This is a genomic window from Pedobacter arcticus A12 (genome assembly GCF_000302595.1).
Taxonomy (GTDB): domain Bacteria; phylum Bacteroidota; class Bacteroidia; order Sphingobacteriales; family Sphingobacteriaceae; genus Pseudopedobacter; species Pseudopedobacter arcticus.
This window is the reverse complement of the sequence record NZ_JH947127.1, coordinates 1-57,671: the sequence shown is the minus strand read 5'-3', so window position 1 is coordinate 57,671 and position 57,671 is coordinate 1. Positions and strand designations below refer to the sequence as shown.

Below are 57,671 nucleotides of genomic sequence, written 5' to 3'. Positions count from 1 at the left end.
CTGTAAGCAGTTTTCCGAAATTAAATTTCAATAACGACAGGTTTATAAAAATCAGTGGGTTGTTTTTGCTCTTGCTGGCTTTATACTTTTTGGTATCATTTACCTCGTATATTTTTACTTGGCAAGATGACCAAAGCTATGTAGTAGATGCAAACGGTGGCTGGAGCAATTTTTTTAAAACCAGTGCAGAACTTAAATCAAACGGAGTTTTAGATCCTAATATCCAAAATTGGGCGGGTAAACTGGGTGCTTTGCTATCACATCAATTTATGTTTGAGTGGTTTGGTATTGCGTCCTTTATTTTTGTTTTTATTTTCATCATTTTAGGATATCGTTTACTGTTTAAGGTTAAGTTGGTATCTATTCCTAAAACACTCGCTTACTGTTTTTTCTTACTGGTGTTTACATCAATTACTTTAGCCTTTTTACACGCTTTTATTGCGGAATATCCGCACTATTTAGAAGGTGAATTTGGCTACTATGCCAATATGCTTTTAGAAGCTCAGATAGGTAGAGCAGGAGTGGGAGGTGTTTTGCTTTTTGCCGGTTTAGCCTGTTTGGTAATGGCTTACAATATAGATTTTAAACTGCCAGAAAGAGCAGTGAAGCCCGATACATTAGCTGATGCGGATTTAGCAGCAGCTGATAATTACGCAGCTGACTTGGAAGAAGAGGAAGAAATTGCTGAAAATGATTATCAAGCGGTTGCTCGGGAAGAAATAAAAAGGCCTGCTTTTGTGAATACACCTTTGCCTCCAAAAGTAGAGGTTGTAGAACCAGAACCTGCTAAAAATAGCTTTGAAGTAAATAATACCTTAGAAAACGATGGATTTGAAGAGGTAGTTAAGCCAGTTTTTGACGATGTGAAAAAGCCAGAAGCTAAGGAACTGGAAATTATTGAACCAGAAGAAATAGCGCTAAGCATCGAAAAAACAGAGGACGAAATAAAGTCTGAGAATTTGGTGGAGCAATTTGGTGCTTACGATCCAACTTTGGATTTAGCATCGTACAAAAACCCTACGCTAGAATTATTAGAACAATATGGATCTGGTAAAATAGCTGTTGATACCACCGAGTTAGAGAACAACAAGAATAAAATTGTGGAGACTTTAAGCAATTATAATATCGATATCGATAAAATAAAAGCGACTATCGGTCCCACGGTAACCCTATACGAGATTATTCCTGCTCCGGGAGTTCGGATTTCTAAGATTAAAAACTTAGAGGATGATATTGCGTTAAGTTTGGCCGCCTTAGGAATCAGGATTATTGCTCCAATGCCGGGTAAAGGAACTATTGGTATTGAGGTGCCGAATTCACATCCCGAAATGGTTTCTATGCGTTCCATCATCGCAACGGAAAAATTTCAGAATACCACCATGGATTTACCAATTGCTTTGGGTAAAACTATTTCTAACGAAGTTTTTATCGCCGATTTGGCTAAAATGCCTCACATGTTGGTAGCTGGTGCAACGGGGCAGGGTAAGTCTGTAGGTATCAACACCATTTTGGTTTCCTTGCTTTATAAAAAGCATCCTTCGCAGTTGAAGTTTGTGTTGGTGGATCCAAAAAAAGTAGAACTTTCCTTATTTAAGAAAATTGAGCGCCACTTTTTAGCCAAGTTACCTGGAGAAGACGATGCCATTATTACTGATACCAAGAAAGTAATCAACACACTTAATTCTTTATGTATTGAGATGGATCAGCGTTATGATTTATTGAAAGATGCAGGCGTTAGAAATCTAAAGGAGTACAATGAGAAATTCATCAAGCGAAAGCTGAATCCGAATAACGGGCATAAATTTTTACCTTTTATTGTTTTGGTAATTGATGAGTTTGCCGATTTAATGATGACGGCCGGTAAAGAAGTGGAAACGCCCATTGCTAGGTTGGCACAATTAGCTAGAGCAATTGGAATCCACTTGGTTTTGGCTACGCAACGGCCATCAGTAAATATCATTACAGGTACAATTAAAGCTAACTTCCCAGCAAGATTGGCGTTCAGGGTAACTTCAAAAATAGATTCACGTACCATTTTAGATTCTGGCGGTGCAGATCAGTTGATTGGTAAAGGAGATATGCTTTTATCAACCGGAAGCGACTTAATTCGTTTGCAGTGTGCTTTCGTAGATACGCCAGAAGTTGATCGAGTGACTGATTTTATCGGAGAACAACGTGGCTATGCGTCTGCTTACGAATTGCCGGAGTATGTTGGTGACGAAGCTGATGGTGGAAGCATCAAAGATTTTGACCCGAAAGATAGGGATGCAATGTTTGAAGATGCCGCTCGTTTAATAGTAATGCATCAGCAAGGTTCTACTTCTTTAATCCAAAGAAAATTGAAATTGGGCTATAACAGAGCAGGCAGAATTATTGATCAGCTTGAGGCTTGTGGCGTAGTTGGTCCGTTTGAAGGAAGCAAGGCCAGGGAGGTTTTAATTTTGGATGAATATCATTTGGAACAATTCTTGGCTGGTTTGAACAACAAAGAATAACATAATGAAAAAAAATATTGTTTATTTATTAATAACATTTTTATTTGCTAGTAACTTGGCATTTGCACAGTCGGATGCTACGGCGAAGGCCATTTTAGCAGGGGTCAGCAAAAAATATCGTTCGTACGATGTTATAAAAGCAGATTTTACTTACACTATTAAAAATCCACAAGCCAATATCAGCGATAGTCAAAGTGGTGTTTTGTACTCAAAGTCAAAATCTAATAAGTATAAAGTTGCAATTGCTAATCAGGAACTGATTTCTGATGGTAAGGTGCAATGGACTTATTTAAAGGAAGATAACGAAGTGCAAGTGAGTGAGATTGACGATAGTTCGACAGCCCTAAATCCTGCTAAAATCTTTACCATGTATGAGAAAGGTTTTAAATATGTTTATTTAGGTGAAACCACTATTGGAGGGAAAAAATATCAAAACATAGAACTTGCTCCACTGCAAACCCGCTCTTTTTCTAAAATTAAATTAAGAATTGATAAGGTAAATAAGCAAATCTCAAACATTGTTGTTAATGACAAAAACGGAAGTGTTTATACCTATTTGATCAAATCGTTTATACCAAATGTAAAAGTGAGCGACACTATTTTTTCTTTTGATCCAAAGGCGCATCCTGGAGTAGAGGTTGTTGATTTAAGATAAGTGTTGAGCTTCGTTTTGCTCGAACATATAAAAGCGGTGGTAAACTTAGAAAACTTTTAAACTGAATAAACCGTTAAAAAAATAGAAAGCGTTTTATTACGCCATCAAAAAAACTTAATTAGAAATTTGAGAGTTACATTCTTAGGCACCGGAACATCACAAGGAGTACCAGTTATCGCTTGTAACTGCGAAGTATGCCAGTCTGCAGATTTCCGCGACAAGCGCCTAAGAAGCAGTATCTTAATTGAATCCGACGAGAAAACTGTAATTATAGATACCGGTCCGGATTTTCGTCAACAGATGTTGCGAGGAAACGTTCAACATTTAGATGCTGTAGTTTTTACCCACGAACATAAAGACCATATCGCCGGGTTAGACGATGTGCGAGCCTTTAATTTTAAGCAAAAAGGAGCTATGGATATTTATGCCACAATAGCTGTTGAAGAAGGTTTGAAACGAGAGTTTCATTATATCTTTGCTGATTTTAAGTACCCAGGCATTCCTTTATTAAACATTCACCGTATCGGAAACGAACGGTTTTCTGTTGGAGATATTGAATTCCAACCCATTGAGGTTGTTCATTTTAAAATGCCCGTTTTAGGGTTTAGGATAAAGGACTTCACTTATATTACGGATGCCAAAACCGTCAACGAAGCCGAACAAGAGAAAATTAAGGGCACAAAAATTCTGGTTTTAAATGCGCTACAAAGAGAAGAGCACATCTCGCATTTTACTTTAACAGAAGCAATCGCATTTGCGCAGAAAATAGGAGCGGAGCAGACCTACTTTACGCATATCAGCCATCGTTTAGGGAAGTTTGAAGATGTTTCAAGAGAGCTTCCCGAAAATATCTCATTAGCCTACGATGGTCTGAAACTTGATATTTAAGATTTATCTTTATGGTGCGTTTGTGTAGATCTAGATTATAAGAGATAAGGCAAAATTTTTTCACAATCCCGCTCATCCGTGTTCACACTAAAAATTTCTTGTATGCTTGCTTTGCCATCAATAATCAAAGCACTCAGTTTATTGCATTTATAAGCGCCCGTGTCAATATTTATAGAGTGGGTGTTGATGTCGTAAAGTGCACTTTCTTTAGGTGTATGACCGTAAATCTGTAGCTGTTCTAGTTTTTTGGTTTCATTGCGTTGCCAAACTACACCTTCTGGATTATTGGCATCAAACGGATCTTTGGTATCAGAAATACCAGCATGGGAAACGATAAAATTTGGAGTTTCGAAATAGAGTGGTAAATCAGCAAACCATGCTGCGTCTGGATCTATCGCCCTGCCTGCTTGTAAATACTGGTAAAAAGTTGCTTCTCCAGACTTTTCGTACCAATCTTTATTAAATTCTTCTAAGCAATGTTGCATAAATAACTGCTCGTGATTACCTCTAATAACAACCGTTTTGGGATGTTTTTTTTGAAGATCTAAAATATGTGCTACCACTTGCGGACCGTAAAGTCCGTTATCTATTAGGTCGCCTACAAAAATCAGCTGTTGCGTTTTAGGTTTCCAGCTCTTTAGAAGTGTTTGTAAGGTATGAAAGCATCCATGTACATCGCCAACAATAAAAAAATGCTCCATATATATTAAACTGATTTTGGTTTTTTGGTGGTTAAACAATTATCAGTCCAGATTTGAGCGAAATATTTGCATTTTTAAGAGATGAGGTTGGCTTTGGGCTTTTATCTTATTTGTTCTTCTCTTGTATCCATTTTGCCAGGTATTTGGTGCTGGCTAAGGTGTGGTGCTGTAGCATTGCACCGTAAAAATTTTGTTGGCGATGTAGTTCCAGGTTTTTTAAAAGTTGGTTAATCGTATTCATTAGCAGATTTGCATATTTCACTTTCGGATAAACCTGATTAATGATTTCGAAACCATTTTTTTGAGCATTCAACCAAGTTTGCTTCTCGTTATAGAGTGAAACAGCAGCGTTTGCAAAACTCTCTGCGCCTTCTGCAATAATACCGCTCCAAGCTAAGTTTTGATGCATGCCTTCTGCACCAATAGCAGTTGTGATATTTGGCGCACCGTTTTGCATGGCATCAATCAATTTGCCTTTTAAACCTGCACCAAATAAAAGAGGAGCAAGACATACCTTAGCAGTTTGCATAACAGAAGCAACATCTACTGCTCTACCCTTAATTAAAAAGCCATCTTTTGGATTGTTTAGCTGTAACACTTTAGCCGACGGATAAGCGCCATAAACATGAAGTTCTGCTTTTGGCAAGGCTTTTCTGATGAGTGGCCAAATATGGTTTTTTAAATTTAGTACCGACTGCCAATTGGGTTCATGTAAAAAATTGCCAATGCTGATGAAATTTGTGCGCTCCTCAAAAGAAGGTAAATGCTGTGTCTCTGCGTTGGAAATCCCGTTTAACATAAACGGTAAGTAAAGCAATAATGAAGAATCTGTATTAAATACAGTGCTTAAAACTTCCATTTCAAAAGTAGAGATCATCAAAGATAAATCACACCTTAAAACACTAGCTATTTCACGTTTAGCTATATCTTCTTTTAGTAAGAATCTAATGTTGAAAGTCTGATTTAACTTCCAAGCTTTGTGTCTAGCAGCTCTTAAGCAATGCAGGTCTTCGGTATCTAAAACTTTTAATGCATGCGGACAATTTTCGCTTACTCGCCAACCGTATTGTTCTTCCGTTATAAACCTGTCGAACAGCACAATCGTAGGATTTAATTCGCTAATAAAGTCATCAAAACTGTGGTGATTGAGCTTTATGTTTACCTTTTCTACACCATAATCTGCCAAATTCACCGCGAACTCGCTATCGGCTGTTGCGCTTGCAAAAGTGATTTGGTAATGATGTGCCGAAAATACTTCTATAAGCTGTAGCATGCGAATTCCGGCTGCAGAAGAATTGGGTTCGGGCCAAACCGAACCGATAATTAAGAGTTTAGCTTGTGCTTGTATCATCAAATCCCACTAAAAACGAGGTTGTTTTTTTCTAAACTGCTTAAATCTGTAATGTCTTTAAATATCCCGTAAACGGAAGCTCCACTACCGCTCATTAACGCAAATAGCGCACCTGCTTCTAACAAAGATGCTTTTACGCCCCTAATAGTTGGATGGTTTTTTAAAATATGGTTTTCAAAATCGTTGGTGATTTTCCCTTGCCATTGTTCAATAGGTAGCTTGATAAGCTCTTTTAAGCTTTGCGATGGCGTTTTTGGTTGTACGCCTCGGTAAGCCTCGCCAGTTGATACGTATACGGGTGGCATTATCAAAGCAATAAAGTATTTATCTAAATCTAAATTGATGTTTTCAAATTCGTCTCCTTTGCCAAAAGCAAAAACCGGTTTGTTAGCTATAAAAAAAGCGCAATCTGCACCAAGCTTTCTGCAATAATTTTGTATTACTTCTTTACTTAAACCTAAATCAAATTTTTGATTAATGAGTTTTATAAAAAACGCGGCATCGGCAGAACCGCCACCTAAACCAGCACCAATAGGAATGTTTTTATGTAAATGGATATTGATATTAGGCAGGTCAAAATCTCCACGCATTAAATCATAAGCCTGTAAACACAGATTCTCATTCGCATGGCCCGGTATTTCGATGCCAGAAGTTTCAAAACTCATTGCTGGACCTTCAATCACCTCTAAAGCATCTTTTATTTTTATCGGATAAAATACGGTTTCTAAATTATGGTAGCCGTCTGTCCGTCTGCTGGTTATGTTTAAGCCAATATTGATTTTTGCCGAGGGAAAAGTGATCATCTATTATAATATCAGTGTCTTTTTTATATATTAATAGGATAGCAAATATAGATTAATTTAATTTGTAGGTTAAAACCCAAATCAATGAAGCAGTATTTAGATTTAATGAGACATGTGTTGACAGATGGCACCCAAAAACATGATAGAACCGGAACCGGAACGTTAAGTGTATTTGGACATCAGATGCGATTTAATTTAGCTGAGGGTTTCCCGATGATAACTACCAAAAAGCTACATTTAAAATCTATTATACACGAGCTGATCTGGTTTTTGAGTGGCGATACAAATATTAAATATTTAAAAGAAAACGGCGTAAAAATTTGGGACGAATGGGCAGATGAAGATGGAAATTTGGGCCCGGTTTATGGGTCGCAGTGGCGTTCTTGGCCAACCCCAGATGGAAAACATATCGATCAGATTACAAATATCATCAATCAGATAAAAAATAACCCCGATAGCCGTAGAATTATTGTTTCTGCTTGGAATGTTGCCGAAATTGAAAATATGGCTTTACCACCTTGTCATAGTTTTTTCCAGTTTTACGTTGCACCGCCAGATTCTACTAAAGGAGAAGAGAAAGGTAAATTGAGTTGCCAACTTTACCAACGTAGTGCAGATATATTTTTGGGTGTACCTTTCAATATTGCTTCGTATGCTTTGCTAACTATGATGGTAGCTCAGGTCTGTGATTTAGAGGTGGGCGATTTTGTACATACTTTGGGCGATGCTCATCTGTACAATAATCACATTACACAATCGGAACTGCAACTGACCAGGGAACCAAGAGCCTTGCCTACCATGAAAATAAACCCCGCAGTAAAAGATATTTTTGGGTTTAAATTTGAGGATTTTGAGTTGGTAGGTTATGATCCACATCCGCATATTAAGGGAGCGGTTGCGGTTTAAACACTTTTATCCAAAAGGTTTAGTAAGTTTATGTGTTTGTTAATCTTTTCTTTTGTTGTTAAATAAGATTTTAGAGTAAAAAAAAAGAAACATTTTGAAAAAAAACAATAGCTTTATCAGATGTTGAAAATTAGTAGAAAAGCGTTAGGTTTAATAACATCGCTAGCCATTCTTGGTTTTTGTGTAGGATGTGCTCAAAAAAAGCAGTCGGTGAAAAAAGAAAATAGTAGTGTTGTGGCGAACCCAGTAATTGCCCATCGTGGTGCATGGAAAGCGAAGAATCTTCCTGAAAATTCGATAGCATCTTTAAAAGAAGCAATTAATTTAGGATGTAGAGGGTCTGAATTTGATGTACATTTAACTGCAGACGATGTTTTAGTAGTAAATCATGATCAAACCTTTTACGGTTTGGATGTGGAAAGGTCCACTTACAAGCAATTGTTAAGTAAAGCGCACCCTAACGGAGAATCTATTCCAACTGCTGAAGAATATTTTATAGAGGGCTTAAAGCAAAATCATACTAAATTAATATATGAATTAAAAGCTTCGGAAATAAGTAAGATCCGGACTTTAAAGGCAGCAGAATTAGCTGTTCAGTTGGTAAAGAAATATGATAAAAATAGCATGGTGGAATTTATTTCTTTTGATTACGATGCTTTAAAAAAGATAAAAGAACTAATGCCAAATGCTCGCGTGTCTTACGTAGGGCCAAGAGGCGATGCAAAGGCTCCACAACAGATTAAATCTGATAACCTAACAGGCATTGATTACCGTATGTCCGTATATAAAGAAAATGATACTTGGATTGGAAATTCACATAAATTGGGACTTTCGGTAAATGTTTGGACCGTAAACAAGAAAGAAGATATGGATTACTTTATTAAAGAAGGTGTAGACTATATCACTACAGATTATCCGGAAATGCTGTTTGAAGTGTTAACTGATGAAAGCCCAAAATCGGCTAAATAAAAGCTTATAGCGTAATTAAACTCTGGATAATTGGTTGGGTTGCATTCCTCAGCTAGCCATGTCAACTAGGTATGTTTTATTGGGTAGTGAAGTTGTTTTTTTATTGATAAAAAATTGAATTAGGCAATAAAAAATTGCGATTTCATTTTTTTCTAAATACCTTAACAATCTTAAACCTAAAATTTACTAGATGAAAAAAAGCTTATTTAAACTTTTTGCGCTCCTCACATTATTAACATCTTCTACTACAATTTTCGCCGCTGAAGGCCTTGACGATAAAATAAACAAAGCATTTGCGCCTGTTGCAGATACTTGGGAAGCCTTTGTTTTTACTTCAATTCCACTTACAAAAGATTTAAGTGTACCAATTGTTCTTGTGGTTTTAATTGGTGGCGCCGTTTTTTTTACCTTTTATTTTTCTTTTGTTAACATCCGTAGATTTCCAATGGCTATTAAAGTAGTACAGGGAAAATATGATTTTGTTGAAGGGAATGAGAGTATTAAAGCCCATCCAGATAGTGATCAGCCCCTTCCAATGTCCGAAGAAGAACAACGACATGGTGAAGTAAGTCATTTCCAAGCTTTAACTGCGGCCGTTTCCGGTACAGTTGGTTTAGGTAATATAGCTGGTGTTGCTGTTGCAATTGCGGTTGGTGGGCCGGGAGCAACTTTTTGGCTAATTATAGCAGGTCTACTTGGGATGTCCTCAAAGTTTGTTGAATGTACTTTAGGTGTAAAATATCGAGATGTTGACCCAGATGGGACAGTACACGGTGGCCCGATGTATTATTTAGCAAAAGGGCTGAAAGAACTTAAAATGAGTGCTTTTGGTAAAATGTTGGCTGTTTTGTTTGCTGTATTATGCGTAGGTGCTTCTTTTGGTGGCGGTAATGCATTTCAATCAAACCAAGCCGTTGCACAGATTACCTCTACTTTCAATTTGGAAGGTGGTTTTATCAAAAGTTTGCTAGGGTTAATTATTGCAGGTGTAGTTGCTGTTGTAATCATTGGTGGTATTAAAAGAATTGCCGTTTGGACCGAACGCTTGGTGCCTTTTATGGCAGGTCTTTACATGTTGGCTTGTTTGATCATCATATTTGCACATTTTAGCTATATCGGCGAAGCATTTAGGTTAATCATTTCTGAAGCTTTTTCTCCGTCAGCTGGTTTAGGGGGCTTTTTAGGGGTATTGATTACAGGGTTCCGTAGAGCAGCCTTTTCTAACGAAGCTGGTGTTGGTTCAGCATCTATTGCGCATGCGGCTGTGAGAACACGCTACCCAGCGAGTGAAGGAGTAGTGTCGTTATTAGAACCTTTTATTGATACTGTGGTTATTTGCACCATGACAGCGCTGGTAATTATCCTATTTAACAAAGATGGTGCTTTTGCTTACGGCTTAACAGATGCAACCGGAAATGTGGTTTTAAAATCTACAGGTCAATCTGTGGGTGGCGTAGATTTAACTACTTTAGCTTTTGATGCTGTAATTCCACATTTTTCTTACGTATTAACCGTTGCCATTGTACTATTTGCATTCAGCACCATGATTTCTTGGTCTTACTATGGTTTGCAAGCTTGGAAATACCTTTTTGGTAAGTCTAAAACATCTGATATTACTTATAAAATTCTTTTCTTAATATTTGTGGTAATTGGTGCGGCCGCAACATTGGACTCGGTAATTAAGTTCTCCGATGCGATGATTTTAGCCATGGTTTTCCCTAACATGATTGGGTTGATATTATTGTCTCCAAAAGTTAAAGCAGAAATGGTCCGATATATGGCTGCGATAAAGAGAGTGTTCGTATAATTTTTTTATACTAGTATAGCTTAAAGGTTAAATGCGGATTATCGTTGATAATTTGTGTTTAACCTTTTTTTGTAAAAATAGTGTGCATTATTTTCTTTAATCAAAATAAACTTAAACTTTTGAGGTTTATAGTCAATTAATAACATCAACTAATTTTATGAATTTCTGCAAATCAAAATTTTTATTATCGTTCCTTTTTATTTTCTCCATTACTGCCGGAGTTTTTGCGCAAGAAAATCGAAACTGGCAAAACCTAGATTATGCCAAAGATTCGGTAATGGGTGTTAGCGTAGAGAAAGCTTATGCCGAGTTACTAAAAGGCAAAAAATCAGAACCTGTAATTGTAGCGGTGTTAGATGGTGGTGTGGAGATAAGCCATAAAGATTTAAAGCGAGTAATCTATAAGAGTAAAAAAGAGAAACTTAACGGTAAGGATGATGACCATAACGGTTACATAGATGATGTTAATGGCTGGAACTTTTTAGGAAATGCTACACAAGACGTAGATTTTGAGACCTTAGAACTGGTACGACAGATTAGAAAGTTAAAGCGCAAATTTGCTGAAAGTAATTTAGATAGCGCCGAAAAAGTAAGTAATCCCGAATACAAAAAGTTGCTTTTAATGCAGGATGATTATATTAAACAGTACGAAACTGCCAATCGTACATTCATTGGTGTAGCGGGGTTTAAAAAAACGCTAGATCAGATGGAAAGTAAAATGAATAAAGATTCGCTTAACATTAGTGGATTTACAAAATATAAAACAACAGACCCAGCAGAAGCATTTACTAGAAAAGCAGTTTTAGAAACGCTAGAGGACGAAAGCATAGACTACTCCACGTTTAAAGCCAATGAAATTGACAAAGCCTATAATTATTATTACGAAAAACTAAACTATCACCTAAACCTAAATTATTCGCCCAGAACAGCGTTAGGGATCAATGATAACACTGCTTTTTACGGAAATAACCATGTTACCGGTCCGGATGCATTACATGGAACTCATGTTGCAGGAATAATTGCCGCTGATCGTAAAAACAGAATAGGGATCAATGGCGTAGCTAATAATGTAAAGATATTAGGTGTACGTATGGTGCCTAACGGTGATGAACGTGATAAGGACGTAGCAAATGCAATTAGATATGCTGTAGATCAAGGCGCAAAGGTTATTAATATGAGTTTTGGCAAATCATATTCAGATGACAAGAAAATAGTGGATGATGCCGTAAAATATGCAGTTTCTAAAGATGTTTTGTTGGTACATGCAGCCGGTAACGACAATAAAAATCTTGATATCGATAATAATTTTCCAAACAGAAATTACGAAGGTAATAGCGGTATTGCTTCGTCATGGTTAGAAGTTGGCGCATCTGGTCCAAAAAATAATGAAAGCTTAAAAGCCAGTTTCTCCAATTATGGGAAAACAACAGTTGATGTTTTTGCACCAGGTGTCGAAATTTATTCAACGGTACCAGGTTCAAAATACGAAAGTTTAAATGGTACCAGTATGGCATCGCCAGTGGTTAGTGGTATTGCCGCTTTAATCCGCAGCTATTACCCAAGTTTAACTGCAACGCAGGTGAAAAAGATTATTATGGATTCTAGTGTTAAAATAAATCATTCGGTTGATTTGATGGTTGATAATAAAGCAGCGCAAATTAATTTTTCTGATTTAAGTATTAGTGGCGGTGTAGTAAATGCTTATAATGCAATAAAAATGGCAGCTAGTTTGGTTAACGGAACTGTGGCTAATTATCAATAGTTGAGGACGATTTTCGTCTTTTGAAGTGCCCCCAAAGTTTCGAACTATTGGGGGCATTTTTATGATAAAACTTTTAGTTTTTAGGTATTGGGAACGGTTGCGTAGTTTTATGAAGTAAAAAAGCGGGTAGTAACATTTATTTTCGCCAATTTTAGGGTCATTACAACCAATTTTATAATTAATAAAAAACGATATGGAAAATGTAAACCTGTTTGATCTTTCAGGAAAGGTGATTGTGGTTACTGGTGGTACAGGTGTCTTAGGAGAATCTTTTGTGAAAGCGATTTCCGCTGCTGGCGCAAGTGTAGCCATTTTAGGTAGAAATAAAGAAACTGCAGAATTAAGAGCAAAAGAAATCAATGATAAAGGTGGCAAAGCACTGGCAGTGATTGCTGATGTTTTGGACGAAGCTTCGTTAACCAAAGCAAAAGAAGAGATTTTGACGGCTTTTGGTAAGATAGATGGGTTAGTAAATGGTGCTGGAGGCAATATGCCAGGTGCTGTTGTTGATCCAAGTGCATCGGTTTTTACTTTAGATATTGATGCTTTAACCAAAGTTATGAACCTTAACCTTTTCGGAACTATTTTGCCAACACAGATTTTTGGTGAAGAAATAGCGAAAAATGGGGGAGGTAGCATTGTAAATATTTCCTCAATGGCCTCACAACGTTCTATTACCAAAGTATTAGGATATACTGTTGCAAAATGTGCTATTGATGGCTATACCAAATGGTTTGCTGTTGAAATGGCGAATAGGTATGGTGATAAAATGCGTATGAATGCGATTGCACCAGGGTTCTTTTTAACAGAACAAAACAGAACTTTATTGACCAAAGAAGACGGGACATATACAGACAGAGGTAATTTAGTAGTTAAACAAACGCCATTTAGTAGATTTGGTACACCGCAAGAATTAGAAGGTGCTTTAATTTGGTTATTAAGCGATGCCTCTAAATTTGTAACCGGTAGTGTAGTTAATGTCGACGGTGGTTTTGCTGTTTTCAGCGGGGTTTAGTTTTTAAGTATCAAGTAGTATAGAGTATCAAGATATGAGTATCAAGTATCAAGATTGATTTGCTTAAGACTAATGAACTAATAAACTCAATAAGCTTTTTCATTCATTCAAAATTCATTCCTTAAAATAAAAATGAGTAATTATCAAATGATGCCAACCATGCGTTGGTACGGTCCAAAAGACCCTGTAAAACTAAGCGATATATTGCAGGCAGGTTGTAAAGGTGTTGTTTCGGCTTTACATCAAATCCCTAACGGACAAATCTGGACTGTTGCCGATATTAAGGAGCGTCAACAACTTATTGCCGATGCTGGCTTAATTTGGAATGTGGTTGAAAGTGTTCCAGTTTCTGAGGCTATTAAAACACGTACTGGAAATTTTGAACTTCACATCCAAAACTATAAGCAAAGTATAATTAACCTGGCTAGCTGTGGAATTTACGTGGTAACGTATAATTTTATGCCGGTTTTAGACTGGACACGTACCGATCTTGAGTTTACAGTACAAGATGGTTCTAAAGCGCTAAAGTTTGAGAAAGCTGCCTTTGTTGCATTTGATCTGTTTATCCTGAAAAGGAAAAATGCGGCACAAGATTACAATGCAGAGGAGGTTTCAAGAGCAAAAGTCCGTTTCGAAGAAATGAATGCTGTTGAGAAACAAACACTGCAACGCAATATTATTGCAGGTTTGCCCGGAAGCGAGGAAAGCTTTACCATTGAGAAGTTTCAGGAAGCCTTAGATCCTTACGCAGATATTGATGCGGATCAACTCCGTAAAAACCTAGTTGCTTTCTTAAAAGAAGTAGTTCCGGTTGCCGAAGCAAATGGCCTACAAATGGTAATCCATCCAGACGACCCTCCTTATGCCATTTTGGGTTTACCCAGAGTAGTGAGTACTGCCGCTGATATCAGCTATCTGATAAAAGAAGTACCATCTTTAAATAACGGATTATGTTTCTGTACAGGTTCTTTTGGTGTGCGGGCAGATAATAACTTGCCAGCTATGGTTAAGCAATTTGGTGAGCGGATTAACTTTTTGCATTTAAGAAGCACCAGAAGAAACGAATTAGGCGATTTTTACGAAGACAATCACTTAGAAGGAAACGTTGATATGTTTGCGGTTGTGAAAGAAGTTGTTTTACTGATGCAAGAACGCAAGGTAAATATTCCAATGCGTCCAGATCATGGTCATCAAATGTTAGATGATTTAAATAAAAAAACCAACCCGGGTTATTCTGGTATTGGAAGGTTGCGTGGCCTGGCAGAACTAAGAGGTTTAGAGCTCGGAATTTCACGTTCTTTATTGGTTTAACAGGCGCAAAGCATTCGATTGCTTAGATCTAAATAAAAGTGTTATAAAAAAAATGTATTCTTATAACAAAATCCCAACTATTTGATAAGTAAATAGTTGGGGTTGTTTTTTTGAAAGATATTTTGATAAGATCGTGATCTTATGTTTTACTTATTGTAAAATATACACGATGTATTAAAAATTATTTTGCATATTAGCTTTTGCAAATCAAATTGCGAGTAAATTACCCCAATTTTCTTTAGTTTGATTTATAAGATTTTTTTAAAACCTAAACCAATTTAGAAATTAATGAAAACACTTTCAACAGCGGATTACATTGTATTCCTGACTTATTTTGTGATCGTAGCCGGCTACGGACTCTGGATATATCGGAAGAAGAAGAGCGAGAAAAATGATTCGAAGGATTATTTTTTAGCAGAAGGCTCGCTAACATGGTGGGCAATCGGAGCTTCTTTAATTGCTTCAAATATTTCTGCCGAGCAATTCATCGGGATGAGTGGGTCTGGTTTTCAGTTAGGTTTGGCAATTGCTACCTATGAATGGATGGCCGCCATTACCTTAGTGATTGTAGCTGTATTCTTTATCCCAGTTTATCTTAAGAACGGCATTTTTACTATGCCACAATTTTTGAGTCAACGGTATAACGAAACAGTTGCTATGATTATGGCCGTTTTTTGGTTGTTACTTTATGTAGTTGTTAACTTAACTTCTATTTTATTTTTAGGAGCTATTGCCGTAAGTAGTATATCGGGCATCAACTTCACAGTTTGTATGCTAGGCATGGCCATATTTGCAATCATTATCACTTTAGGTGGGATGAAGGTAATTGGTTATACAGACGTTATTCAGGTGTTTTTCTTGATTTTAGGAGGTTTAGCCACAACCTACTTAGCATTAAACTTAGTAGCAGAACATTATGGAGATACAGGTGTAATAAAAGGTTTTACCCATCTAACCTCACAGGCGGGAGAACACTTCCATATGATTTTTGATAAAGAGAACGAAAACTACATTGAGCTTCCGGGTTTAACCGTTTTATTGGGTGGTATGTGGATTGTAAACTTAAACTATTGGGGATGTAACCAGTACATTACTCAAAGAGCTTTAGGTGCTGATTTGAAAACTGCCCGTGGCGGTATTTTGTTTGCAGCTTTCTTAAAACTTTTAATGCCCCTGATTGTGGTTTTACCGGGTATAGCAGCGTATTTATTATACAAGCAAGAGGTATTTACTACAGAAATGTTGGTAAATGGTAAATTACAAGCAGATAGAGCTTACCCAGTTTTATTGAATTTGTTACCAAGCGGTTTAAAAGGACTTTCTTTTGCAGCCTTAACAGCTGCGGTAGTAGCCTCCTTAGCGGGTAAAGCAAATAGTATCGCAACCATTTTTACTTTAGATGTTTACAGAAAAGCTTTTAACAAAAACGCATCAGAAAAAAACTTAGTAATTACAGGTAAAATTACGGTAGTGGTTGCAATATTGTTAGCCGTAGTAATCTCTCCATTCCTAGGAATCGAAAAAGGTGGTTTCAAGTTTATTCAGGAGTACACAGGTTTTGTATCTCCAGGTATCTTTGCCATGTTTATTTTAGGTTTCTTCTGGAAACGTACAACTTCTTCGGCCGCACTTTTTGCAACAATCGGTGGATTTATTCTTTCTGTTGTCTTAAAATTTCTTCCGGAGTTTATGGATCTTTCATTCCTGTACTCTACCGGATTTGCTGTGCCAGCAAACGGAGTATATGAAATTCCATTCTTAGATAGAATGGGCTTTGTATTTCTTTTTTCGGTTATCGGGATGTTCTTTATCAGTAAATTAGAATACAAATCTACTCCAAATCCTAAAGGCTTAGAAGTTGACGCAAGCATGTTTAAACCTACTCCGGCTTTTACAGTAGGAGCATTGTTGATTATAGGTATTTTGATTGCACTATATACAGTATTCTGGTAAACTAATTTTGCTAGCAATAAAAAATCCCCAGCAATTGTTGGGGATTTTTTTATTTAGCGTTTATTTAAAAAATGTTATCACGTTATGCTAACTATCGTTTTTCTCCAATAACTTTAACAATACGGCGAAGTCTTTTGGATATTCTGCTGTAAAAGTTTTGGTTTCGGTTTCAGAGATTTTAAACGTTACCTCTCTAGAGTGCAACGCAAAGCGCTTCATAATCGGTTGTTCTTCTTCATTCTTGCTAATACGGTAGTTTCTTTTGATTTGCGATAGAAAGACTGGTTTGCCACCATACATCTCGTCGCCACTAATTGATGCTTTTTGTGTAGCTAGATGAATCCTGATTTGGTGCATACGTCCAGTTACTGGTCTAGCTTCTATCAAAGTGTAGTGCTTAAAATACACCAAAGATTTAAAGTAGGTGTCGGCTTTTTTACCTTCGTTTTTACTAATCAAAACATTCCCTTTTCCAATGTTCAAAATCGGCAAGTCTACAAGTATATCGTTAAAACTATGTGTTCCATCAACAACAGCATGGTAAACCTTTTTTACTTCACGATGCTCAAATTGCATGGAAATAAAACGGTAGGTTTCTGGATTTTTGGCGATGATCATTACACCAGATGTTTCTTTATCTAAACGATGGCATATTTGTGCATCCTCGTGATACTGCTTCGCTAATCTTAAAATATTGACATCTCCGCCTTCTCGTTCATCTAAAGAGGAAATAAAAGGCGGTTTGTTGACCACAATTATGTTTTCGTTCTCAAATATGATCAAGTCTTGGAGCTTCGGAATCTTCATGTCGGCAAAGATAAATTAAAAGCTTAGTTTTTAGAGTTTGAGGTGATAGATATTTATCTGCAAAATCGAACCATCATTTTGTCCTTAAGAGATCGTAGAAACGATTGGTCATCAGTCTCTTGAAACTGCATAAAAAAAAAGAAGCCCGAAATCTTTACGATTTCAGGCTTTCTAATTTGATGCGGAGAGTGGGGGATTCGAACCCGCGGACCTGTAACAGTCAACAGTTTTCAAGACTGCCGCAATCGACCACTCTGCCAACTCTCCGAGGGCAAAAGTACAAAAGTGAATCATTCTGGCAAATTTATTTTGATAAAAAATGCAATAAATACTGTAACCAATTAATCATCAGAATATTAATTTTTGAATTACCTGTATTTTATCTATTAAAAACATCGTTAAACGAGATAATCGACTATACAGAATCTTGGTTTAAGCGCTTTAAACCGCGTAATTTTGCAAAAACCTTTTTCATTCTTTTTAATATTTATTTGTGTAACCCCAAAGTTTAACGTAATTTTCACGCATCATGTTGAAATTAAATACACCACTACGTTCAAAAGAAACAGTCTTTAAAAACGAAGTCACTACAAAATTCGAACTTTATAACAGTCTTTTTCTAACACTTCCTTTTTATAGTGTGAAAAATACTGGTTTAGCGTTACCTTATTTTTTTAAATATTGCGAAGAAGGAATAGAGAAGAGCTTGAGACCCGATGATATCATCGAATCATTTTTTTCTAAACAGGTTGAGATAACCGATCAAAAAGAGATTTTTGATCTACTCTTCAGGTTTATCCAATACATTGAAAGGCAGGTGGTTCTTTTTGATGCGGTCGAAGATGCTGCTTTCTCAAAAATAACTGACCTAGACGATGCGACATCATTAAACAGCTTAATGAATAAGGCTGTGGAAGATGAAAGCCTTTACAAGCATATCCAAGATGCGCTGTCGGAATTTAAATTGCGATTGGTGTTAACCGCCCACCCAACGCAGTTTTATCCAGGTCCCATTTTAGGAATTATGACCGATTTGACGGATGCCATCAAAGAAAACGACGTCAACGCAATCAACCTCCTTTTAAAACAGTTGGGGAAAACACCTTTTTTCAAAAAAGAAAAACCTACACCAGTTGACGAAGCGGTTAGCTTAACCTGGTATCTTGAAAATATTTTTTACCAAACCGCGTCTAACGTTCATAAAAACCTAGAAGATGTATTTAAACTAGACTTAGGCAACCACAGTTTGATCGAACTTGGGTTTTGGCCCGGAGGAGATAGAGACGGGAATCCGTATGTGACTACTGAAACTACTAAAAAAGTTTCCGCTTTTTTAAGACAAGCATTATTTAGGTGCTACTACCGCGATTTCAAAAACATGAAACGTAGGGTAACTTTCAACGGTGTTGAAAAGTACATGGATGTTTTAGAGAAATTGATTTATGACAATGCTTTTGAATCTAACGGCGAAGGAACAAACATTAAAGAGGAACTGCTTGATAATCTAAGAAATATCAAACGCGTTTTAAAAGATTATCACGATGGTTTATTCGCAAGTGTGGTTGATGATCTGATTTGGAAAGTGAAGCTGTTTGGTTGTCATTTCGCCTCTCTTGATATCAGACAGGATAGCCGGATACTGCGCACCTTGTTTGCTGAATGTATGGCTACAGCGCCAGTGAAAGGTACTATTCCTGCTAACTATATGGAACTGTCTGAAGAAGAGAAAGTAAAAGCTATTCCGTTAAACGAGCTTAGTTTGGAGAATTACGGTTCTTTTGCAGAGCTTAGTAAAGACAGTTTAGATGTGATAAGATTGATTAAAGATATCCAAAAGCATCAGGGAAAAAGAGCTTGCCACCGTTTTATCATTAGTAACTGCCAAAAAGCATCTGATATTCTACAGTTGATGCAATTGTTTTTATGGAGTGGTTGGAAAATGGATGAATTAGATATCGATTTTGTACCACTTTTTGAAACCATCGACGATTTAAAGGATTCTAGCGAGGTGATGCAGATTCTTTACGATCACCCTATTTACCAGAAACATTTAGAGCGTCGCAAAACACGCCAAGTGGTGATGTTAGGTTTCTCTGACAGTACAAAAGACGGCGGTTATTTAATGGCAAACTGGTCTTTATATTATGCAAAATATACACTTACTGAAGTTTCGAGAAAAAACGGAATTGATTTAGCATTTTTTGATGGAAGAGGAGGTCCACCAGCAAGGGGTGGGGGTAAAACACACAAGTTTTACGCTTCGTTTGGTAAGGATGTTGCCAATAAGCAAATCCAGGTAACTGTACAAGGTCAAACCATAAGCTCGCAGTTTGGTACTTTTGAAAGTGCTAGAAATAACATGGAGCAATTAATAAATGCCGGGATATCATCAGCAATCAATAAAAAAGATAGCGATACAATGACTCCAGCCGAAAGAACGCTTTTTAGTGATATTGCTGATACCAGTTACGATGCATTTATGGAATTAAGGAGAGATCCGTTGTTCCTTAAGTTTTTGGAAGTTCAAAGTCCGCTTAAAATGCTGTCGCAGATCAATATCAGCAGTCGTCCGGTTAAGCGAAACTCAGATGCAGAACTTAAATTAGAAGATTTAAGAGCAATTAGTTTTGTTACGTCGTGGAGTCAGTTAAAACAAAATATCCCAGGTTTTTACGGTGTAGGTACTGCCTTGGCTAAGCTTAAAAAAGAAGGTGGTTGGCAACAGGTTAAAGACTTTTATGCTACTAATGGTTTTTTTAGAGCTGTGATTGATAACTGCATGATGTCCATGACTAAAGCAGATTTTAGGTTAACAGCTTATTTAGAAAACGATGAAACTTTTGGTAACTTCTGGAAAAAATTAAAAGCAGAGTTTGTTTTAACAGAAGAGCTGTTGTTAGATTTAAGCGATACACAAGTTTTAATGCAGAAGTATCCTTTAGATCGCCAGTCTATCCAAGTACGAGAGAAAATCACACATCCCTTGGTAATTATCCAACGTTATGCAATTATACGTTGTTTAGATAAGAATACGAGTGATGCACACAGAACAATTTATAACAAGTTAATTCTACGGACTCTTTACGGAATTGTAAACGCAGCAAGGAATTCTGCATAAAAATAAAGCCTCATTTATTTGGGGCTTTATTTTAGATTAAAGCGCTACTTTTGTTATATCCCTAGAAAAAGCATAATCATCATTAATTTATATTTTAAAATTTGATAATATGCGCTCTTTAAATTTAGCTTCTTTTAAAACTGACGAATTTACTTTGCTTAGTCAGTTTTTTTATCATACTCCCGATTTGTTATGTATAGCGAGCTTTGAAGGTTATTTTTTAAAAATTAACCCGTCGGTTTCAAGGGTGTTAGGTTATAGTGAAGAAGAATTATTGAGTATTGCTATTACAGATTTAATTTTTGAAGAAGATAAGGCGATAACAAGGCTTACACGTAACCAAATGTTAGAAGGTGTGCCACTTATAAATTTCGAGAATCGTTATAAAACCAAAACCGGCGAAATTGTTTGGCTTTCTTGGACATCAATTCCCGTCTATGAAAATCGTTATATTTTTGCTATCGCCAAAAACGTAACCAAACGTAAAGAAGCAGAAAAGCAGCAAAAACTTCTTTTTGAAGAGGTTTCGCGTATCAATAAAGACCTAGAGCATTTTGTCCGTTTAGCTTCGCATAATTTACGTTCACCTTTAGCTAATATTAGAGGCTTGTTTGATTTGCTTAATTATGATGAAATCGAGAACCAAGATAATTTAAAGTTAATCAATCTTATTAAGCAATCTACCGATAAAGTAAACGAAACCCTTGAGAATTACATCAATGAACTGGTTCAAAAAGATGTGAACGCAAAGCTTCATATAGAGAATTTGTCTATTGAAACTTGTTTAAGAGATGTTTGTGAATCTGTAAGTGCGATAATTAGAAATAGTAATGCAATTATTGATTCTGACTTTACTGCTTTTAATGAGATAGTTTTTAACAAAAGTTATTTTGAAAGTATTCTGCTTAATTTGCTTACAAATGCGTTGAAATACCGTAAGCCAAAGATTGCTCCACACATTGTTTTTAAAACTTTAATTAATGGCAATCTTCATCAGTTGATTGTTTCTGATAACGGTATTGGCTTTGATGCAGATAAAGCAAAAGATAGAATATTTGGCTTAAACCAAACTTTTCATACCAATACTGATGCAAAAGGAGTAGGCTTGTTTTTGGTTAAAAAACAGGTTACAGAAATGGGAGGTAGCGTTGTTGTGGAAAGTAAAAAGAATATAGGAACTACTTTTACAATTACATTTAAACCGTAAACACTGTATTTTGTCAAATAAAAAAAGAGGATTAAACCATCCTCTTTTTTTATTGAACATTTCTTTGCCTAAAAAGGCGAAGACTATTTTAACTTTTCTAAAGCTGATGCAATTCGCTTGCAGGCTTCACGCAATTCATCTTCAGAAGCTGCATAAGAAATTCTGATACAGTTTTCATTACCAAATGCTTCACCGGTAACGGTAGAAACGTGGCCCGTGTTAAGTAAGTACAGGGATATGTCTTCGGCATTGTTCATGATTTGTCCGTCAACAGATTTTCCAAAATAAGAAGAAACGTCTGGGAAAAAATAGAATGCTCCGTCTGGTAGGTTAACTTTTAATCCTTCAATTTTACTCAATAGGTCATAAACGATTCCACGTCTTTTCAAAAATGCATCACGCATTTCGTGAACTTCTTTTAAACCACCATTTAAAGCGGCTAAACCAGCTTTTTGGGTAATTGAGCAAGAGCCAGAAGTAATCTGACCTTGTAGTTTATCAGCAGCGTCTGCTATCGCTTTCGGAGCGGCCAAATAACCAATTCTCCAACCCGTCATCGCATAAGCTTTGGAAAAACCGTTGATAACAATAGTTCTTTCTTTTACCGATGGGAATTCTGCAATAGAAACGTGACCTCCAATAAAATTGATGTGCTCATAAATCTCATCAGAAAGAATGTAGATCTGTGGATGTTTTTCAAAAACTTTAACCAAAGAAGCTAGTTCTTCTCTGCTGTAAACACTGCCGGTAGGGTTACATGGCGAAGAAAACATAAACATTTTGGTCTTCGGTGTAATGGCAGCTTCTAATTCTTCAGCAGTTATTTTAAAGTTGTTTTCTGCCGTAGCATTAATAAAAACCGATTCACCTTCTGCTAATTTCACCATTTCTGAGTATGATACCCAATAAGGAGTTGGAATAATCACCTCTTCTCCAGGGTTGATCATTACCATTAATGCATTAGTTAAAGCTTGTTTTGCACCTGTAGAAACAACAATCTGATCAAAATTGTAATCTAAATTATTTTCTCTTTTAAGCTTCTCTGCAATTGCCTTTCTCAAATCTGGGTAACCAGAAACAGGCGTATAGTAAGTGAAGTTTTTATCCATTGCTTCAACCGCAGCATCTTTAATAAATTGCGGTGTATGGAAATCAGGCTCACCAAAACTAAGGCTAATTACATTAATGCCTTTTGCAGATAATTCACGACCTAGTTTGGCCATTTTAATAGTTTGGCTTTCTGCCAAATTATTGATTCTGTTAGATAAAATACTCATGGTTTTCTTTGTGGTGCAAATATATAAAAATAGTTTTTATGACGTAAAGGAATCTAAATTCAATAAGTTTGTAATCTCATTGAAATATCGAACGATCATATCTTAGATAAAACATTGCAAGCAAAACAAAAAATCATCTTAGCATCATTAGTCATTAGCATTTTGCTGATGTCGGTAAAGTTTGTTGCATATTTTGCCACTCATTCTAATGCTATTTTAACAGATGCGGCGGAAAGTATCGTAAACGTTTTGGCAAGTGCATTCGCATTTTATAGTATCTATCTGGCGTCGCAGCCTAAAGATAAAAATCATCCTTACGGGCATGGTAAAGTGGAATTCTTCTCGGCCTTTGTAGAGGGGTTGTTGATTGTTTTAGCGGGCTTATTGATTGTTGCAAAATCTGTGTATAATATTTTTTATCCGCAACAGCTACATGCTATTTTAGATGGAGTGCTACTTATAGGAATTACCGGTGTAGTGAATGGTGTCTTAGGTCTTTATTTAGTTAAAAAAGGGAAACGCTTTAGATCTATCACTTTAAGTGCCGAAGGTAAACACTTGATTACCGACGCGATAAGTACTTTTGGTTTGATGCTTGGCTTGGTTGTGATTTATTTCACGGGTGTATTTGTTTTGGATAGTTTAATTTCTATTGCGCTCGGTTTTTATATTATTTATTCTGGATATCGCTTAGTGCGCAAGTCTGTTTCTGGCCTTATGGACGAGGTAGATACGGAAGTGGTAGGCAAGGTGGTTCAGTTTTTAAATAGCACCCGAAAAGATGCTTGGATAGATGTTCACAATTTGAGGGCACAACGCTATGGCGCAGAAACGCATATCGATTGCCATGTAACTTTACCTTATTATTTGGACCTTAACCAAGTGCATGATGAGATTTCTGAAATTGACCGTTCTGTTGGTAGAAATATTGGCGATAAAACGGAGTTTTTTATCCACGCCGACCCATGTATACCGCAATGTTGCCATTATTGTAGCGTAAAAAACTGTACAGTGCGTTCCCAACCCCAAACTGAAATTATCGCCTGGACGCTAGATAACATTACAAAAAACCAAAAGCATTTTGAAAAATGATCAATGATAAAAAGTTTAATTTTAGAGTTTATGGTTTATTGATTGATAAAGGTAAAAACGTTTTGCTTAGTGATGAGGAGGAGAAGGGAATCAGATACAGTAAGTTTCCAGGTGGAGGCTTAGAGTTTGGAGAAGGTTTAATAGATGCTTTAAAACGAGAGTTTATAGAAGAGTGCGATTTGCAGGTTGAAATTATAAGCCATTTTTACACAACAGACTTTTTTGTTGCTTCTGCCTTTGGCGGAGGGCAGTTGATTTCTGTTTATTACCTGGTAAAAGCACTTCAAAATTTTCAATTTAAAATATCAACCAGTGAATTTGATTTCGAGGAGCAAACGAGCGATAGCAAACAGTGTTTTAGGTTGGTAAATATTAAAGACTTACATGAAGATTCGGTGACTTTTCCGGTTGATCAACATGTTGTTAAGTTAATAAAAGAACAATTTTTATGAATAATTTAGTTGAAAGAGATTTAGATAAGATTTGGCATCCATATACGCAGATGAAAACTGCAGCAAAACCAATCCCTATTATAAAGGGAGAAGGAGTTTATTTATACACCGCTGATGGTGGAAAGTTAATCGATGCGGTTTCATCGTGGTGGGTAAACCTTCATGGGCATAGCCATCCTTATATTGCACAAAAAGCGTTTGAGCAATTACAAACTTTAGAGCATGTAATATTTGCAGGTTTTACACATCCACAAGCTGTTAAATTAGCCGAAAACCTGTTGAGTATCATTCCTGATAATCAAAAAAAAATATTCTATTCTGATAATGGTTCAACTGCGATAGAGGTTGCGTTAAAGATGTGTCTGCAATATTGGTTTAATAAAGGAGTGCATCGTCAAAAGATTTTGGCATTTAAAGATGCTTACCATGGTGATACTTTTGGCGCAATGGCGGTGAGCGGAAGAAGCGCTTGGACAGCTCCGTTCGACAGTCTTTTATTTGATGTTGAATTTATTGATTTGCCTACAAAGGAAAACCTAGAAGACCTCAAATCTCAAATCTCAAACCTTAAATCAGATTTAGCCTGTTTTATATTTGAGCCCTTAATTTTAGGTTCTGGCGGAATGTTGATGTATGATGCAAAACTGTTAAATGAACTGATGTTGCACTGCAGGCATGAAAATGTGCTTACAATAGCCGATGAGGTGATGACAGGGTTCGGACGTACAGGTAAGCTATTCGCAATGGACCATGTAACCGCAGAACCTGATATCATGTGCTTTTCTAAAGGTTTAACCGGTGGAACAATGGCTTTGGGCGTAACATCTTGCACAGATGAAATTTACCAAGCTTTTTTATCTGATGATAAGATGAAAACCTTATTTCATGGCCATTCATTTACTGCAAATCCCATTGCGTGTGCTGTAGCTAACGCTAGTTTCGATTTGTTGACCAAGCCCGAAACATTAGCAAACATTCAGCGCGTCGAACAAAAACATCAAACTTTTAAGCAAGCAATAGAAAATCATCCTAAATTAAAAAATGTTCGCCAAACCGGCACAATCATCGCGTTTGAATGGAATACAGATGCCACTTCGTATTTTAGTAACATCAGAGATTTACTCTATAATTTCTTTTTAGAACAAGGCATTATATTAAGGCCTCTGGGCAATATTTTATATATTTTACCGCCTTACTGCATATCTGATGATGATTTGGATTATATCTACGAAAAAATTAGATTGGCTTTAGAAAAGTTTTAGGTGTTAAGTTATAGGTTATAGGTTTTAAGTTGTAGGTGTTAAGTGGAAATAGAATTTTCTTCATTATTTACATCAGTCTTTATTCTTTCAGCGGAGCGGTCTTTGTTCTTTCAGCGAAGCGGTCTTTATTCTTAAATCTAATTTATACCGATTTCGGTTGCTTAACCTGAAAACTATAAATCAGATAAACCAGTGTTGGTAGAATAAAAATACTGCCCAACAATAAAGCCCAAGCTAGTGTATCAATGGTTTTTTCACTGCCTTGTTCTTGCAATAACGAAAGCGCTTCGCCATTTTTCAGCAATACAATATTTGGATAATGCTTCCAAGTGGTGATAAACAAAATCATGGTGACTTGAAATCCAGCTAAAAACCGCATTAGGTTGGTACGTTCAGTATTCCAGATTGACCATAATATAACTACAGATATTGTTGCTAAGCCAAACGCCAAAGCTCCAGGCCAGTTATCAAAAACCCAAGTTGTTAAAGGTATCTTCTCAATCAAGGAAATTACAAAAACCAATAATCCGGCTATTACCGCCATAATGTTGAATGCTTTAGCCTTTTTAATAAACCTTTCTTTTTCTGATGTTTCTGGTGTTTGCCCAATAATAAAAACGGCCGCCAAAAATCCACAAATGGTAACCGTAAACAAGCCCACAGCAAACGAGAACCAGTTGAACCAACTGAATATATAGGCATCCAAAAAGTTTGTTGCATTTGGATCTATTCTTCCTGTAACTGTACTTCCTGCTATAATTCCCAGAAATAGCGGTGTGATAAAACTCGAGTAAACAAATATCTTATTGTAAACCTCCTGCATTTCATCTTTAACCGCATCGTAATGCCTAAAAGTAAAAGCTGTACCTCTAGCAATAATACCTAACAGCATCAATACTAATGGGATATGCATGTGGATAGACATGGTAGTGTATATTTTCGGAAAGCCCACAAATAAAATTACGATGGCAATAATCAACCACATATGGTTTGCTTCCCAAATCGGACCAATAGCCCGGTACATGGTTTTCCGGGTTTTGTTTTTGTTTTTATCCGAAGTAAAAAGCTCTAAAATACCAGCGCCAAAATCGGCACCACCTAAAGTTAAATACAGCAGAATTGCAGTCCAAAGAAATATAATAACAACGTATATCATGGCTTGTCGTCGATTGTTTTTGGTAAATCATACAGTTGCGGAACCATTTTTATCTGTCGGTAAAGCATAAATACCACAATAATTGAGAGCGAAATATAAACTGCCGTAAACATATAGAATGAATAGATAATGCCGGGCATCGGTGTAACTGCATCTATCGTTCGCATTACATCTTTAATAATCCAAGGTTGGCGACCAACTTCTGTAACGGTCCAGCCGGCTTCAACTGCTATAAAGCCCAATGGCGTTGAAAAAACAAATAATTTTAACAGCCAATTTTTTGTAAGCCAGTTTTTCTTTTTCCATAAGGCGATAAAATAAGCAAAACTCACAGCCATTAAAAGCATTCCGATACCCACCATAATCTGAAAAGCATAATGCGTAATTGCTATTGGGGGTTGGTTCTCTTTTGGGATTTGATCTAAACCAATAACTTCAGCATTAAAATCGCCATGAGCCATAAAGCTTAACGCACCCGGTATTTTTAAAGCATATTTAACTTCGCCAGTTTCTGTATTTGGGATACCTCCAATAATTAACGGTGCATTTTTTTCGGTATGGAAGTGAGCTTCCATCGCAGCCAGTTTTGCTGGTTGGTTTTTAGCGACAAATTTTGCAGAAATATCTCCACTAAGCGGTTGCAAAATAGCGGCAATGGTCCCGAAAATGGCTGCAATTCTAAAAGATTTGGTATGAAAGTCGACACTTTGTTTCTTTAAAATCATTAAAGCGTGGACGCCTGCAACCGCAAACCCAGTGGCAACAAACGCGGCAATGCACATGTGTAAAGCTTGGGAGAACCATGCATCATTAAACATTGCGGCGATAGGGTCAATGTTTAAATACTGTCCATCTATATAATCAAAACCAGCCGGGCTATTCATCCAAGCGTTGGCAGCAACCACTAATATGCCAGAAGCTAAGCCGCTGATACCCACAACAACTCCCGTGAACCAGTGAAACCATTTATTGAATCTATCCCAGCCATACAAGTAAAACCCTAGAGCAATTGCTTCGATGAAAAATGCGGTTCCTTCTAAAGAAAAAGGCATTCCGAAAATTGGACCTGCATGCTCCATAAATTTAGGCCACAACAAACCCAATTCAAAAGATAATACCGTACCCGAAACTGCCCCGGTAGCAAAAAATATCGCCACACCTTTGGTCCATGCGTGGGTAATGTTTCTGTAGGTGATGTTATTTGTTTTGAGGTACAAATAATGGGAAACCGCCATAAAAAACGGCATTACCATACCAATACAAGAGAAAATGATGTGAAAGCCAAGAGACAGTGCCATTTGAGATCTGGCAGCTATAAAATCATCCATTTTTTAAATATGATTAGGTTCAAACATAATTATAATCAATTATTAAAATTTAAAATTACCTTAACTTCACTAATTTGTAGCGTTTCTAATTTAATTTTATTGTTGTTTTATTGATAAACAGCAACTAAGCGGTAAAAATGGAGAAATCAAATCAAAAGTTTTCATTAAAAAGTCGGGTCGCTAGTTTTAAATACGCTATCAACGGATTTAGAACTTTATTGGAATATGAGCACAACGCTCGAGTTCACTTGCTGTTCACTGTTTTTGTAATAATTGTAGGTTTTTTATTGGGTATTTCGGCTCTGGAATGGGCGTTGATTGTTTTCGCCATTGGATTTGTGTTTGTTGCCGAGGTTTTTAACACCTGCGTGGAGGAGATTTGTAATTTCATTTGCCCAGAACAAAATTCGAAAATCAAGAAAGTTAAGGATTTAGCAGCCTTAGCTGTTTTGTTGAGCGCCGTGACTGCTGTGACCGTTGGTTTGTTGATTTTAGTACCGAAGGTAATAGCGTTGATTTTAAAGTGAAAATTAAAAGAAAAACAGATTTTAATAGTTTTGGCAAGTTTAGGCTTGAAGTATTGTAATTTTTATATGATTGCCGTTTTGATTTTTGATGGAATTGGTAGGTAATAAGTGATTTTTATCCGAACATAATTTTAAAAAACTCGTATTACATATATATTAATAATAAATATTGCAATTATATATTTGAGAATTAACCTTAAAGTTTCTACGTGATACTTAATAGTCTTGAAGGATTAATCCAGATATGACCCCATTATTTTATGCCAACATTTAAACTTTCAATCTCAACACTTTTAAAAGGGAAATATACTTTTTGGTCTCGTTTAATAGGACGTTCTTCTAAATTTCCGCTAGAAACCCGAATATTTCATTCCATCAGTTTAGGTTTGATTGTGGTGGCTGTGGTATATATTCCGTATAATTTTTTTGCAGGATTGTATGTTTCGTCTTTATCTGCTCTTTTAATTGCGCTATTTTTTACCCAGCAATATTACTATTCTAGGTTTTTAAATGTTGCGCATAGCAATATCGCTTTCGGACTGGTCGGGATGTTGATTTTCGGAGTCAACTATTTTTCAAACTCGGGTATTAACGGCTCAACTGATTTGATATGGCCTATTCATCTTTTATTGGTTCTGGCGATTACACCTTACAGGCAACACCTAAAATGGGGAGTACTTTATCTTTTGTTTTTTACGGCATTACATATTTTTGCATATCAGTTTCCTGCACTCGTAAAGCATCCTTTTTCTGCGGGTAAGGCACAGTTGATAGATCGAATTACCGCTTTTCCGATGCCGATTTTTGTTGTTTACATCATTATTAATTTCATTAGAAAAAGTTATGACAAAGAGCGAAAAATTGCGGAAGAGAAAAATTTAGCTATTGAGGTGAGTAATGAACAGATTACGTTGCAAAAAGATCAGTTGGAAAAAAGTAACATCGAGAAAAATAAACTAATGTCCATCATATCTCATGATTTTCGTACGCCACTTCTCAACGTTCAAAATTACTTGGAACTCATAAACGAGTACGGTCTTGATAGCGCAGAACGTTTGGCACTTGAGAAAAATTTGCTAAATGCAACAAATAATGCCATGGAAATGCTGACCAATGTATTGCACTGGTCAAAATCGCAGATGGAAGGTGCTAATGTGAATATGGTTGAGTTAAACCTTCTTTGTGCGTTAGAGAGTACGTTAGAGATGGAAAGCTTGCATGCCTTCAAAAAGGGGATTACGCTAAGTTATGATATCCCTGCTCAACTATTGATTACTGCTGATAAAGATATGCTTCAATTAGTGGTACGTAACCTTATCAGTAATGCAATAAAGTTTACAGAAAAAGGAGGTTTGATAAAGTTAGAAGCCCAATTGCTGGATAAGGAGTGTAAAATAACCGTGAGCGATAATGGCAGTGGAATTCCCCAAACTAAAAAAGATGATATTTTTTCCGTCACTACAAATCCAACTTTTGGTACGAATAACGAAAAAGGTGCTGGATTAGGTCTAGTGCTTTGTAAAGAATACACAGAACGACAGGGGGGTAGGATAGGGTTTGAAAGCGAGGAAGGTACTGGCAGTCAGTTTTTTATTTTTATACCTTCTGCAATTTAAAAGTTAAACCGTTAGCTGTAAAAAATTAAGCTTTCCGCTGTGATTAAAGGGTGAAATCTCGGGATTAAAAACCTTCTGTGTTTATTTTACCATTGTTTAGCCCATTCTAAACGAAACATCTTTCATTACTAAATAATAAATAATAATTTAGTGAAATTAACTTTAGCTATTTGCTTGTTTATGATTATGCCACATCTTTTGTACCTCGATCCCGGAAACGGAGCTGTTATAGCTCAAGTATTAGCGGCGATTGCTGGGTCTTATTATATTGCTAAAAACTATTTATTTGGTTTTTTTAAGAAGAAAAAAAATACAGAGGATGAATCTTGAAGAATCTCGTATTAAATCATCAAGAAGAGATCCCGAATTTAGCGTTTTTGAGGTTAATGGGAAAATCATAAGATTCGTTAATCCAGATCAAGAGGAGATTTTGGAAAATCTTAACCAAAAATCGAAAAGCTTCCCAGAGGTATTAAAATATCAGCCCGAAAATTTTGAACACACAGGGTATTTCGAAATTGAAAAAATACCGTTTATTGTTCTTCCTTATGAACTCCCATTTCAGCTCTACAAAGACTACGCACTCTTTTATCTTCGATGCTTAGAAAGATTATTAGCTAAAGATTTTGCTTTAAAAGATGCCACACCTTTTAATATAGCATATACAGGTGAAAATAGGTTGTTGCACTTTGATATAGGCTCTATCGAAAAATATGACTCTACAACAGGCTGGAAAGCCTATCGCCAGTTTTTATCAGAATTTTATTTTCCACTAATATATCTAAAAGAAAATGGAGGTATTTATGGTGCGGACTTGGTGAAACTGCAATTTGATCAACAGTGGATCCATCATTATAAATTTAGATGGAATAACTATTTGAAACCTGGATTCAACATTCATTATGTTTTTTATAAAAAATCTAGAATAAGAAAGTTAGAAAATAAAACCAGAGAGATTTCTATTAAAGTATCTAAGCAACAGGTAATAAATAATATAGCATTATTAAAAGCAGAAATAAATACATTTAACCCCCCAAAACAAAAGACAAAATGGGATGATTATTACTCGCAAACTGTTTTGAGAGATGGTTATGTTGCTAAAAAAGAGGAGATAGTTGAAGACTTTTTAAAAAAGGTTAATTCAGAATTTGATGTAATTTATGCAACTGATTGGGGTGCAAATGATGGTAAATTTTCTGTTTTACTTTTAAACGTATTCAAAAAAGCGATAGTTTTAAGTGTAGAGAGTGACTATAATGCTGTTAACCAACTTTACGTAAGATATAAAGCAAAACGGATTATACCAATATATGCAGATATTCTAAACCTCACACCTAATTTAGGTTTTGATGGCGAAAGAGAGTCGCTGAAAAGCAGATTGAACAAGGTTAACGACTTTCAGCTTTGTTTAGGCTTGATACATCATTTAATACATCAAGAAAATTTATCTTTTGAAACCATTATTGATTTCTTCGCTGGGTGCGCCAAGCCGAAATCTTATTTGTTGATTGAGTTTATCAATGATGAAGACCCGCGCCACCAATTGATTAAAAACCCTAATTATCCCTACTCTTTATCTAGAGATTACTTTGTAAAGAGCATAAACAAACATTATGAAATCTTGGATGCTAAACAAGTTATCTCAACTAGAGAATTATTTATCTGTTTCAAAAGAGGATAAGAAGAAGATAGACCTATGGTCACTTCTGTATATGCTGTTTATAGGTTTATATTTAAGTATCTGGGTTTCCTACAGTGATATTAATCAATATGTTACCTATGGTGTATTTGTAGTTTTAGCGAGTTTTGCCTTATTTAATAATGCGTTTTTATTAAGGATAAAGCTGGTTTCCATTTTAATACTTACAAATCCATTAATTAATTCCCTTTTTTACAGTGGTAGCAACAGGTTTATAAAATTAGGGATTTTATCTTTATTGGTATTAACGATATGTTTGATTAGGGGTAAAACCGTATTGAAAATAACAAAGTTAATACTGGTTATGAATATTGTTTTTTGTTTAACACTGATCCCCTTTTATTACAGTACAAGATTTCAATTTAACACGAGTAAAACGCCGCCAATTTCTAAAATCATTTCTCCGAGCGACAGTAGTAAAGATGTCTATATCATTCTGTTAGACGCTTTTCCATCAAATGAGGTTCTTGAGAAGTACTTTGGTATCCAATCTAGGTTACATACGGTTTTGCTTGCCGAAGGTTTTACTGAAGAAAAGCACATTACCAAATACACAGCTACCCAACAATCAATTCCTAATCTGTTTTCAGGTATTATATTTAAGGGAAATTCGGATTATTTTATTAAAGATATTGCAGCAATGAAAAGTCTTATTCCAGGAGACTTTATACAACAGTTTTCAAAAAAGTATAAATATGAAATAGAGATGAACTCTTTGCTTTTAGAAGAGGATAATAACCTTACAAAATTATACTTTGGAAGAGGAAGTGATTTCAGCATTTATTGGTACCCAATAATCAACCGTGTGTTAAATTACTGTCCTTTCTTAGAGGATTGGAATAATAGGGAAGTAAATGAACAAATAGATTATCGTTTCAACCAACTCAAATCTGATTTAGCAGACGGTCAGAAAAAAATCTCATTTTTTCATTTTCTAACTTTCCATAATTCTTATTATGATATTAATACTGAAACTCAAACAACGCTAGAATTAGCAAAAGCGGATATTGTAGGTATTAAAGCGGTAAAAATGATTTTAGAAGCAAAGCCCAATGCTAAAATTATTGTAACTTCAGATCATGGGATCAGATATCCTGGTATTAATATTGAAGATACTTATAAAGGTATCTTATACATTAAAAATTGACCAACAGAAGATTATATTATCAATAGCTATTGCCCTACCATAACCCCAGGCTTATTAACAAGGGGCACTTTAATCAAATTAGATTCAACAATGCTTTCGGGTAAAAAGATAAACTTCTTGTCATAGATTTCACTGCCAATGTAATAGCTAATCCAATATTCATTGTTTAATCCAAAAACTTCCTCGTCAATAGCTTCAATTCTAGAAGAGGAGTGGGGTTCCACTTTTTCAATCATGTGCCTCAAGGTAGAAGTTTTTACATCTTCACCATTTTTTAAGCCATAACCTTTAGACGTAATTAAAACGGTTTCAATAGCAACATTTTTTAGGTTGATGATGTAGACATTCCAGTTTTTGCTTGCAGGAGTTTCACCTTCTAAAACTACCGCAATTGCGATGTCTTCAACAACATGTTCTGGAATGTCTTTCTTCATTTTAAAAAGGCTAAAAAAGCTTAAAGCCAAATGCTTAAAGCTTTCATTGGTTTATAATTTATTACTATCTCCGTGTTTAGTTTCAATGCTTTTAGCTTTCTGCTTTAAGCTTAACAAAGCTATTTCTTCTTCGCTACAACTTTTTTAGCCACCGCTTTCTTTTTAGCAGGTGCTTTTTTAGCTTTAGCTTCAAATGCATCTGGTATTTGGTCAGTAATCAATTTTTTGACGTCGTCAAAAGAGACTTGTTTCAAATCTTCGGGTGTATATTTTTCTCCCGTTGTTGGGTTTTTGCTCAGTTTCAGCATCAATTTACCAAATCTAATAAAAGGTCCCCAACGTCCGTTTTCAATGGCGATTTTTTCTTTTTCCCATTGTTGGATATAACGGTTTGCTTCTTTTTCTACTTTGGCAGAGATTAACTCGTCGATTTCAGCCTTAGATAGGTTTTCAAAATCGTACCTAACCGGAACATTTATAAACAGATCCTTCCATTTTAAAAAAGGTCCAAATCTACCTCTTCCTTTCGTAACAGGCTCACCTTGGAAACTGGCAACCGGAGCGTCAGCTATAATTTTCTCATCAATAATTTCTTGAGCTCTTTTTTGATCTACTTCTAAAGCATTTTCGTTTTTAGGGATAGAGATATAGGTTTCGCCCCATTTAACATAAGGACCAAATCTACCTACACCAACGGAAACGTCTTTATCTTGATAGCTATTTAATGCAAATGGCAGCTTAAAAAGCTCTAAAGCATCTTCTAACTTAACCGATTCTATAGATTGTGATTTTAATAAGCTGGCATACGTTTTTTCATCGTCGTCCGCTTCGCCAATCTGTACAATTGGACCAAATTTCCCTACTCTGGTATAAACATTCTTGCCAGATTTTGGATCAACACCCAAGAAACGTTCGCCACTTGCCCTTTCGGCATTAGCTAAAGTGTCTTCAACTTCTAAATGAAATGGCTGGTAAAAGTTTTTAAGCATGGTAGTCCACTCTTTATAACCTTGCGCAATTTCATCAAACTCCTTTTCAACATTTGCCGTAAAGTGGAAGTCTACAATTCCTTTAAAGTGCTCTACCAAAAAGTCATTTACTACAGAACCTATATCTGTAGGGAACAACTTTCCTTTTTCGGCTCCAGTAATTTCAGATTTTGTCTGTTTTTTTATTTCTCCATTTTTTAGTTGGATAACTTGGTAATCGCGTTTTTTTCCATCACGTTCTTCTTTAACTACGTAACCGCGGTTTTGTACCGTTGAAATAGTAGGAGCGTAGGTTGATGGACGACCAATTCCCAGTTCTTCCAGTTTTTTAACTAAAGCAGCTTCACTATATCTAGCTGGTGGGCGACTAAAACGTTGGGTCGCATTTAGCTCAACCAAGTTTAAATTTTGTCCTTGACTTAGCGGAGGAAGAATTGCGTTATCCGATTTCTCATCTAAATGAGCATCTGATTCTTCATCATCACTCTCTAAATAAACTTTTAGAAAGCCATCGAATTTTATGACTTCGCCACTAGCAGTTAATTCTTCTTTTCTGGTGCTGATGCCAACTTTTGCGGTCGTTTTCTCTATGATTGCTTCACTCATTTGTGATGCAATTGATCTTTTCCAGATCAGTTCGTACAAACGTTTTTCCGATGCATCTCCATCCGTTAAAGTATGCCATTCAAAATGAGTTGGACGTATTGCTTCGTGAGCTTCTTGCGCTCCTGCAGATTTGGTTTTGAATTTTCTTGGCTCCAGGTATTTTTCGCCGTAAGCAGATTTGATTTCTTGCGCAGCACCTTGTATAGCAGTTTCTGATAAGTTCACAGAATCCGTACGCATATAGGTGATTTTACCAGTTTCATAAAGCTTTTGGGCAACCGTCATGGTTCTGGATACAGAAAAACCTAATTTTCTACTTGCTTCTTGCTGTAAAGTAGAAGTAGTAAACGGTGCTGCCGGATTTCTTTTTAACGGCTTAATATCTAAGCTGTTTATTTTGAAATTTGCCTTTGCACAATCTTCTAAAAATTTTTGTGCATCAGCTTCTTTATCAAATTTACCAGATAGTTCAGCTTTGAAAAGTTCTTTTTTATCAGTAGAAAAAACAGCGACAACCCGGTAAGCAGCGGTGCTTTCAAAAGCATTAACTTCTCTTTCTCGGTCAACAATCAACCTAACAGCAACAGATTGTACACGACCTGCAGATAAAGATGGTTTTACTTTTTTCCATAAAACAGGAGAAAGCTCAAAACCAACCAATCGGTCTAAAACTCGTCTGGCTTGTTGTGCGTTTACTAAATTATAATTGATTTGTCGAGGATTCTCAATTGCCTTTAAAATAGCAGGTTTGGTAATCTCGTGAAAAACAATACGTTTTGTGTTTTCTTCTTTTAAACCTAAAGACTCAAATAAATGCCAAGAAATGGCTTCTCCTTCGCGGTCCTCATCGGATGCTAGCCATACCATCTCTGCAGACTTCGCTAGTTTTTTTAATTCGGCAACTAAAGCTTTCTTATCTGGCGAAATCTCGTAATGTTGCTTAAATCCATTATTTACTTCAATGGCACTGTCATCTTTCTTTAAATCACGAATATGTCCGTAGCTTGATTTTACTAAAAAATCTTTGCCCAAATATCCTTCGATGGTTTTCGCTTTCGCCGGAGATTCTACAATAAGTAAGTTTTTTGCCATTTAGATTTTAGATTTTACGCAAATAAAGGATAATAAATTTAGTAATCCCAAATTTTAACGCATTAACGTTTATTTAAATAATTTGGATTGTGTAGTTAATCAAGGTTGTTTTTCCTTGTAAATTAAAGCTGTTTAAAAGAGTAACGCAATGTCTTAAAACGAAACAAGCTTCTTATTTTAGTAAGAAGCTTGCTCTATTATGGCATTAGTTATGCATCATTTTTATGAATGATGATAGTTTCTCTTTCATTTTTCTTCGATCTACAATAAAGTCTAGGAAACCATGCTCCAAAACAAATTCAGAAGTCTGGAAACCTTTCGGTAAATCTTTTTTAATTGTTTCTTTAATAACCCTTGGTCCTGCAAAACCAATCAATGCGCCAGGTTCAGCAATGTTGATATCGCCAAGCATCGCGTAAGACGCTGTTACTCCACCTGTTGTAGGGTCTGTAAGTAATGATATATAAGGTACCTTCGCCTGCCCTAAAAGTGCTAGTTTTGCTGATGTTTTGGCCATCTGCATTAATGAAAATGCAGCCTCCATCATCCTAGCACCGCCAGACTTTGAAATCATCAAGAAAGGAATTTTATTTTTGATGCTGTAATCAATACTTCTTGCAATTTTTTCTCCAACAACAGAACCCATCGAACCACCAATAAAACTGAAATCCATACAGGCAATTACTAAATCCTGTCCGTCAATTTTTCCGTGTGCTGCTCGTAATGCATCTTTTAAACCTGTTTTTTTGTAAGAGTCTGCTAAACGTTCTGGGTAAGTTTTAGAATCGGTAAAATCTAAAGGATCGCCAGAAGTTAAATTACCAAACAGTTCAACAAAGCTATTATTATCAAAAAGTACCTCAAAATATTCTTTAGAGCCAACTCTTAAATGATAATCACAGTATTGGCAAACGTATTTATTTTCAACTTGTTCAGAGTAATGTAATGCTTTTTTGCAGTTCGGGCATTTATTCCAAACTCCATCAGGGGCTTCTTTTTTCTCTTCAGTAGAGGTGGAAATGCCTTTTGTATTTCTTTTAAACCAAGCCATATATTAAAATAGTGTGGCTACAAAGAAACAAAAATTTGACGAAATTGTTAAAATCTTCTGTTTAACTATTGAAATAGACCTTCCTGCTTTATTTATGGCTTATATTTAGGCTATTGATATTTTTTCATAACTTCGAGCCTAAGAAACAATTAACAAAAATGAGCTTAAAAGATTTTAAAGGAGTTGTTACAGGAGACCAGGTTCAGGAACTTTTTGAAGTTGCTAAGAAGCACCAATTTGCTTTGCCTGCTGTAAATATTATTGGAACTGATTCTTTGAATGCAGTTTTAGAAACGGCGAAAGCTGTAAATTCACCTGTTATTGTGCAGCTTTCAAACGGTGGTGCACAGTTTTACGCAGGTAAATCATTACAAAACGACAAATTACAGGCTTGTATATTAGGGGCTATTTCTGCAGCACAACACGTACATTTGGTTGCAGAACATTATGGTGTTGCAGTTATTTTACATACAGACCATTGCGCTAAAAAATTATTGCCTTGGATAGATGGATTGTTGGATGCCAGTGAAAAGCACTTTGCATTACATGGTAAGCCACTTTTTTCTTCGCACATGATTGATTTATCTGAAGAGCCAATCGAAGAAAATATAGAAATTTGTAAAACTTACCTTGAGCGCATGAGCAAAATGGGTATGACTTTAGAGATTGAACTTGGTGTTACAGGTGGCGAGGAAGATGGTGTAGATAATACAGATGTTGATTCATCAAAATTATATACCCAACCAGAAGAGGTTGCTTATGCATATGAAGAACTAAGCAAAATTAGCGACAAGTTTACAATTGCGGCTGCTTTTGGTAACGTACATGGTGTTTACAAACCAGGTAATGTTAAATTGCAACCAGTTATTTTACACAACTCACAAGAATACGTTAAAGAAAAATATAGCTTAACTGCAGAAAAGCCAATTAATTTTGTTTTCCACGGTGGTTCTGGTTCTTCACAAGAAGAAATTAGAGAAGCTATTTCTTACGGAGCTATTAAAATGAACATTGATACCGACATGCAATGGGCAATGTGGGAAGGTGTTTTAAATTACTACAAATCTAAAGAAGCTTATTTACAAGCTCAGATTGGTAGCCCAGATGGCGACGATTCTCCAAACAAAAAATATTACGATCCACGTGTTTGGTTACGAAAAGGCGAAGATCAGTTTGTTAAGAGATTAACCGAAGCTTTCGGCGATTTGAATTGCATCGATGCGAATTCTAAATTATAATCTTTTGATTATACGATATTTGAAAAGCCACCTTTGGGTGGCTTTTTTTATGGAGTTTGTTTTTTCTTGTTCAGATTTCAGCAGGATTTAGCGAAAAAAAAGCAGGGTTTTCGAAAAAGAGAAACCTTGTTTGGACTGTAAATATAAAAATCTATTGTTTCGCAGCCGTAAACAACGCTTTCAATTCCGTAGCTTCATCCGGATTCATCCTTCCAGCTAAAATCAAACGAAGTTGTCGGCGTCTTAAAGCTCCTTCAAAAAGCTCTTTTTCTTTTTCTGATTGTGGATTCACAGCGGGTACAGGAACGGTTTTTCCATGCTCATCCAACGCTACAAAAGTATAGTAGGCTTCGTTAGATTTTATCTTTTCTCCCGACGGGATATTCTCTGCCCAAACCACCAACCTAACTTCAACAGAAGTGTTAAATGCCCTTGTTACCCTTGCATGAATTGTGACCACATCTCCCAACTTTATAGGGTGTTGGAACGAAACATTATCAACCGAAGCAGTAACAACCACTCTGTTGCAATGCTTTTGAGCCGAAATAGCGGCCGCAATATCCATCCAATGCAATAAGCGCCCACCCATGAGATTATTTAATGGATTGGTGTCATTGGGTAACACCAATTGGTTCATCATTGTGAGAGAGTTTTCAGGAGTCTTGCTGTTCATCTGTGTACGTTTATATACAAATATAAGATAATGTTTAAAAGCCAATTTAATTTCACAAGCTCATTGTGATTTTTATTAAGGATATTTGCAGAAATGACAGACTTAAACAGCAAAGCTCAGTTTTTAGAGCGACTAAATATTACTGCACTTAATGAGATGCAGTTGAGCACAGAAAATGCAATTGCTTCGGGTAAAGATGTAATGGTTTTATCGGCGACCGGCTCTGGAAAAACATTGGCTTTTTTCTTGCCTTTGGTTGCGCATCTTAAAAAAGATTTTAAAAAAGTTCAGGTTATGGTAATTGTGCCGTCTCGTGAATTAGCTTTACAGATAGAGCAGGTTTTTAGGTCGTTACAATCGGGATTTAAAGTAAGTTGTATTTATGGTGGTCATTCTACCCGAACAGAAGAGCAGAGTTTGTCAGAAACGCCAGCTGTAATTATTGGTACACCCGGTAAAATCAGCTATCATATCCGTAATGAAAATATTGACCCAACAGAGGTAGAATTCTTGGTTTTAGATGAGTTTGATAAATCTTTAGAATTAGGTTTTCAGGATGAAATGGAACTGATTATTGAAGGTTTAACAGGGCTTAAACAAAAGATACTGACTTCTGCCACCAAAATGGATGAACTTCCAATATTTGCGAGGGTAGATAATCTAGCAGTTGTTGATTTTTTAAAAGATCAGGCTAACAAGCCAGAGTTGGCATTGAAAGTTTTGCATACGCCTTCTAAAGATAAGTTGAAGTTGTTAATGCAAGTTGTTGCCGAACATCCGGAAGGGCCGACTTTGATTTTTTGCAACCACAGAGAAGCGGCAGGTCGGGTAAGTGATTTATTGTGGGATAAAGGAATGTCGAACGGGATTTACCATGGAGGCATGGATCAGCCAGATAGAGAAAAAGCATTGGTAAAATTTAGAAACGGTACTCATGCAGTTTTGGTTACAACGGATTTAGCGTCTAGAGGTTTGGATATTCCGGATGTTCAGCAAGTAATCCATTATCAAATTCCGTTTACCGAAGAATCTTTCACGCACCGTAACGGACGTACTGCCCGTATGAAATCGAGTGGAAAAGCGTATTTACTATTGAGCGATGAAGAATACAAACCAGCTTACATTGAAGAAGAAGTAGAAGAGGTTGCCGTTACAGAAGAGTTTAAAATGTTTGATGCCAGCCCGTGGGCAACCCTTTATATTGCGGCAGGCAAAAAAGATAAGGTCAACAAAATTGATGTAGTTGGCTTGCTGTATAAAAAAGCAAACCTACAAAAAGAAGAAATTGGACGGATTGAGGTTTTTGACCATATGGCTTACGTTGCTGTTAAACGTAAAAAAATAAATGCAGTGGTACAGTTACTGAAACCCGAAAAAATAAAAGGAAAGAAATATAAGTTGGGGGTTGACGAATAAAGTTTATTACCTCAAAATTGTATTTTTAGGTGTTTTACACTTTGTAAGCGTAACGATTGAAGCGTCATCCTTTTTGGCCAGCCTAAGAATTGTGATTCTGAGCGAAGTCGAAGAGGGAGTCGAAACTAAGCCAAAAAGATATAGCGGAAAGCGTGTTAAAACGCCCATAATCAATTAGCTCCATTATAATATTAACATGGTTGAACTATTTGAACACATCTTTGAACCAGAACTGATCACAGAGTTTCAGCAAAAAGCAAAAACTGTATCTGTAAAAGAAGGTGATGTAATTTTAGATTTTGGACAAACCGTTCGTATCATACCCATCGTTTTATCCGGAACGTTAAAAATATCGAGGTTAGATGATGCGGGTAACGAATTATTGCTTTATTATGTAAGCGCTAAAGAAAGTTGCGCCATGACTTTTACTTGTTGCATGCAACAGTTTCCGAGTGAAATTAAAGCAACAGCCGATGAAGATACCGAGTTTTTAGCTCTTCCGATTGCGTTAATGGACGATTGGATGATGAAATATTCAACCTGGAAAAGTTTTGTGATGAGAACCATCCGTACTCGGTTTAATGAATTATTGAAATCCATTGATCAATTAGCTTTTCAAAAATTAGACGAACGTTTAATCCACTACCTCAAAGAAAAATCTAAAACAACGGGCTCAACCCTAATTAACATGTCGCATGAGCAAATTGCAAACGAAATGGCAAGCTCTCGCGAAGTAATCTCCAGACTTCTAAAACGTTTAGAAAACGAGAATAAGCTACTCCTTTACCGAAACCAGATCGAGCTGTTAGCTAATTTGTGGTAAATTCAACTAATCATGTGACAATAGTCACTGACTGATATTTATGATTATTGCACCTTTGTTTTGTAAGGAAATTAGAACAAAACACAGTAGCAATGAAAGCAAACATAGGTACCACAGATAGCGTAATCAGGATCCTGGCCGCTCTGTTAATCATGATTCTTTATTATACCAATCAAATTACAGGAACGGCAGCTATAATTCTTGATGTTTTAGCCATAATCTTTGTGGCAGCCAGCATAGCAAGTTTTTGCTCCCTGTATTTACCTTTCGGAATTTCAACTAAAACAAAATCATAAGCTATGAACCACGAAATTGAGACCCAATGGATGGGAAAAATGCAATTCAACGCATTAATTAATGGACATACCGTAATAATGGATGCGCCAGAACGAGTAGGAGGTGAGGATCAAGGTCCTATTCCCAAACCGTTTGTTTTATCAGCACTTTCGGGTTGTACCGGGATGGATATTGTCGCTATTTTAAGAAAAGCAGCAAAGCAGATTGATGGTTTTACAATGAATGTTGTTGGAGAATTAAGCAAGCAGGCACCTATGCAATATATTGCTATCCATATAAAATACGATTTTAAAGGTCCGGTTGAAAGCCAACAAGCCGCTTTAGATGCAGTAAACGATTCGCAAGAAAAATATTGTGGTGTGAGTGATATGCTTAAAAAAGTGATGCCAGTTACATGGGAAGTCAGTTATAATGGCGAACAAATTTTTAACAACGCATCAGTTGTTGCCGAAAAAGCTAATTAGCTATGAAATTTCTGATTAACAATAAACTGGTTTTCCTTGGAATAGTAATAGGTTCAATCGCAGGTTATGCCTATTACCACTTTGTTGGTTGTACAACTGGTACTTGTTCCATTACGTCAAAACCTTTAAATAGTACTTTATACGGCGCTATAATGGGTGGAATTTTATTTATTGGAGATAATAAAAGCAAAGCACAAAAAAATAAAGAAGAAGATGAAAATTAAAATCATAGATGTAAGAACCCCCGAAGAGTTTATGGGAGGAAATGTTGCAGGAAGTGTCAATATTCCTCTGCAAGAAATTGAACAACGGATACAGGAAATTAAGGCCGTAGATGAGCCGATAATATTGTGCTGTGCAAGCGGTAACCGTAGCGGACAAGCGAACGCTTATCTAAAAAGTTTAGGTATAAATTGTGAAAACGGCGGAAGCTGGACAGATGTTAACCATAATTATCAAAACAGTTAATACAATGTTACAGGCACTAAAGAATTTATTAGGTTTTGGTCCTAAAACGGATTATAAAGAACTTTTACAACGAGGCGCACAATTAATTGATGTGCGTACAAAAGCCGAATTTCAAAGCGGACATATTAAGGGGTCTTTAAATCTTTCTTTACAAACCTTGTCGGGTAATTTAGGCAAGATTAGAAAAGATAAGCCTGTTATTGTATGTTGCGCTTCTGGGGTACGCAGTGGATCTGCAAAAAACTTATTGAAAGCTCAAGGTTTTACAGAAGTTTATAACGGCGGATCGTGGATGAGTTTACAGCATAAAATCAGTTAATATGAAACAGCGAATTTTAACCGGCTGGACATTTGGTCGTGGAGTTTACCTAGTTTTAGGGTTGGTAATTGTTATACAATCTGCATGGAATGGGCAATGGTTAGGTGTATTGTTTGGAGGATATTTTGCGTCTATGGGTCTGTTTGCTTTCGGTTGTGCAGCAGGGAATTGCTTCGGCGGTAGCTGTCGTGTGGAAACCAAAGCTAATGCCAACAACAATGTAAAGGATGTCAACTTTGAAGAGGTAAAATAATATGGTAACGTTTTCCGAGATTATAAATTTAAACAAACCGGTTTTGGTCGATTTTTTTTGCGGAGGAAAAAGAAGCTGTTTTTAGACAGTAAATTAAACCGTTAGGGCTAATTATTATATGAATCTATTTTATAAAGAGATTGCAGTAGTTGCCTAATTATTTCACGTATTAACCAATTAAAAGAATTCCTAATTAGCTGTTTGATATTAAGCTATTTTTATGAAATTTGCGACTTAACGCTCAACTCAATTTAATTGGAAATATATATCAATTACGGTTTCTTTTTGTTTTTACTAATTTGCTTAATTATACAGCTTTATTACCTGCTGGTAATTCAAAATAAATTTAGAGGATACAAAATAAAAGATGCCGATTTAACTACTGTTCAAGAACCAGTATCTGTTATTATCTGTGCCAGAAACGAAGCAAAAAACCTAACCAAATACCTGCCTGAAATTCTAACGCAGAACTATCCAACGTATGAGGTAATTGTAGTAAATGATTGTTCTGTAGATGATAGTGAGGATGTTTTACGAGTTTTTCAGTCGCAATACACTAATTTAAAAGTAGTAAAACTAACAGAACACCCACGATTTAAAACGGGTAAAAAGTTTGCTGCTACCTTAGGAATTAAAGCAGCAAGTTACGAGTTGCTTTTGTTCACGGATGCAGATTGTAGGCCTCAGTCAAAAAACTGGATTAGCCTGATGGCTCAACCTTATTCAAACTCTCAAACAGGAATTGTTTTAGGATATTCCCCATACCAAAAGATAAGAGGCTTTTTAAATGCTTTAATTAGATATGAGACTTTCCAAACTGCATTAAACTATTTTTCGTTCGAGCTAAGTGGCATGCCGTATATGGGTGTTGGTAGAAACCTGTCCTATAAGAAATCTCTTTTTTTTGCAGGTAAGGGCTTTGCGTCCCACATGCATATTCTTTCAGGAGACGACGATTTATTTGTCAACCAGAATGCAACGGAAAGCAATACGGCTATAATAGTTGATGCACAGGCCCATACCTGGAGCAATCCAAAAGATACCTGGTCGAGCTATTGGAAGCAAAAGACCAGACACATGAGTGCGTCAAAAATGTACAAAAGCAATCATAAATTCAATTTAAGCTTACAAGCTTTATCTGCGGTGGGTTTTTATTTGTTTTTAACGCTTTGTTTAGCTTTTAGGGTAGAGCCTATTGCAGTTTTAATTGTTTTTTTATTGCGGTTTTTTTGCCAGATTTTCGTGTATTATCAATCCTTAAAAAAGTTAAAGTGCAAAGATTTGGTCTGGTGGTTTATAATATTAGATCCATTTTACTATATTTATTTGATTCTGGTAAGTGTAGCAAACCTTTTTATTAAGAAAATGACATGGAAGTAAATCCAAATTTCTCTGATAATGCAAAAAACGATTTTTCTTTAGTCGAAAAAGCAAAAGAAGGAAGCCAAAAAGCTTACGCAGAGTTGATGCAACGTTATAAAGATTCTATATTTTTTATGGTGCTTAAAATGGTAAACAACAAGGATGATGCAATGGATATCACCGTTACCACTTTTGCTAAAGCATTTGAAAATTTAGAAAAATACCGCCCAGATTATGCTTTTAGTACATGGCTGTTTAGAATTGCGACAAACGGCAGTATTGATTTTATCCGTAAAAAGAAACTTGCAACGACATCTATAGATGGGATGGGTTATGATGGGGGAGAAGATAAAGTTTTCGAAATAAAAAGCGACGGCCTAAATCCAGAAGAATACTCTATAAAAAAGCAACAAACAGAACAGCTGAAAGAAATAATAGATAAGCTTCCAGCAAGATATAAAACATTAATTATCCTGCGATATTTTGATGAACTCTCTTACGAAGAAATTGCTGAGCAAATGGATTTACCTTTAGGCACTGTTAAGGCACAACTTTTTAGAGGAAGAGATCTATTGTCTAATGTACTTACCCGCAGAAAAAAAAGCTTAAAAAGTGACTTCTAGTTTAATTCAGTATTATTTCCCAAATTTAACAGCCATACAAACTAAGCAGTTTGATATGTTGTTTGACCTGTACCAAACCTGGAACTCGCAGATCAACGTGATCAGCCGTAAGGATATTGACTTACTGTACGAAAGGCATATTCTCCATTCATTAGGGATAGCAAAAGTGATTGAGTTTTTGCCCGGTCAAGATGTTTTGGATGTAGGGACTGGCGGCGGTTTTCCGGGAATCCCTTTAGCTATTCTTTTTCCAGATACTAATTTTATTTTGGTAGATTCTATCGGAAAAAAAATAAAAGTAGTTAACGAAGTTGCCACTGCAATTGGATTAACAAATTTAGTAGGTGTACATAGCAGGGCCGAACAGGTGGATCAAAAGTTTGATTTTATAGTTTCAAGAGCGGTTACACAGTTGAAAGATTTTTATCCCTGGATTCGTGGAAAGTTTATAAAAGGCACTAACGGAAAGTTTAAAAACGGGGTGCTGTATTTAAAAGGTGGTGATTTAACGGAAGAGCTAGAGGCTTCAAAACTAAAGGAAATCCAGTTGTTCCCCTTAGCAGACTTTTTTACAGAAGAGTTTTTCGAAACCAAATACGTGGTATATTTTCCTGCTCAGTAGATATGCTACACAATATCGCACTTACTTTTGTTAAAGGAATTGGGGACATCACCATAAAATCTTTAATAAGTTATTGCGGTAGCGCCGAAGAGGTTTTTAAAGCCAAACAAAGCCATTTAGAAAAAATCCCCGGCATAGGCACCAAAACTGCTAAGCTGATTGTTAATCATAAGGCTTTTGAACGAGCGGAACAAGAGCTAGCCTTTATAGAAAAGTATAAGATACAGCCCATTTTTTATACGGATAAAAACTATCCCAAACGTTTAAAAAACTGTGCGGACTCGCCCGCATTACTTTATTTTAAAGGCAAGGCCAATTTAAATAATCAGAAAACCGTAGCCATTGTGGGCACTCGTAACGCCAGTAATTACGGTAAAGCCTTTTGCGAAAAATTGATTGATGGTTTAAAAGAACACAATGTATTAATTGTAAGTGGCCTGGCGTACGGAATTGATGTGGCAGCGCATAAATCGGCAGTAGCCATGAATCAACCAACAGTAGGTGTTTTAGGTCATGGTTTAGACCGTATTTACCCAGCTTTACACCGTTCTGTTGCAGAGAGTATGCTAGCTAATGGTGGCTTATTAACTGAGTTTCCATCTCAAACCAACCCAGATCGTCAAAACTTCCCGAAAAGGAACCGAATAATTGCTGGGCTAGCTGATGCAGTTATCGTGGTTGAAGCAGCAAAAAAGGGTGGGGCATTAATAACAGCAGAAATCGCAAACTCTTACAATAAAGATGTTTTTGCGTTGCCCGGTAAAATTGACGATGAATTTTCTGAAGGATGCAATTTTTTGATTAAAACAAATAGAGCAAACCTAATTACACGGCCGGAAGATATTGAATATATTATGGGTTGGCAGGCAAATACAGCGGTGCAAAAGCCAACAAGTCCAAAGCTATTTGCTGATCTCAATAAAGATGAATTAGCGGTGGTAAATATTATCACGCAATCAGGTTCTATTGCAATAGATGATCTGCAACTTCAATTAGAAATGCCCCAAAGTAAGCTAGCAATGCTATTACTGAATTTAGAAATGCAATCGGTAATTATCGCACTTCCGGGTAGGGTTTACCGTTTAAACTAAGCTTCGTGTTTCGGGTAATCGTAAGCTACCAAATCACCGTTATGCTTACTAACTTCTTTCCAGTCATCAAACGGAAATTCAATTAAAGCAACACCACAGGTAGGAATATTAAATAAGTCAGCATCAGTTAAATATACTGCTAAATCGGTAATGCCGTTGTTGTGTCCAAATAGCGCTATGTAATCGTCGTTATTATCAAAATTATTGACAATTTTAAGTAACTGCTGAGTGTTGGCCTCGTATATTTTTGGTTCCAAATCAATTTCTTGGGTTTCTTTATTCCAGCTTTTCGCCATCAGCTCACAAGTGCTTATTGCTCTTAAAGCAGGACTACTTACTAATCTTTGAGGAATCAATTTTTGCATGGCCACACGTCCGGCCATTTCAACACTATCTTTTAATCCGCGAGGATTTAAAGGTCGGTTAAAATCGCTTAAATTTAAATCTGCCCAATCAGATTTTGCGTGTCTAACTAATAATATTTTTTTACTCATGGTTTTTAGGTAGTGGTGTCTTTTTTCTAGAAGATGTTATATGTTTATGCTGTAGAAAACAAATGATGTATTTTTTAAGCTAAAGTATATAATTTGCTTATTGATTACAATTTTGATGAAATTAATGAATATGTGTAGACAAATATAGAGATAAAAATTAAGTTCTCTTTGCTAAGAGACGCACAAATTATGCTCATATGAGCGATATTGTAGTGAATGAAATTTTCAAATTATTACCAAACGGTTTTTAATACAATTTTCAAGAAGCAAATGAGTCTATTGTCTTTAATAAGTGTAGTTATCCAAGCTATAATCAAGCTGTTCTTTTAAAAGAGACCGTACATTTTGTTCAGAAATCTGAATATTATAGGTGGGAATTATGGTTCTGATGGATTGTTTTAATGAAAAATGGCGAGATTTTTACTTATAAATATGCTTACTTTTGTTTTAAAACCGAAAATAATTAATAGAGAATAATGATGAAAGTTACAGGATTTACATTTATAAGAAATGCTGTTATTAATGATTATCCTATAGTGGAATCCATAAAATCTATCTTACCGATATGTGATGAATTTATTATTGCCTATGGAAATTCATCTGATGAAACCTTGTTATTATTAAAAGGTATAGATAGTCCAAAAATAAAAATTATTGATACTATTTGGGATGAAAATCAAAGAGAAGGAGGAAGAACCTTTGCTCTTGAAACAGATAAGGCTTTTAAAGCCATTTCCAAAGATACGGATTGGGCCTTTTATATACAGGGAGATGAAGTTGTGCATGAGAAATATCTTCCTACCATACGCAAAGAAATGGAGTTATGTTTAGCTAATAAGGATATAGAAGGGTTATTATTTAAATATATTCATTTTTACGGTTCTTATGATTATTATGCGGTGTCTAGAAGATGGTATCGGAGAGAAATAAGAATTGTTAGAAATTTAAAAGAGATTTCTTCTTATAGGGATGCGCAGGGATTTAGATTGAATAACCGAAAAATTAAAGTTAAGGAAATTGACGCCTATATATATCATTACGGCTGGGTAAAACCTCCTCATGAATTAAATAGTAAAGTTAGAAATTTCAACAAGTTTTATCACGAGGATGAATGGATAGAAACTAATGTTCCTAAAGCACAAAATTTCGATTATGGTAACGCTGATGAATTAAGGAAATTTACTTTAGCACATCCCACAACCATCCAACAAAGAATTATAAATACCAATTGGGAGTTTTTAGTAGACCCTACTTCGGTAAAGAAAAAGCTGTCTCTAAGAAGGAGAATTCTGAAAAAAATTGAAGATAAAACAGGTATACGCCTATTTGAGTACAAAAATTACAATAAAATAAATTAGAATAATTAAGGCTAAATAGCTTATCTGTTTTTAAGATAGGTTATTTATTATATCAAATTTCAAAATATCAATATTTCAAATAGTTGTTATCAGACAAATTATTAAATCGATTACGGATTTAATACAAGAATGCAAACCTGTTATTATAACAGAAAGTTTTGGAAAAGCAAGCGACGAAACTAAAACCGAGCTGTACGATGTGATTTGTGAGAACGGTTATGATATCTTTTATTTTGAGGGTTTCGATATTAACGCTGTTGTAGAAAAACTTGATAGAAATACTGATATGTTAAGATTTAAGCACACAATCAATATTTATGCTACTCCAAAAAAAATAAATAATTTCTCATCCTACATTTTAAGAAACTGTAAAAACTAGAATAAGAACCTGTTTAAATTTGTATTGTAAAAATGGTTATAGGTTATTTTTGAGCGAAACAAGTCAAATTTTGTAGAAAAAAATATGCATAAACAAATTATTAGATAAATTTTAAACAGGCTCTTAAAGTATTACTGATTTGAAACTTTTGTATAAAGATCATTCATTTGTTTAGCAATAACATCATCATTAAATTTTTGAACAAATCTAAAACCGTCTTTAACCATATTGGAGCTTAATTCACTATTGGAAAGTACATCTTTAATCGCATGAGTAAGTTCATCAATATTATTTGGATCAACATAATAGGAGCTAGGACCACCAGCTTCTGGAAAAACACCGTCAGCAGTAATAATTACTGGGGTTTTTGAATAAAGAGCTTCTATAATTGGAATACCAAAGCCTTCGAAAAGAGATGGATACACAAACGCTTTAGCAGATTTATATATCAACGCTAAATCGTTCATAGAAATACCTTTTAGAAAAATAACTCTTTTTGTTAAATTATTTTGTGCAACGTATTTATAAATCTCATTGCTGTAATTTGTTTCTTTCCCTATAATAACTAATGGAACATCTAGGTCTTTAATAGATTTAACTACATTAAACACATTTTTACGAGCTTCTATTGTTCCTACGTTTAAAATAAAATCTTTAGGTAAACCTAATTTGAGTATTAAACTATTTTGTTCTTGTTTGTTTTCCTCTTTCTTGAATGCAGGATGACAACCTTGATAAATTACTTCAATTTTATCTTCATTAATCCCTAAAAAATCGATAATATCTAATTTGGTTTGTTCACTAATGGCTATTATTTTATTTGAATTTTTTGCCGCGTACGAAAATTTTTTTAAATAAGTTTTTCTGTCTATATATTTAAAAAGATGAGGATATCTTATGAATATTAAATCATGGATAGTGACAACAGATTTAATATTTGTTTTTGTAATTCCAAAAGGGAGTTCTCCAGATAGACCATGAAAGAGATCGATTTCATGTTTTTTAAGGTCATTTTTTATTCCTGAAGATCTCCAAAATGAAGGAATCGATCTAGAGATGAAGTCCTCTGGATTCCTTTCTATTATACTACTTGTATTTGATGTAAAAAGCTTATGTTTTCCTTTTTTAGGATTAAATAATTGATAGGTGTTTTCTGGGTAATATTCTGTTAAAATCCTTATCAAATCTCGGCTATAATTACCTAAACCTGTCGTGTTGTGGTATAAACGTTTTGCATCAAAACCTAAATTCATTGGATAAAAATTTATTGTTTTTAATTAATACTATTTGCAAAACTCACCAATTTCAATAATAAGTTTTGTATCTAACTACGATCAACCATTCCATAACTGTTTTTTAAGCCATAAAAATTTAAGGATGTGTTAAAATTCCTAAAAGTTATATTGGCGTAATTAGCCTTAGAATGACCTACTAGTAGTAGCGTTTTATCAGCGTTTTTTAAGTATTTGCAGTGTTTTATCAATTATGTGTTTTGGATCGATTAGTTGCATACAAGCGATGTCGCCTCTAAAACAAGGCTTGTTTCCGTATACAGAACAAGGTCTACATGATATATCGGCTTGTACGCAATTGCTTTCACGCTGTCCAAATCCTAAAAAACCAGCAAATGGGTGTGTTGCACCCCAAACCGAAACTACTTCTGTGTTTTTTAACGACGCAAGGTGCATGCCTGCAGAGTCCATGCTAATCATCACGTCAAGTTGAGCTATTAAATTCAATTCTTCTTTCAGTTTTATTTCCCCAATCACTGAAACACAGTTAGGGTAGCTTGTTTGCCACCTCTCTCCGATAGTTTTTTCGTCAGTCCCGCCACCAAAAATAAAAGTGCGGATGTTTTGGCCATCCAAAAACCTGACAACTTCTTCCATTTTATCAATGGGATAAACTTTCTGTAAGTGTTGTGCAAAAGGTGACACGCCTACCCAATTTTCAACACCTTTTTTTCCGGTTAAAGCTTCTACAATTTCAGAAATAGATTCGCTCTTGGCTTTGCTAAGCCCGTTTACAAGGCTTGTTTTCATTCCCAAATGTTCAAAAACCTCGAGATAGCGAAGCCACATAGGTTTAAGCTGTTTCAGAACTTTATTATGTTTGGCTGTTAAGTCCTTTTTTTCTGCTCTACCTTTATCTAAATGCGCTACTTTAAGACCGTTTGCTTTAAAAAAGAAACTAATAATCCGCGATCTTAAATTAAAATGTAGGTCGGCAACTTCAGTAACGTGTAGTTTCTTTAATTGCCAATAAAGGCGAAATAATCCACCTAAACCTTTATAAAGTTTCGGATTAAAAGGATAGAAAGTTAGGTTGGGTATGTTAGCGAAAAAAGGTTCAAAAAGCGGCCTACTTAAGTAGACAAACTCAATGTCAATATTTTGTTCTGCTATTTGTTTAACGATGGGAGCTGTCATAGCAACATCTCCCATCGCCGAAAATCGAATAATAAGGACTTTACGCCTTTTATCCATTTTTTTCTTTATTTAGGTTATACAAGATCGGATTTAAATTGGGGTCGTTGTACATTTTTAATTGTTTGTAAACCTTCATATACTTGTCTCCATTTTCAATGTCGCTAAGCAACTCGTCAATGGATTGCGATAAGTCTGTTCGTTGTTGTAATAAAACGGAAAGTTTTTCACCGCAACTTGCTCTGTGCTGTTCACTTGCGCCAGTTCTTTCTGCTTCCTCACGCATATGAAATATTTTCAACGCCAAAATAGATAATCTGTCAATCGCCCAAGCGGGGCTTTCAGTGTTTACTTTTGCCGTTGCCTTTGGTTCGGCACCTTTAAAGCGTTCAAGAAAATAACTGTCTATATATTCAACCAAGTCTGTTCTTTCTTGGTTAGAAGCGTCAATCCTTCGTTTCCATTTCAAGCCTTCACTACAATCAATTTTTGGATTTCTTACAACGTCTTCCATGTGCCATTGGGCGGTGTCTATCCAATTTTTTTTATATAAAAGAAATTCGATTGTAGCAGTTTGGTAAGGATTTACCAGCTCAAAATCAATCTCATTTTTTACATGATAGTCATTTATACACTGTTCAAATATTTGGTTACAAAGATTGCTAATCATTTTTAATAGAATGTATTGTTAGTTAATGAGATTTCTTCTGCTCAAAAAAGTTTGAAATTTCAGCTAAACTAAAAGAATTTAAACACTTTTCCTTACTCAATCCTCCTTTTCTACCAACATAAATCCCATACTGCATATCCATAAAACCTTCATTTCTGTGTGCATCTGGATTAACAGCCAATAAAACCCCTTTTTCTAAAGCGTATTGATGCCACCGCCAATCTAAATCAAGTCTTAACGGGTTTGCATTAATTTCTATTACCACATTGTTTTCCTCACATGCATCTATTATTTTTTGATAATTGATTGGATAACCAGCTCTACTCAATAACAGTCTGCCCGTTGGATGACCTAAAATGGTGGTATATGGATTTTCAATAGCTTTAATTAAACGTTCGGTTGCTTTTTCCTCATCCATTTTCATGGCCGAGTGAATAGAAGCAACCACGAAATCGAATTTTTTTAGAATTTCTTCGGGATAATCAAGACTTCCGTTGCTTAGAATGTCAGATTCAATGCCCTTAAATATCTTAAACGGCGCAAGCTCTTTGTTTAACGTATCAATTTCTTTATGTTGTTGTAAAACGCGTTCAATACTTAGTCCGCCTGCATAACCTGCGCTTTTCGAATGGTCAGAGATGCCTAGATACTCTAATTTCAAAACATCGCGACAATACAAAGCCATTTCTTTTACAGTATGAATTCCGTCACTCCAAGTGCTGTGGTTGTGTAACACGCCTCTCAAATCCGAATATTCAATCAAATCTGGAATTTGGTTTCTCAATGCTTTTTCAACTTCGTTGCTGTTTTCTCTTAATTCTGGAGCTATAAACTGCATCCCAGCTGTTTGGTATAATTCCTCTTCGCTAGTAAAGTCAGTTTCCCCCTGTAAAAGTGCCTTAACTCTTATAACATGTTCTTCACAGCCCGTAGTCTCAAATAATTTGAATATTTCATCGCTTGGCGTACATAGTTCAACTGCTATATTTAAACCTGTTTGGTCTTTCAGATTCACCTGGTTTCCCACACATGAAACTTCAAACACTTCCGTATCAAATAATGATGTGATAACCGAAATAGATTCAGTACTTACCATCAGGTACGATAACGATTCAATAATTTCGCATTTCCGTCTCAGTTCGCCAGAGATTAAAACCTTGGCATTTTTATCTGTTTTTGTTAAAGTCTTTTCAAATTGTAAGCGGTAGGCTTCCGCAGTCTTTTCAATCTTCGCATAAAGAAACCGCCCTGCATTTGCCATTTTAAACTCAATGGCTTTTTTAATGTCTTCCTGTGTTTTTAAACCAAAACCTTTAGCTTCAATCAGTCGGTTTTCGTTACAAGCGTAATATAACTCTCCAACATTTTCAATTCCTAGTTCTTCCCAAACAACTTTAACTTTTTTTGGCCCCAAACCTTTAATGGTCATCATTTCCAATATACCTTCTGGCGTATTGTCGATTAAAGCGTCCAACTCAGCAATGTTGCCAGCTGTTAACAGTTCTACGATTTTTGAAGCTGTACTTTTTCCGATACCTTCAATGTTTTCTAATTCATTAACCGCTTTATCCTTCAACTTAAAAGGGAGTTTGTCAATTTTAAAAGATGCGTTATTGATAGATTTTATCTTAAAAGGGTTTTCTCCGTTCAGCTCCATTAGCTGACCTAAAAGTTTGAATTTTTTAGAAATTTCTTTGTTCTCCATTTGTCCGCAAGTTAAGCAGATTTAATTGTTTTAGTTGAATTCGAAAGCTCTAATAGAGATTCTATTATTTTATTTATCATCAAGTTTAACTCTCAGATTATCGCTTACCATGCTATGAATGATGGTTTTTATGAAATCTCAACATTCTCTAGTTGGTTCATATCAAAATAATTAGAAAAACTGAAATCCAAGTGTCAAAATACTTCGTTTTTACAATCATCAAACAATTTGTTCAACTAAATTAATTTATTATGAAAATTTTTGAAACCCCCGACCAAGAACAGCAGACTGAAAATGATTCATTTTTGTCTAAAAAAATGCAACGACGTAATTTTTTAACTTACGCTGGCGCAAGTGCAGCAGGCTTAGCTTTAGTAGCTGCGGGATGCAAAAAAGATAACAACGATTTCAATAAAGGAATCAACTTAGGTTCCGGAGACATTGGTATTTTAAATTACGCGTATGCTTTAGAGCAGTTGGAAGCTGCTTTTTACACCAAAGTGGCTGCGTCTTTTTATAAAGACATCCCATCTGCAGAAATAGCGCTCTTTACAGATATACGCGATCATGAGATTGCTCACAGAGAGTTTTTTAAGGCAGTTTTAGGAAGCAATGCCATCCCATCTTTAGAGGTTGACTTTTCTTCAATAGATTTCACAAGTAGAACAAGTGTTCTAGGTGCTTCTAAAGCTTTCGAAGATCTAGGGGTTTCTGCGTATAACGGAGCAGGTTATCTGCTAAAAAATGGTGCTTACCTTACAATAGCCGGAAAAATAGTATCTGTTGAAGCTCGCCACGCCGCTTACATTAGAGATTTAATTACCCCTGGTAGTTTTGCTGGTTCAGATGTTGTGGATGCTAACGGACTTGATAAAAGTCGTACTCCGATGGAAGTTTTAGGCATCGCAAAAACCTATATTAAATCACAAATTAACGCAAGTAATTTACCTTCTTAATTAGAACCACATGAATTTTTTAAATATATTAAAGGACATTGAAGCAATTGATCCTGAAATTACAGATAAAATAAGTCCAAGAAGAGACGTGATTAAAAACATCACCAGTTTTGGGTCTAAAGTAGCACTTTCTGCATTGCCTTTTGCAATGGGGTCAATGTTTAACAAAGCTAGCGCTCAAACCAGCAGTTCTGTAGGCGATGTATTAAATTTTGCGTTAACACTTGAATATCTTGAGGCAGAATTTTACACAACTGCACTTAATTCACCAGCTTTGTTAGCATTAATCCCCGCTGGACCAGCATTAGCTGCTTTGCAGAGAATTAGAGATGATGAGAATGCGCATGTTAAGTTCTTGAAAGACACATTAGCAGCTTTAAAAGTGACAGCTGTTTCAAAACCAACTTTCGATTTTACGGCAAAGGGAACTTTTCCAACTGTTTTTTCTAACTACGGAACTTTCTTAGCAGTTTCACAAGCTTTTGAAGATACGGGTGTTAGAGCGTATAAAGGTCAAGCGCCAAACTTAATTGGGAATAAAGTAGTGTTAACTGCAGCACTTTCTATCCATTCTGTAGAAGCTCGTCATGCCTCTCACATTCGTCAAATGAGAAGAGCTACAGGTGGAGATTTAGTAAATCTTAAACCTTGGATTACCGGAGATGCTAATAACTTTAATGATTCTGGTGTTTCCGCGGTTAATGCAACTTACATGGGCGAGAATAATAAAATGCAAGCTACAGTAGATATCACTACTTTAACAGGAGCAACGCCAGGCTCGAAAATATCATACTCAGCAGCAGTTGAGGCTTTTGACGAGCCTTTAACAACACAAGCAGTTTTAGATATTGCAAACTTGTTTATTGTAAAATAGTACGACATAAATAATTATCAGAAGAGGCGAAAATTTGTTTTCGCCTCTTTTTTACTTTAAAACAAAATCACAATTTTTCCAATAGTCTTTCCCGATTCCAGTTGCCTGTGAGCCTCTTTCAAATTCCCAACGCTCAATCCGTTCATTACCGTATTTACCGCCGACTTAATAACACCTTTTTGCATTAACTCACTAATTTGTGTAAGTATATGGTGTTGAGCAATCATATCTTCAGTTTTAAACATGGGTCTAGTAAACATAAACTCCCACGAGAAGGATACGCTCTTTGTCTTTAGTTTATTTAAAGCAATAGGAGCATTACTGCCAGTTATTGATGCAATATGTCCTTGTGGTTTTATCAGTTCAACAATCACATCCCAATACGCGTTTAAATCTACAAAGTCTGCGATATAATCAAAATTCGGATAGCCTGCTTTTTGTGCATTAGCAATTAAGTCGGTATGGTCAATAACAGCATCAGCGCCCAATTTCAAGCACCAATCTCTCGTTTTAGGTCTTGATGCCGTAGCCACAACTTTTAAACCGCCAATTTTCTTTGCCAATTGTATAGCTATAGAACCTACACCTCCAGCTCCACCAATAATTAAAATCGATTTTCCAGCATCCTTATCAAGGCTTATTTTCATCCGATCAAAAAGAATTTCCCAAGCCGTTAAACTTGTCAGTGGCATAGCAGCAGTAGCTTCATAACTAAAATTAGCAGGTTTCCTCCCTGCAATTCGCTCGTCTACAAGTTGATATGCGGCATTGCAGCCAGGTCTTGTAATGTCGCCAGCATAAAAAACCTCATCGCCAACTTTAAATAAGGAAACCGAATCCCCAACTTCCTCCACTATACCAACAGCGTCCCAGCCTATAATTTTCGGGTCTTCTAAAATAATATCCTTTGCACTGTTTAATCTTATTTTATAATCAACCGGGTTCACAGCAACCGCCTTAATCTTAATCAAAAGATCATAACCAGTCGGTTTCGGTATCGGCAATTCAAATTCAACAAAGCTGTTCTCGTCTGTAATATTTAATGATGTTTTAAAACCAACCGCTTTCATAATCTTATCTATAAAATTTATAACAATACAATCTTAAGGAAAACCAGCTAAGAATTTACATGTTTTGCAATAAATGATATAACGCTGAAAATCGCTTTTACAAACAGTGAAATTTAAATACCATTCATATATATATGAAAGAGTAGTGATAAGATGTCGTTAAAATTTCCAGAAAAACAGCGTTCCGTTTTCCATGGCAGCCGGCAGCCGCGCTGTCCATTCATACTGCACTCCAGCGCCCGCACCCACAACACAGCATTAGGCGCAGTCCAAAGCACACAAAGCTACCGCTCAGGCCGGTATCCATTTCCATCCCGTTTATTAAAAAAAGTTCCATCCATTGAACCAGCATCCCCGTCGTTCCGCTATTAGGATTCCCATTCCATATAATATATATGAACAGTCTCAAATCTATGGTGTTCTCCAGAGCACCACGTTGGATTATTGCCCACAACCACCCTTTAGCCCAGCGTTTCCTTCCTCTTTACATTTCTGTTAAAAAAAAACGTACAGATACAGAGCAAGTTACAGCAAAAGGATAAAAAATCAAGAAATAAGTTAGGTTATCTCTTGCGGGATAAATAAAAAAGCCACACCTTTGCACTCCGCAAACG

General features: G+C 35.9%; 53 protein-coding genes and 1 tRNA gene (1 of these 54 running past the window's edge). 36 read left to right on the top strand and 18 right to left on the bottom strand.

Features of this window, described 5'->3' with window-relative positions; translation table 11 throughout:
• From B176_RS0111800 to B176_RS0111790, 3 genes are all read left to right on the top strand, one after another.
• On the top strand, positions 1-2,495 hold the 3' portion of the coding sequence (locus B176_RS0111800; protein ID WP_017259020.1) for a DNA translocase FtsK. 97 nt of this gene lie to the left of the window's left edge; the window shows 2,495 of its 2,592 coding nt (coding positions 98-2,592); its start codon lies off the left edge, out of view; it ends in the stop codon at positions 2,493-2,495.
• Positions 2,496-2,499: 4 nt separating this feature from the next.
• On the top strand, positions 2,500-3,150 hold the full coding sequence (locus tag B176_RS0111795) for a LolA family protein (RefSeq protein WP_017259019.1): 651 nt from the start codon (positions 2,500-2,502) through the stop codon (positions 3,148-3,150).
• A 126-nt stretch (positions 3,151-3,276) separates the two neighbouring features.
• A complete protein-coding gene (locus B176_RS0111790; RefSeq protein ID WP_017259018.1) occupies positions 3,277-4,038 on the top strand; it encodes an MBL fold metallo-hydrolase in 762 nt (253 codons plus the stop codon).
• Between the two features lie 35 nt (positions 4,039-4,073).
• Here B176_RS0111790 and B176_RS0111785 read toward each other — a convergent pair whose 3' ends face one another.
• From B176_RS0111785 to ispE, 3 genes are all read right to left on the bottom strand, one after another.
• Positions 4,074-4,739, bottom strand: coding sequence for a metallophosphoesterase family protein (locus B176_RS0111785; RefSeq protein ID WP_017259017.1), 666 nt, complete (start codon positions 4,737-4,739; stop codon positions 4,074-4,076).
• Positions 4,740-4,845: 106 nt separating this feature from the next.
• Positions 4,846-6,090 carry a glycosyltransferase gene (locus B176_RS0111780; protein ID WP_017259016.1) on the bottom strand — a complete coding sequence of 415 codons (1,245 nt, stop codon included), beginning with the start codon at positions 6,088-6,090 and terminating at the stop codon, positions 4,846-4,848.
• Positions 6,090-6,893 carry a 4-(cytidine 5'-diphospho)-2-C-methyl-D-erythritol kinase gene (ispE, locus tag B176_RS0111775; protein ID WP_017259015.1) on the bottom strand — a complete coding sequence of 268 codons (804 nt, stop codon included), beginning with the start codon at positions 6,891-6,893 and terminating at the stop codon, positions 6,090-6,092. Before ispE ends, B176_RS0111780 begins: the two co-directional genes overlap by 1 nt.
• 84 nt (positions 6,894-6,977) lie before the next feature.
• Here ispE and B176_RS0111770 point away from each other — a divergent pair, with 84 nt between their 5' ends.
• The 7 genes from B176_RS0111770 to B176_RS0111735 all read left to right on the top strand — a co-directional run bounded on the left by B176_RS0111770 (position 6,978) and on the right by B176_RS0111735 (position 16,616).
• Positions 6,978-7,799 (top strand): thymidylate synthase, encoded by an 822-nt coding sequence (locus B176_RS0111770; protein WP_017259014.1) that lies wholly within the window; start codon positions 6,978-6,980, stop codon positions 7,797-7,799.
• Positions 7,800-8,009: 210 nt separating this feature from the next.
• Entirely contained in the window at positions 8,010-8,768 is a 759-nt protein-coding gene (locus B176_RS0111765) for a glycerophosphodiester phosphodiesterase family protein (protein WP_237739829.1), read from the top strand.
• A 190-nt stretch (positions 8,769-8,958) separates the two neighbouring features.
• Entirely contained in the window at positions 8,959-10,575 is a 1,617-nt protein-coding gene (locus B176_RS0111760; protein WP_017259012.1) for an alanine/glycine:cation symporter family protein, read from the top strand.
• A 157-nt stretch (positions 10,576-10,732) separates the two neighbouring features.
• Positions 10,733-12,337, top strand: coding sequence for a S8 family peptidase (locus B176_RS0111750; RefSeq protein WP_017259010.1), 1,605 nt, complete (start codon positions 10,733-10,735; stop codon positions 12,335-12,337).
• A gap of 193 nt (positions 12,338-12,530) precedes the next feature.
• On the top strand, positions 12,531-13,352 hold the full coding sequence (locus tag B176_RS0111745; protein WP_017259009.1) for an SDR family oxidoreductase: 822 nt from the start codon (positions 12,531-12,533) through the stop codon (positions 13,350-13,352).
• A 132-nt stretch (positions 13,353-13,484) separates the two neighbouring features.
• The gene (uxuA, locus tag B176_RS0111740) at positions 13,485-14,663 is read left to right on the top strand and encodes a mannonate dehydratase (RefSeq protein WP_017259008.1); all 1,179 of its coding nucleotides are present in this window, start codon (positions 13,485-13,487) and stop codon (positions 14,661-14,663) included.
• Positions 14,664-14,951: 288 nt separating this feature from the next.
• A complete protein-coding gene (locus B176_RS0111735) occupies positions 14,952-16,616 on the top strand; it encodes a sodium/sugar symporter (protein WP_017259007.1) in 1,665 nt (554 codons plus the stop codon).
• Positions 16,617-16,703: 87 nt separating this feature from the next.
• Here the strand turns inward: B176_RS0111735 and B176_RS0111730 are convergent, their stop codons facing one another.
• On the bottom strand, positions 16,704-17,423 hold the full coding sequence (locus B176_RS0111730; RefSeq protein WP_017259006.1) for an RluA family pseudouridine synthase: 720 nt from the start codon (positions 17,421-17,423) through the stop codon (positions 16,704-16,706).
• Between the two features lie 182 nt (positions 17,424-17,605).
• Positions 17,606-17,690, bottom strand: a tRNA-Ser gene (locus B176_RS0111725).
• 262 nt (positions 17,691-17,952) lie between these two features.
• On the opposite strand from B176_RS0111725, the gene B176_RS0111720 reads away from it, so the two are divergent.
• Positions 17,953-20,541: a phosphoenolpyruvate carboxylase gene (locus B176_RS0111720; RefSeq protein WP_017259005.1), complete on the top strand. Its 2,589-nt coding sequence runs from the start codon at positions 17,953-17,955 to the stop codon at positions 20,539-20,541.
• A 109-nt stretch (positions 20,542-20,650) separates the two neighbouring features.
• Positions 20,651-21,748 (top strand): sensor histidine kinase, encoded by a 1,098-nt coding sequence (locus tag B176_RS0111715; protein ID WP_017259004.1) that lies wholly within the window; start codon positions 20,651-20,653, stop codon positions 21,746-21,748.
• An 83-nt stretch (positions 21,749-21,831) separates the two neighbouring features.
• Here the strand turns inward: B176_RS0111715 and B176_RS0111710 are convergent, their stop codons facing one another.
• Positions 21,832-23,025, bottom strand: a complete 1,194-nt coding sequence (locus B176_RS0111710; protein ID WP_017259003.1) for a pyridoxal phosphate-dependent aminotransferase — start codon at positions 23,023-23,025, stop codon at positions 21,832-21,834.
• Between the two features lie 114 nt (positions 23,026-23,139).
• On the opposite strand from B176_RS0111710, the gene B176_RS0111705 reads away from it, so the two are divergent.
• Genes B176_RS0111705 through bioA form a run of 3 tightly spaced genes read left to right on the top strand, consistent with a single transcriptional unit; the run spans position 23,140 to position 25,831 of the window.
• A complete protein-coding gene (locus tag B176_RS0111705; protein WP_026063293.1) occupies positions 23,140-24,117 on the top strand; it encodes a cation diffusion facilitator family transporter in 978 nt (325 codons plus the stop codon).
• The gene (locus B176_RS0111700) at positions 24,114-24,569 is read left to right on the top strand and encodes an NUDIX domain-containing protein (protein WP_017259001.1); all 456 of its coding nucleotides are present in this window, start codon (positions 24,114-24,116) and stop codon (positions 24,567-24,569) included. The genes B176_RS0111705 and B176_RS0111700 overlap by 4 nt, the downstream gene beginning before the upstream one ends.
• Positions 24,566-25,831: an adenosylmethionine--8-amino-7-oxononanoate transaminase gene (bioA, locus tag B176_RS0111695; RefSeq protein ID WP_017259000.1), complete on the top strand. Its 1,266-nt coding sequence runs from the start codon at positions 24,566-24,568 to the stop codon at positions 25,829-25,831. The genes B176_RS0111700 and bioA overlap by 4 nt, the downstream gene beginning before the upstream one ends.
• 142 nt (positions 25,832-25,973) lie before the next feature.
• Here bioA and B176_RS0111690 read toward each other — a convergent pair whose 3' ends face one another.
• Both B176_RS0111690 and B176_RS0111685 read right to left on the bottom strand, forming a co-directional pair.
• On the bottom strand, positions 25,974-26,987 hold the full coding sequence (locus B176_RS0111690) for a cytochrome d ubiquinol oxidase subunit II (protein ID WP_017258999.1): 1,014 nt from the start codon (positions 26,985-26,987) through the stop codon (positions 25,974-25,976).
• Positions 26,984-28,315 (bottom strand): cytochrome ubiquinol oxidase subunit I, encoded by a 1,332-nt coding sequence (locus B176_RS0111685; protein WP_017258998.1) that lies wholly within the window; start codon positions 28,313-28,315, stop codon positions 26,984-26,986. The genes B176_RS0111690 and B176_RS0111685 overlap by 4 nt, the downstream gene beginning before the upstream one ends.
• 137 nt (positions 28,316-28,452) lie before the next feature.
• On the opposite strand from B176_RS0111685, the gene B176_RS0111680 reads away from it, so the two are divergent.
• The 5 genes from B176_RS0111680 to B176_RS0111660 all read left to right on the top strand — a co-directional run bounded on the left by B176_RS0111680 (position 28,453) and on the right by B176_RS0111660 (position 33,304).
• A complete protein-coding gene (locus tag B176_RS0111680) occupies positions 28,453-28,842 on the top strand; it encodes a diacylglycerol kinase family protein (RefSeq protein ID WP_017258997.1) in 390 nt (129 codons plus the stop codon).
• Positions 28,843-29,102: 260 nt separating this feature from the next.
• Positions 29,103-30,458 carry a sensor histidine kinase gene (locus tag B176_RS0111675; RefSeq protein ID WP_017258996.1) on the top strand — a complete coding sequence of 452 codons (1,356 nt, stop codon included), beginning with the start codon at positions 29,103-29,105 and terminating at the stop codon, positions 30,456-30,458.
• A gap of 150 nt (positions 30,459-30,608) precedes the next feature.
• Positions 30,609-30,788 (top strand): hypothetical protein, encoded by a 180-nt coding sequence (locus B176_RS20975; protein ID WP_154647977.1) that lies wholly within the window; start codon positions 30,609-30,611, stop codon positions 30,786-30,788.
• Positions 30,778-32,139 carry a hypothetical protein gene (locus tag B176_RS0111665; RefSeq protein ID WP_017258994.1) on the top strand — a complete coding sequence of 454 codons (1,362 nt, stop codon included), beginning with the start codon at positions 30,778-30,780 and terminating at the stop codon, positions 32,137-32,139. The genes B176_RS20975 and B176_RS0111665 overlap by 11 nt, the downstream gene beginning before the upstream one ends.
• The gene (locus B176_RS0111660) at positions 32,084-33,304 is read left to right on the top strand and encodes a hypothetical protein (RefSeq protein ID WP_154647976.1); all 1,221 of its coding nucleotides are present in this window, start codon (positions 32,084-32,086) and stop codon (positions 33,302-33,304) included. The genes B176_RS0111665 and B176_RS0111660 overlap by 56 nt, the downstream gene beginning before the upstream one ends.
• A gap of 26 nt (positions 33,305-33,330) precedes the next feature.
• Here B176_RS0111660 and B176_RS0111655 read toward each other — a convergent pair whose 3' ends face one another.
• The 3 genes from B176_RS0111655 to accD form a co-directional block, all read right to left on the bottom strand.
• Complete coding sequence (locus B176_RS0111655) at positions 33,331-33,738, bottom strand: hypothetical protein (RefSeq protein ID WP_017258992.1); 408 nt, start codon at positions 33,736-33,738, stop codon at positions 33,331-33,333.
• Positions 33,739-33,857: 119 nt separating this feature from the next.
• Positions 33,858-36,425: a type I DNA topoisomerase gene (topA, locus tag B176_RS0111650; protein WP_017258991.1), complete on the bottom strand. Its 2,568-nt coding sequence runs from the start codon at positions 36,423-36,425 to the stop codon at positions 33,858-33,860.
• 205 nt (positions 36,426-36,630) lie between these two features.
• Complete coding sequence (gene accD / locus B176_RS0111645) at positions 36,631-37,476, bottom strand: acetyl-CoA carboxylase, carboxyltransferase subunit beta (RefSeq protein ID WP_017258990.1); 846 nt, start codon at positions 37,474-37,476, stop codon at positions 36,631-36,633.
• A gap of 158 nt (positions 37,477-37,634) precedes the next feature.
• On the opposite strand from accD, the gene fbaA reads away from it, so the two are divergent.
• Positions 37,635-38,714 carry a class II fructose-bisphosphate aldolase gene (gene fbaA / locus B176_RS0111640; RefSeq protein WP_017258989.1) on the top strand — a complete coding sequence of 360 codons (1,080 nt, stop codon included), beginning with the start codon at positions 37,635-37,637 and terminating at the stop codon, positions 38,712-38,714.
• A 151-nt stretch (positions 38,715-38,865) separates the two neighbouring features.
• Here fbaA and B176_RS0111635 read toward each other — a convergent pair whose 3' ends face one another.
• On the bottom strand, positions 38,866-39,387 hold the full coding sequence (locus B176_RS0111635) for an acyl-CoA thioesterase (protein ID WP_017258988.1): 522 nt from the start codon (positions 39,385-39,387) through the stop codon (positions 38,866-38,868).
• A 93-nt stretch (positions 39,388-39,480) separates the two neighbouring features.
• On the opposite strand from B176_RS0111635, the gene B176_RS0111630 reads away from it, so the two are divergent.
• The 12 genes from B176_RS0111630 to dprA all read left to right on the top strand — a co-directional run bounded on the left by B176_RS0111630 (position 39,481) and on the right by dprA (position 47,125).
• Positions 39,481-40,803: a DEAD/DEAH box helicase gene (locus B176_RS0111630; RefSeq protein WP_017258987.1), complete on the top strand. Its 1,323-nt coding sequence runs from the start codon at positions 39,481-39,483 to the stop codon at positions 40,801-40,803.
• A 196-nt stretch (positions 40,804-40,999) separates the two neighbouring features.
• Complete coding sequence (locus tag B176_RS0111625; protein WP_017258986.1) at positions 41,000-41,626, top strand: Crp/Fnr family transcriptional regulator; 627 nt, start codon at positions 41,000-41,002, stop codon at positions 41,624-41,626.
• Positions 41,627-41,718: 92 nt separating this feature from the next.
• Positions 41,719-41,922, top strand: coding sequence for a YgaP family membrane protein (locus B176_RS0111620; protein ID WP_017258985.1), 204 nt, complete (start codon positions 41,719-41,721; stop codon positions 41,920-41,922).
• Positions 41,923-41,925: 3 nt separating this feature from the next.
• Entirely contained in the window at positions 41,926-42,387 is a 462-nt protein-coding gene (locus tag B176_RS0111615) for an OsmC family protein (protein ID WP_017258984.1), read from the top strand.
• Between the two features lie 2 nt (positions 42,388-42,389).
• Positions 42,390-42,611 carry a DUF6132 family protein gene (locus B176_RS20815; protein WP_017258983.1) on the top strand — a complete coding sequence of 74 codons (222 nt, stop codon included), beginning with the start codon at positions 42,390-42,392 and terminating at the stop codon, positions 42,609-42,611.
• Positions 42,601-42,855, top strand: a complete 255-nt coding sequence (locus tag B176_RS20810) for a rhodanese-like domain-containing protein (RefSeq protein ID WP_017258982.1) — start codon at positions 42,601-42,603, stop codon at positions 42,853-42,855. The genes B176_RS20815 and B176_RS20810 overlap by 11 nt, the downstream gene beginning before the upstream one ends.
• A gap of 4 nt (positions 42,856-42,859) precedes the next feature.
• Entirely contained in the window at positions 42,860-43,174 is a 315-nt protein-coding gene (locus B176_RS0111600; protein WP_026063292.1) for a rhodanese-like domain-containing protein, read from the top strand.
• A 1-nt stretch (position 43,175) separates the two neighbouring features.
• Positions 43,176-43,427: a hypothetical protein gene (locus B176_RS0111595; protein WP_017258980.1), complete on the top strand. Its 252-nt coding sequence runs from the start codon at positions 43,176-43,178 to the stop codon at positions 43,425-43,427.
• Between the two features lie 255 nt (positions 43,428-43,682).
• Entirely contained in the window at positions 43,683-44,807 is a 1,125-nt protein-coding gene (locus B176_RS0111590; RefSeq protein WP_017258979.1) for a glycosyltransferase, read from the top strand.
• Complete coding sequence (locus tag B176_RS0111585; protein WP_017258978.1) at positions 44,798-45,412, top strand: RNA polymerase sigma factor; 615 nt, start codon at positions 44,798-44,800, stop codon at positions 45,410-45,412. Before B176_RS0111590 ends, B176_RS0111585 begins: the two co-directional genes overlap by 10 nt.
• A complete protein-coding gene (gene rsmG, locus B176_RS0111580; protein ID WP_017258977.1) occupies positions 45,402-46,034 on the top strand; it encodes a 16S rRNA (guanine(527)-N(7))-methyltransferase RsmG in 633 nt (210 codons plus the stop codon). The genes B176_RS0111585 and rsmG overlap by 11 nt, the downstream gene beginning before the upstream one ends.
• A gap of 2 nt (positions 46,035-46,036) precedes the next feature.
• Positions 46,037-47,125 carry a DNA-processing protein DprA gene (dprA, locus tag B176_RS0111575; protein ID WP_017258976.1) on the top strand — a complete coding sequence of 363 codons (1,089 nt, stop codon included), beginning with the start codon at positions 46,037-46,039 and terminating at the stop codon, positions 47,123-47,125.
• On the opposite strand, the gene B176_RS0111570 is transcribed toward dprA, so the two are convergent.
• Positions 47,122-47,619, bottom strand: a complete 498-nt coding sequence (locus B176_RS0111570) for a SixA phosphatase family protein (protein ID WP_017258975.1) — start codon at positions 47,617-47,619, stop codon at positions 47,122-47,124. The genes dprA and B176_RS0111570 overlap by 4 nt on opposite strands.
• Before the next feature lie 476 nt (positions 47,620-48,095).
• On the opposite strand from B176_RS0111570, the gene B176_RS0111565 reads away from it, so the two are divergent.
• Complete coding sequence (locus B176_RS0111565) at positions 48,096-48,977, top strand: glycosyltransferase family protein (protein WP_237739828.1); 882 nt, start codon at positions 48,096-48,098, stop codon at positions 48,975-48,977.
• Positions 48,978-49,487: 510 nt separating this feature from the next.
• Here the strand turns inward: B176_RS0111565 and B176_RS0111560 are convergent.
• The 4 genes from B176_RS0111560 to B176_RS0111545 all read right to left on the bottom strand — a co-directional run bounded on the left by B176_RS0111560 (position 49,488) and on the right by B176_RS0111545 (position 54,157).
• Positions 49,488-50,609, bottom strand: a complete 1,122-nt coding sequence (locus B176_RS0111560; RefSeq protein ID WP_017258973.1) for a glycosyltransferase family 4 protein — start codon at positions 50,607-50,609, stop codon at positions 49,488-49,490.
• A gap of 195 nt (positions 50,610-50,804) precedes the next feature.
• Positions 50,805-51,842 carry a glycosyltransferase family 9 protein gene (locus B176_RS0111555; protein ID WP_026063291.1) on the bottom strand — a complete coding sequence of 346 codons (1,038 nt, stop codon included), beginning with the start codon at positions 51,840-51,842 and terminating at the stop codon, positions 50,805-50,807.
• Positions 51,835-52,452, bottom strand: coding sequence for a DUF4254 domain-containing protein (locus B176_RS0111550; RefSeq protein WP_017258971.1), 618 nt, complete (start codon positions 52,450-52,452; stop codon positions 51,835-51,837). Before B176_RS0111550 ends, B176_RS0111555 begins: the two co-directional genes overlap by 8 nt.
• Positions 52,453-52,474: 22 nt before the next feature.
• Positions 52,475-54,157 (bottom strand): DNA polymerase/3'-5' exonuclease PolX, encoded by a 1,683-nt coding sequence (locus B176_RS0111545; RefSeq protein ID WP_017258970.1) that lies wholly within the window; start codon positions 54,155-54,157, stop codon positions 52,475-52,477.
• Between the two features lie 251 nt (positions 54,158-54,408).
• Between B176_RS0111545 and B176_RS0111540 the strand changes: the two genes are divergently transcribed.
• Positions 54,409-55,113, top strand: coding sequence for a ferritin-like domain-containing protein (locus B176_RS0111540; RefSeq protein ID WP_017258969.1), 705 nt, complete (start codon positions 54,409-54,411; stop codon positions 55,111-55,113).
• A 10-nt stretch (positions 55,114-55,123) separates the two neighbouring features.
• Positions 55,124-55,987 (top strand): ferritin-like domain-containing protein, encoded by an 864-nt coding sequence (locus B176_RS0111535; protein ID WP_017258968.1) that lies wholly within the window; start codon positions 55,124-55,126, stop codon positions 55,985-55,987.
• 56 nt (positions 55,988-56,043) lie between these two features.
• Here the strand turns inward: B176_RS0111535 and B176_RS0111530 are convergent, their stop codons facing one another.
• A complete protein-coding gene (locus B176_RS0111530; RefSeq protein ID WP_017258967.1) occupies positions 56,044-57,057 on the bottom strand; it encodes a zinc-binding alcohol dehydrogenase family protein in 1,014 nt (337 codons plus the stop codon).
• Between the last annotated feature and the right edge of the window lie 614 nt (positions 57,058-57,671).

What these genes read in the sequence shown, in the direction of transcription:
- B176_RS0111795 (WP_017259019.1), top strand. Translation starts at nt 2,500, where the DNA reads ATGAAAAAAAATATTGTTTATTTATTAATAACATTTTTATTTGCTAGT.
- B176_RS0111785 (WP_017259017.1), bottom strand. Translation starts at nt 4,739, where the DNA reads ATGGAGCATTTTTTTATTGTTGGCGATGTACATGGATGCTTTCATACC.
- B176_RS0111780 (WP_017259016.1), bottom strand. Translation starts at nt 6,090, where the DNA reads ATGATACAAGCACAAGCTAAACTCTTAATTATCGGTTCGGTTTGGCCC.
- ispE (WP_017259015.1), bottom strand. Translation starts at nt 6,893, where the DNA reads ATGATCACTTTTCCCTCGGCAAAAATCAATATTGGCTTAAACATAACC.
- B176_RS0111770 (WP_017259014.1), top strand. Translation starts at nt 6,978, where the DNA reads ATGAAGCAGTATTTAGATTTAATGAGACATGTGTTGACAGATGGCACC.
- B176_RS0111760 (WP_017259012.1), top strand. Translation starts at nt 8,959, where the DNA reads ATGAAAAAAAGCTTATTTAAACTTTTTGCGCTCCTCACATTATTAACA.
- B176_RS0111750 (WP_017259010.1), top strand. Translation starts at nt 10,733, where the DNA reads ATGAATTTCTGCAAATCAAAATTTTTATTATCGTTCCTTTTTATTTTC.
- B176_RS0111745 (WP_017259009.1), top strand. Translation starts at nt 12,531, where the DNA reads ATGGAAAATGTAAACCTGTTTGATCTTTCAGGAAAGGTGATTGTGGTT.
- uxuA (WP_017259008.1), top strand. Translation starts at nt 13,485, where the DNA reads ATGAGTAATTATCAAATGATGCCAACCATGCGTTGGTACGGTCCAAAA.
- B176_RS0111735 (WP_017259007.1), top strand. Translation starts at nt 14,952, where the DNA reads ATGAAAACACTTTCAACAGCGGATTACATTGTATTCCTGACTTATTTT.
- B176_RS0111730 (WP_017259006.1), bottom strand. Translation starts at nt 17,423, where the DNA reads ATGAAGATTCCGAAGCTCCAAGACTTGATCATATTTGAGAACGAAAAC.
- B176_RS0111720 (WP_017259005.1), top strand. Translation starts at nt 17,953, where the DNA reads ATGTTGAAATTAAATACACCACTACGTTCAAAAGAAACAGTCTTTAAA.
- B176_RS0111715 (WP_017259004.1), top strand. Translation starts at nt 20,651, where the DNA reads ATGCGCTCTTTAAATTTAGCTTCTTTTAAAACTGACGAATTTACTTTG.
- B176_RS0111710 (WP_017259003.1), bottom strand. Translation starts at nt 23,025, where the DNA reads ATGAGTATTTTATCTAACAGAATCAATAATTTGGCAGAAAGCCAAACT.
- B176_RS0111700 (WP_017259001.1), top strand. Translation starts at nt 24,114, where the DNA reads ATGATCAATGATAAAAAGTTTAATTTTAGAGTTTATGGTTTATTGATT.
- bioA (WP_017259000.1), top strand. Translation starts at nt 24,566, where the DNA reads ATGAATAATTTAGTTGAAAGAGATTTAGATAAGATTTGGCATCCATAT.
- B176_RS0111690 (WP_017258999.1), bottom strand. Translation starts at nt 26,987, where the DNA reads ATGATATACGTTGTTATTATATTTCTTTGGACTGCAATTCTGCTGTAT.
- B176_RS0111685 (WP_017258998.1), bottom strand. Translation starts at nt 28,315, where the DNA reads ATGGATGATTTTATAGCTGCCAGATCTCAAATGGCACTGTCTCTTGGC.
- B176_RS0111680 (WP_017258997.1), top strand. Translation starts at nt 28,453, where the DNA reads ATGGAGAAATCAAATCAAAAGTTTTCATTAAAAAGTCGGGTCGCTAGT.
- B176_RS0111675 (WP_017258996.1), top strand. Translation starts at nt 29,103, where the DNA reads ATGCCAACATTTAAACTTTCAATCTCAACACTTTTAAAAGGGAAATAT.
- B176_RS0111665 (WP_017258994.1), top strand. Translation starts at nt 30,778, where the DNA reads ATGAATCTTGAAGAATCTCGTATTAAATCATCAAGAAGAGATCCCGAA.
- B176_RS0111660 (WP_154647976.1), top strand. Translation starts at nt 32,084, where the DNA reads ATGCTAAACAAGTTATCTCAACTAGAGAATTATTTATCTGTTTCAAAA.
- B176_RS0111655 (WP_017258992.1), bottom strand. Translation starts at nt 33,738, where the DNA reads ATGAAGAAAGACATTCCAGAACATGTTGTTGAAGACATCGCAATTGCG.
- topA (WP_017258991.1), bottom strand. Translation starts at nt 36,425, where the DNA reads ATGGCAAAAAACTTACTTATTGTAGAATCTCCGGCGAAAGCGAAAACC.
- accD (WP_017258990.1), bottom strand. Translation starts at nt 37,476, where the DNA reads ATGGCTTGGTTTAAAAGAAATACAAAAGGCATTTCCACCTCTACTGAA.
- fbaA (WP_017258989.1), top strand. Translation starts at nt 37,635, where the DNA reads ATGAGCTTAAAAGATTTTAAAGGAGTTGTTACAGGAGACCAGGTTCAG.
- B176_RS0111635 (WP_017258988.1), bottom strand. Translation starts at nt 39,387, where the DNA reads ATGAACAGCAAGACTCCTGAAAACTCTCTCACAATGATGAACCAATTG.
- B176_RS0111630 (WP_017258987.1), top strand. Translation starts at nt 39,481, where the DNA reads ATGACAGACTTAAACAGCAAAGCTCAGTTTTTAGAGCGACTAAATATT.
- B176_RS0111625 (WP_017258986.1), top strand. Translation starts at nt 41,000, where the DNA reads ATGGTTGAACTATTTGAACACATCTTTGAACCAGAACTGATCACAGAG.
- B176_RS0111620 (WP_017258985.1), top strand. Translation starts at nt 41,719, where the DNA reads ATGAAAGCAAACATAGGTACCACAGATAGCGTAATCAGGATCCTGGCC.
- B176_RS0111615 (WP_017258984.1), top strand. Translation starts at nt 41,926, where the DNA reads ATGAACCACGAAATTGAGACCCAATGGATGGGAAAAATGCAATTCAAC.
- B176_RS20815 (WP_017258983.1), top strand. Translation starts at nt 42,390, where the DNA reads ATGAAATTTCTGATTAACAATAAACTGGTTTTCCTTGGAATAGTAATA.
- B176_RS20810 (WP_017258982.1), top strand. Translation starts at nt 42,601, where the DNA reads ATGAAAATTAAAATCATAGATGTAAGAACCCCCGAAGAGTTTATGGGA.
- B176_RS0111600 (WP_026063292.1), top strand. Translation starts at nt 42,860, where the DNA reads ATGTTACAGGCACTAAAGAATTTATTAGGTTTTGGTCCTAAAACGGAT.
- B176_RS0111595 (WP_017258980.1), top strand. Translation starts at nt 43,176, where the DNA reads ATGAAACAGCGAATTTTAACCGGCTGGACATTTGGTCGTGGAGTTTAC.
- B176_RS0111585 (WP_017258978.1), top strand. Translation starts at nt 44,798, where the DNA reads ATGGAAGTAAATCCAAATTTCTCTGATAATGCAAAAAACGATTTTTCT.
- dprA (WP_017258976.1), top strand. Translation starts at nt 46,037, where the DNA reads ATGCTACACAATATCGCACTTACTTTTGTTAAAGGAATTGGGGACATC.
- B176_RS0111570 (WP_017258975.1), bottom strand. Translation starts at nt 47,619, where the DNA reads ATGAGTAAAAAAATATTATTAGTTAGACACGCAAAATCTGATTGGGCA.
- B176_RS0111565 (WP_237739828.1), top strand. Translation starts at nt 48,096, where the DNA reads ATGATGAAAGTTACAGGATTTACATTTATAAGAAATGCTGTTATTAAT.
- B176_RS0111560 (WP_017258973.1), bottom strand. Translation starts at nt 50,609, where the DNA reads ATGAATTTAGGTTTTGATGCAAAACGTTTATACCACAACACGACAGGT.
- B176_RS0111555 (WP_026063291.1), bottom strand. Translation starts at nt 51,842, where the DNA reads ATGGATAAAAGGCGTAAAGTCCTTATTATTCGATTTTCGGCGATGGGA.
- B176_RS0111550 (WP_017258971.1), bottom strand. Translation starts at nt 52,452, where the DNA reads ATGATTAGCAATCTTTGTAACCAAATATTTGAACAGTGTATAAATGAC.
- B176_RS0111545 (WP_017258970.1), bottom strand. Translation starts at nt 54,157, where the DNA reads ATGGAGAACAAAGAAATTTCTAAAAAATTCAAACTTTTAGGTCAGCTA.
- B176_RS0111540 (WP_017258969.1), top strand. Translation starts at nt 54,409, where the DNA reads ATGAAAATTTTTGAAACCCCCGACCAAGAACAGCAGACTGAAAATGAT.
- B176_RS0111535 (WP_017258968.1), top strand. Translation starts at nt 55,124, where the DNA reads ATGAATTTTTTAAATATATTAAAGGACATTGAAGCAATTGATCCTGAA.
- B176_RS0111530 (WP_017258967.1), bottom strand. Translation starts at nt 57,057, where the DNA reads ATGAAAGCGGTTGGTTTTAAAACATCATTAAATATTACAGACGAGAAC.